Consider the following 57,162-nt stretch of genomic DNA (forward strand, 5'->3'; position numbering starts at 1 on the left):
ACCGAAGGGCCGAAGCATCAAGCGGCCGGACACCAGCCGCCTGCCGGTCATCGCCGACCGGCGCACGGCGCACATGCATGGAGGACGTGACGTGGCGAACGACGCCAGCACCGTTTTCGACCTAGTGATCCTCGGCGGTGGTAGCGGTGGTTACGCCGCGGCCCTGCGCGGGGCTCAGCTGGGCCTGGACGTCGCCCTGATCGAGAAGGACAAGGTCGGCGGCACCTGCCTGCACAAGGGTTGCATCCCCACCAAGGCCCTGCTCCACGCGGGCGAGATCGCCGACCAGGCCCGCGAGAGCGAGCAGTTCGGCGTCAAGGCCTCCTTCGAGGGCATCGACGTCCCGGCCGTCCACAAGTACAAGGACGAGGTCATCTCGGGCCTGTACAAGGGTCTGCAGGGTCTGATCGCCTCGCGCAAGGTGACGTACATCGAGGGTGAGGGCCGGCTGTCCTCCCCCACCTCCGTCGACGTGAACGGCCAGCGGATCCAGGGCCGCCACATCCTGCTGGCGACCGGCTCCGTGCCGAAGTCCCTGCCGGGCCTGGAGATCGACGGCAACCGCATCATCTCCTCCGACCACGCCCTGGTGCTGGACCGCGTGCCGAAGTCCGCCATCATCCTGGGCGGCGGTGTCATCGGCGTCGAGTTCGCCTCGGCGTGGAAGTCCTTCGGTGCCGACGTCACGGTCATCGAGGGCCTGAAGCACCTCGTCCCGGTCGAGGACGAGAACTCCTCCAAGCTTCTCGAGCGCGCCTTCCGCAAGCGCGGCATCAAGTTCAACCTGGGCACCTTCTTCCAGAAGGCCGAGTACACCCAGGACGGTGTGAAGGTCACCCTGGCCGACGGCAAGGAGTTCGAGGCCGAGCTGCTGCTCGTCGCCGTCGGCCGCGGTCCGGTCTCCCAGGGCCTCGGCTACGAGGAGCAGGGCGTCGCGATGGACCGCGGCTACGTGCTCGTCGACGAGTACATGCGCACCAACGTCCCGACCATCTCCGCCGTCGGTGACCTCGTCCCGACCCTCCAGCTCGCGCACGTCGGCTTCGCCGAGGGCATCCTGGTGGCGGAGCGCCTGGCCGGTCTGAAGGTCGTCCCGATCGACTACGACGGTGTTCCGCGGGTGACGTACTGCCACCCGGAGGTCGCCTCCGTCGGCATCACGGAGGCCAAGGCCAAGGAGGTCTACGGCGCGGACAAGGTCGTCTCCATCAAGTTCCCGCTCGGCGGCAACGGCAAGAGCCGGATCCTGAAGACCGCGGGCGAGATCAAGCTCGTCCAGGTCAAGGACGGTGCCGTGGTCGGCGTCCACATGGTGGGCGACCGCATGGGCGAGCAGGTCGGCGAGGCGCAGCTGATCTACAACTGGGAGGCGCTGCCGTCCGAGGTGGCCCAGCTCATCCACGCCCACCCGACGCAGAACGAGGCGCTCGGCGAGGCCCACCTGGCCCTGGCCGGCAAGCCCCTCCACATGCACGACTGACGCCTTCCGTCTTCGGGCGCGACGACACAGACTTCCGCAATTCGTTAGGAGTAACCGAAACCATGGCGGTTTCCGTAACCCTTCCGGCGCTCGGCGAGAGCGTCACCGAGGGCACTGTCACCCGCTGGCTGAAGGCCGAGGGCGAGCGCGTCGAGGCCGACGAGCCGCTGCTCGAGGTCTCGACGGACAAGGTCGACACCGAGATCCCCGCCCCCGCCTCGGGCATCCTGGCCTCCATCAAGGTGGCCGAGGACGAGACGGTCGAGGTCGGCGCCGAGCTGGCCCTCATCGACGACGGCACGGGTGCGCCCGCCGCCGCTCCGGCCCCGGCCGCCGAGGCCGCCGAGGCCCCCGCCGCCGAGCCCGCCCCGGCCGCCGAGCCCGCCCCCGCCCCGGCCGCCGAGGCTCCGGCCCCGGCTCCGGCGCCCGCCGCCGAGGCCGCTCCGGCCGCTGCGGCCGGTGGCGCGCAGGGCACCGACGTGGTCCTGCCCGCGCTGGGCGAGTCCGTCACCGAGGGCACCGTGACCCGCTGGCTGAAGTCGGTCGGCGACACCGTCGAGGCCGACGAGCCGCTGCTCGAGGTCTCCACGGACAAGGTCGACACCGAGATCCCCGCCCCCGCCTCGGGTGTGCTGCTGGAGATCGTGGTCGGCGAGGACGAGACGGCCGAGGTCGGCGCCAAGCTCGCCGTCATCGGTGCCCCGGGTGCCGCTCCGGCCCCCGCCGCCGAGCCCGCCCCGGCCGCCCCCGCGGCCGCCCCGGCCCCGGCACCGGCGCCCGCTCCGGCCGCTGCCCCGGCTCCCGCGCCCGCCCCGGCCCCGGCTCCCGCGCCTGCCCCGGCTCCGGCTCCGGCGACCTCCGCTGCCGCCCCGGCTCCGGCGCCCGCCCCGGCCCCGGCTCCGGTCACCCCGGCCACCGCGCCGACCTCGCCGACCGCCACCCAGGCGACCGACGAGGGCGCGTACGTGACCCCGCTGGTGCGCAAGCTCGCCGCCGAGAACGGCGTCGACCTGGCCACCGTCAAGGGCACCGGCGTCGGCGGCCGGATCCGCAAGCAGGACGTCCTCGCCGCCGCCGAGGCCGCGAAGGCCGCCGCCGCTGCCCCGGCCCCCGCCGCGGCCGCCCCGGCCGCCGCCGCGAAGAAGGCCCCGGCGCTGGAGGCCTCCCCGCTGCGCGGCCAGACCGTCAAGATGCCCCGCATCCGCAAGGTCATCGGCGACAACATGGTCAAGGCGCTGCACGAGCAGGCGCAGCTGTCGTCGGTCGTCGAGGTCGACGTCACCCGCCTGATGAAGCTGCGCGCCCGGGCGAAGGACTCCTTCGTGGCCCGCGAGGGCGTCAAGCTCTCCCCGATGCCGTTCTTCGTCAAGGCCGCCGCGCAGGCGCTGAAGGCCCACCCGGCCATCAACGCCAAGATCAACGAGGCCGAGGGGACCATCACCTACTTCGACACCGAGCACATCGGTATCGCGGTGGACTCCGAGAAGGGCCTGATGACCCCGGTCATCAAGAACGCCGGCGACCTGAACATCGCCGGTATCGCCAAGGCCACGGCGGAGCTGGCGGGCAAGGTCCGGGCCAGCAAGATCACTCCGGACGAGCTGTCCGGCGCGACCTTCACCATCTCCAACACCGGTTCGCGCGGCGCGCTGTTCGACACGATCATCGTGCCGCCGGGCCAGGTCGCGATCCTCGGCATCGGTGCCACGGTCAAGCGTCCGGCCGTCATCGAGACCGAGGAGGGCACGGTCATCGGCGTCCGCGACATGACCTACCTGACCCTCTCCTACGACCACCGTCTGGTGGACGGCGCCGACGCGGCCCGTTACCTGACGGCCGTCAAGGCGATCCTGGAGGCGGGCGAGTTCGAGGTCGAGCTCGGCCTCTGAGCGGCTCTCGGGCCGAGCACCGTAGCGACGTGGTGCTCGGCCTCCGCCCCCCATCGCGCCTGATCAGGCGTACGAACGCCCCGTCCGGAGCTTTTTCCGGGCGGGGTGTTCGTGTTTGTCCGGGTGCGCAGCGTGTAAGGCTCGTCTCACCTGCGCAGAAGCGCCCCCGCGCGCCCTTCCCGCGGAGCGAACCAGCCGTATTGTCTAAGCGTCAAAGCCCCCGGGGGCCGCAGGACGGCCCCTCCCTAAGGAGCCGTCATGACCGCGCCCGTCGTCCACTCGCTGCGCGAGCAGATCCGCGAGCACATCGTGGAGGGAATCGTCAGCGGGCGCTGGCAGCCGGGCGAGCGGATCGTGGAGCGGCGGATCGCGACCGAGCTGGAGGTCAGCCAGACCCCGGTGCGGGAGGCGCTGCGCGAGCTGGAGTCGCTGCGGCTGATCGAGTCGGCCCCGAACAAGGGCGTACGCGTCCGCAATCTGACGGCGGCCGACCTGGAGGAGAGCTACCCGGTCCGGGCGGGCCTGGAGGCGATCGCGGCCGAGCTGGCGGCGGAGCGGCTCGCGGAGGACTGCTCGGCGCTGGAGCCGCACGTCGCGGCCCTGTACGAGGCCGACCGGAAGGCGGACGGCACGGCCCAGGTGCGGCACACGGTCGGCTTCCACCGGGAGCTGGTGCGGGCCGCGCACAACTCGGTGCTGCTGCACACGTGGGAAGGCCTGGGCATCGAGGTGTTCACGGCGCTGTCGATCCGCTGGCTGGGCACGGTCCAGCAGTCGTACGCGGAGGAGCACGAGGAGCTGGTGCAGGCGTTCCAGCGCCGGGACCCGCGGATCGCGGAGCTGGTGAAGGCGCATGTGCTGGGGTGCGCGCCGCGCGCCTGACCCAGCCGAGCATACCCCCGCTCACCTGCGAAAACCCCCCTTGAAGGCGGCACCGGGTGCCCATTTCGAAGGCACCGGGTGCCTACTTTCTCGGAATCGAGACCTTTTCACCCTCAACCCTTTGATCGATCATCGATCAGAGGGTTACAGTCGCCGACGGACTTCCACCGAAGTCCACTGCCCTGTCCTGCCAAAGACCTAGGGCACCCCCGAACCCTTGACGATGAGGGAACCCCCTTCGACTGAGGAAGGCGGCGACATGACCGACCCCAACGCCATCCAGCCGAGCGCGCTCGACCAGCTCCCGGACCGCGACCCGGAGGAGACCGCCGAATGGCAGGCCTCCCTGGACGCCGTGGCCAGGGAAGCCGGACCGCACCGCGCCGCGTACCTGATGCGCCGCACGCTGGAGCGCGCCGAGGCGGGCGGCATCGCGCTGCCGAAGCTCCTCGAGACCGACTACGTCAACACCATCCCCACCTCCGCGGAGCCGGCCCTGCCCGGTGACCCGGAGATGGAGGCCCGGATCACCGCGTGGAACCGCTGGAACGCGGCGGCCATGGTGACCCGGGGCAGCAAGCACGGCGTCGGCGGCCACATCGCGACCTTCGCCTCCGCCGCCTGGCTGTACGAGACCGGCTTCAACCACTTCTTCAAGGGCAAGGAGGGGGACGGCTCCGGCGACCAGCTCTACATCCAGGGCCACGCCTCCCCCGGCATCTACGCCCGCGCCTTCCTCGACGGCCGCCTGAACGAGGCGCACCTCGACAACTTCCGCCAGGAGGCCGGCGGCAACGGCCTGCCCTCCTACCCGCACCCGCGCCGGCTGCCGTGGATGTGGGAGTTCCCGACGGTGTCCATGGGCCTCGGCCCGCTGTCGGCGATCTACCAGGCGCGGTTCAACCGCTACCTGACCAACCGCGGGATCAAGGACGTCTCCGCCTCCCACGTCTGGGCCTTCCTCGGCGACGGCGAGATGGACGAGCCGGAGTCCACGGCCGCCCTCGCGCTGGCCTCGCGTGAGCAGCTGGACAACCTCACCTTCGTCATCAACTGCAACCTCCAGCGCCTGGACGGCCCGGTCCGCGCCAACTTCAAGATCGTGCAGGAGCTGGAGGCCCAGTTCCGCGGCGCCGGCTGGAACGTGATCAAGACGCTGTGGGGCTCGGCCTGGGACGAGCTGTTCGCCCTGGACACCACGGGTGCGCTGGTCCGCCGGCTGCGCGAGGTACCGGACGCGCAGGTCCAGACGTACCAGACCCGCGACGCCGCCTACATCCGCGAGGACTTCTTCGGCAAGGACCCGGCGCTGGTCGAGATGGCCAAGCTGCTGAGCGACGACAAGATCCTCGAGTGTTTCCACGTCTCGCGCGGTGGTCACGAGGCGAGCAAGGTCTACGCCGCGTACAAGGCCGCCGTCGAGCACAAGGGCGCGCCGACCGTGATCCTGGCCCAGACGGTCAAGGGCCACACCCTGGGCGAGGGCTTCGCGTCGAAGAACGCCAACCACCAGATGAAGAAGCTGACGGTGGACGAGTTCAAGGCGATGCGCGACCGCCTCGGCCTGCCCATCAAGGACAGCGACTTCGTCGACGGCGTGGTGCCCTACGGCCACCCGGGCGCCGACTCCCCGGAGGTGCGCTACCTCCAGGAGCGCCGCGCGGCCCTCGGCGGCCCGGCCCCGGCCCGCCGTACCCACGCGCTGCCCGCGCTGCCGGCCCCGGCCGAGAAGGCGTTCGCCTCCTTCGACAAGGGCTCCGGCTCCCAGAACGTGGCCACCACCATGGCGTTCGTCCGCCTGATCAAGGACTTGGTCCGCGACAAGGAGACGGGCAAGCGCTGGGTGCCGATCGTCCCGGACGAGGCGCGCACCTTCGGCATGGAGAGCCTCTTCCCGTCCCTGGGCATCTACTCGCCCAAGGGCCAGACGTACGAGCCGGTCGACCGTGACCAGCTGATGTACTACAAGGAGGCCAAGAACGGCCAGATCCTCAACGAGGGGATCACCGAGGCCGGTTCGATGGCCGACTTCATCGCCGCTTCGACGTCGTACGCGACGCACGGCGAGGCGATGATCCCGTTCTACATCTTCTACTCGATGTTCGGCTGGCAGCGCACGGCCGACCAGATGTGGCAGCTCGGCGACCAGCTCGGCCGCGGCTTCCTGATCGGCGCGACGGCGGGCCGTACGACCCTGACGGGCGAGGGCCTCCAGCACGCCGACGGCCACTCCCCGGTGATCGCCGCGACCAACCCGGCCGCGCTGACGTACGACCCCGCGTTCGCCTACGAGATCGCGGTGATCGTCCGTGAGGGTCTGCGCCGGATGTACGGCGAGGCCAAGCCGGGCGAGGACCAGAACGTCTTCTACTACCTGACGGTCTACAACGAGCCGCTGCCGCAGCCGGCCAAGCCGCAGGGCCTCGGCATCGACGAGGGCATCGTCAAGGGCCTGTACCGCTTCAACACGGCCGAGTCCGCGGGCATCACCGTGGCGGCGGGCGCCCCGCGCATCCAGCTGCTGGGCTCCGGCACGGCGATCCACTGGGCCCTTCAGGCGCAGAAGCTGCTGGCCGAGGAGTGGGGCGTGGCCGCGGACGTGTGGTCCGCGACCTCCTGGACCGAGCTGCGCCGGGACGCGCTGGAGGCCGATGCGGCGCTGCTGCGCGGCGAGGACCGGGTGCCGTACGTCCGCCAGGCCCTCCAGGGTGCCGAGGGCCCGGTGCTCGCGGTGTCCGACTACATGCGCCAGGTCCCGGACCAGATCGCGCAGTGGGTCGAGCAGGACTGGTCCTCGCTGGGCGCCGACGGCTTCGGCCTGTCGGACACCCGTGAGGCCGCGCGCCGCCACTTCGGCGTCGACGCCGAGTCGATCGTCGTGGCCGCCCTGGCCCAGCTCGCCCGCCGCGGCGAGATCAAGGCGACGGCGGTCAAGGAGGCCCGGGAGAAGTACGGGCTGTAACGGACCGGTCGGATAAGCAGGCCCCCGCTTCGGCGGGGGCCTGTTGGCATCATGGGCGCATGCGTGCGGCCCGGCTCATCAAGATGGTTCTGCTGCTCCAGTCCCGGCCCGTCATGACCGCCGCCGAGCTGGCGCGGGAGCTTGAGGTGTCGGAGCGGACCGTGACCCGGGACGCCCAGGCGTTGTCCGAGGCGGGCGTGCCGGTGTACGCCGACCGGGGGCGGGCCGGGGGGTACCGGCTGGTCGGCGGGTACCGGACGCGGCTGACCGGGCTGGCCCGCGGCGAGGCCGAGGCGCTGTTCCTGAGCGGGGTGCCGGGGGCGCTGCGGGAGATGGGCCTGGCGGACGCCGCCTCGGCGGCCCGGCTGAAGGTGTCGGCGGCCCTGCTGCCCTCGCTGCGGGACGCCCCGGACACCGCCGCGCAGCGCTTCCACCTGGACGCGCCCGCCTGGTTCCGGGAGCCCGAGACGCCCGCGCTGCTGCCGGTGCTCGCCGAGGCGGTGTGGGGCGACGGCCGGGTCCTCGCCCGGTACCGGCGCGCCGAGGACACGGTGGAGCGGCGGCTGGAGCCGTACGGACTCGTGCTGAAGGCCGGTGTCTGGTACCTGTGCGCGCGGGTGGCCGGAAACGGCGCCTTCCGGACGTACCGGATCGACCGGTTCACCGCCGTGGACCCGCTCGGCGAGCGGTTCGACCGCGATCCGGAGTTCGATCTGCCGGGTTTCTGGAGGGAGCAGGCCGAGCGGTTCGCCCGGTCGATCCTGCGTGCCGAGGTCGTCGTACGGCTCTCCCCGGAAGGGGTGCGCCGGCTGCCGCACGCCGTCGATCCGCTCGCCGCGCGGGCGGCCCTCGCCGAGCCGGGCGCGCCGGACTCCGCGGGCCGGGTGACGGTGACGCTGCCCGTGGAGTCGGAGGAGGTCGCGTACGAGCAGCTGACGGCACTCGGGCCGGAGGCCGAGGTGCTGGCGCCGGCCGCGCTGCGCGAACGGTTCGCGGCGGACGCGGCCCGCGCCGCCGCCCTGTACCACGGCGGGGACGGCTGAGCACCTGGGCCGTACTCCGGGTGCGTGCCACCGGGTGAGGCCCGATGCTGGTGGCGTGATGGACGAGACGGAGTTCTGGGAGCTGATCGACTCCACCCGCGGGGCCGCCGAGGGGGACCCCGAGGAGCAGGCCGACCTGCTCGTGGAGCGGCTGCTGCGGCTGGACCCGGAGCAGGTGCTGGACTTCGCCCGCCACTTCGAGGCCCGTTACAACCGCGCCTACCGCTGGGACCTGTGGGGTGCCGCCTGGCTGCTGCTGGACGGGTGCAGCGACGACGCGTTCGACTTCTTCCGGTGCTGGCTGATCGGCCAGGGGCGGGAGGTGTTCGAGGGCGCCCTGCACGACCCGGACGCGCTGGCCGGGCTGCTGGGCGAGTTCGACGAGGAGGTCGACGGCGACGGCGAGGAGCTGGGGTACGCGGCGGACGAGGCGTACGAGCAGCTCACCGGCACCGTCGCCCCCGAGCTGGGCCTCGCCCCGGCCCCGGCCGAGCCGGAGGGCACGCCGCTGGACCTGGAGGACGACCGGGTGCTCGCCGAGCGGTTTCCCCGGCTGTGGGAGCGGTTCAGGACATGACGGCCTCACGGCTGATTCTCGTGCTTGCCGCCTTCGGCCGGCCCGGCTCCGGTCGGCTCGGCCCGGCCAGGGCTGCCTTTGCCGCCGGCGCTGGGCACCGCCGTGGGGCGGAGGGAGGGGCGCGGGCTGTGGGTCCCGAGGGGGTGCGTCGCGGCCGGCTTCCGGGACGGCGTCGTGGCCGGGCGGCCCTGGAGCTGGGCGGCCCGCTCCCGGATGGCCGGGAGGCGGGCGGTCAGGGCCGCGCCGGGGCAGCTGGTGTGGAATCCGGCGTCGTGCCCGGCGAGGGCGGGCAGGGTGGCGGTGGCACCCGCCCGGTAGCGGCTCTGCCCGCTGCTGGAGACCAGCTTGGCCCGGCCGCGCGGATCGATGTCGGCGAGCCCGAGCTTCCAGGCCGCGAGGGCGGCGATGGCGTCGGTCATGGCCCGGGGCACCGGGACGCCGGCGGTGAAGGTGCCGAGGGCGGCGATCCCGGCCGTGCGGTGGTTGAAGCCCTGGCTGTGGGCGCCGGTGACGGGCCGGTCGACGCCTCCGGCCCGGCCCTCGTAGATGGTGCCGCAGCGGTCGACGAGGAAGTTGTAGCCGATGTCGTCCCAGTGCCGGGCGCCGGTCTGGCCGGCGTACAGGCCGCGGATGATGCGCGGCGCGTCGGCGCAGGCGTAGTCGTTGGGCGAGTCGGTGTGGTGCAGGAAGACGGCCACCACCTTGTCGTCGTAGCGCGGGGGCGGCTGGGTGTGCCCGGTGACGCGGTCCAGCCAGGCGGAGCGCGGCACGATGCGCGGCCGGGCGGCCCGGTGCCCGACGGGCGGCCGGGCCCCGGCGGCGGGGCGATCGGGGCGGGAGACGGCGGCGCGTTCGGCGCCGCGGGCGCACAGGACCAGCGCGCCGACGGCGAGCAGCACGGGCAGGCAGCCGAGCAGCACCAGCAGCGCCCCGGGTATCCGCCGTGCGGTACGGGGGTTCCCCGCGGCGGGCCGTGCCGGGGCCTGCGGGGCTCTTCGGAGGACACGCATGATCCCACTGTCAAGCCGCCGGGCCGTACCCGCGACGCACGCTCTGCCACCTGGCGGAACCTCGGGTCCCGGTCCGGGGGATCCGGGAGAAAGGCGGCTGCCGTGAACCTGCTGGATCTGCTGCTCGCCGTGGTGGCCGTCTGCTCCGCGGTGTCGGGATACCGGCGCGGGCTGCTGGCCGGGTGTGTCTCGCCGGCCGGGTTCGCGGGCGGCGCGGCCGTCGGGATGTGGCTGCTGCCGTGGTCGACGGGCCAGGTGCGCGGTTCGGCGGCGGTCACGGCGCTCGCCGCGGTGACGCTGCTGGTGCCGGCGGTGCTGGGGCACGCGCTGGCGGGCCGGGCGGCGCGGCGGCTGCGCGGGCGGATGGACCGGGGCCCGCTGCGGGTGGCGGACGGCGTCGGGGGCGCCTCGGTGCACGCGGTGGCGGTGCTGGTGGTGGCGTCGCTGGCGGCGGGCGTGCTGGGCGCGGCCCCGGCCCCGGCACTGACGGCGGAGGTACGGGACTCGACGCTGCTGGGCGCGGTGCGGCAGCGGATGCCCGAGACCACGCCCGCCTGGTTCGCGCGGGCCACGTCCGCGCTGTCCGAGGCGGGTTTCCCCCGGGTGTCCGGCCCGTTCGCGGACGAGCCGGCGGCCCGGCCGGACGGCGACGGCGTCCCCCCGGCCGCGGCCCGGGCGGCCCGCAGCGGCACGGTCAAGGTCGAGGGGTTCGCGGGCGCCGAGGGCCGCGAGGGCAGCGGCTTCGTCTACGCCTCCCGGCGGGTGCTGACCAACGCGCACGTGGTGGCCGGCATCGACCGGCCGGGCGTGCGGGTCGGCGGGTCCGGGCGGTCGTACCCGGCGCGGGTGGTGCTGTTCGACCCGGGCCGGGACGTGGCGGTGCTGTATGTGCCCGGGCTGCGCGCCCCGGCGCTGCGGTTCGCCCCGGACGCCGGGCGCGGGGACCCGGCGGTGGTGGCGGGCTACCCGGAGGACGGGGGCCTGGACCTGCGGGCGGCGAAGGTCACCGACCGGGTGCGGGCGACCGGCCCGGACATCCACGACGAGCGCACGGTCACCCGGGAGCTGTACGCGATCCGCTCCGAGGTGCTGCCGGGCAACTCCGGGGGCCCGCTGCTGGCCCCGGACGGCCGGGTGCTCGGGATGGTCTTCGCCCGGTCCGCCTCGGACGCGGGGACGGGGTACGTGCTGACGGCGGCCGAGCTGACGGGCGACGCCCGGCGGGCGGCCACGGCGACGGCCCGGGTGGACACCGGGGAGCTGGTCGCCGCGTAACGTCACCGGGGCTTCATGACACCGGTGTTCACAGGGACCGGCCCATGAACACGTCGTCGACGTAGCGGCCGTCGAGGAAGAACTCCCCCGGCAGCACGCCCTCGACGGCGAATCCCTCGGACGCGTACAGCGACCGGGCCGGGGTGTTGTGCCCGAGCACCCGCAGGGTCAGCCGGCGGGCGCCGCGCTCGCGCGCGCGGTCGACGGCGGCCCGGATCAGCGCGCGCCCGACGCCCCGGCCGCGCGCCTCGCCGGCCACGGCGAACCCCTGGATCTGCAGGACGTGCGCGTTGGAGGCGAGCGGGGTGGGGTGGGCGAGGCGGACATAGCCGAGGAGGCGTCCGCCGTCCTCGGCGACGAGGAAGTCCTCCGGGCGGTGCCGGTCGTCGAAGAACGGCGGGTACGGCGGCACCGGCCGGGGCATGACGGCGTGCAGGGTGGACCAGACGGCCCGGTCGAGGAGGGCCAGCTCCTCCTCGTCGTGGGCCTCGGCGGTGCGTATGCGGGGCTGGAACATGGCGATCACCCTAGGCCGCGCCGTCCGGGCGTCCAACGGGTTTCCTGGGTGCGGGTGGGGTCATGCTTGGGGCCATGGAACGTTCACGTATCGCGGTGGCCGGCGCGTCCGGTCTCATCGGCGGCGCCCTGGTGCGGTCCCTGGCCGCCGACGGGCACGAGGTGGTGCGGCTGGTGCGCCGGGCGCCCCGGGGCCCGGACGAGGTCCGCTGGGACCCGGAGCGGGGCCGGGTCGACGCGGCCGGGCTGACCGGGTGCGAGGTGGTGGTGAATCTCGCGGCGGCCGGGGTGGGCGACCGGCGCTGGACCCCGGAGTACAAGCGGGTGCTGCGGGACAGCCGGGTGCTGGGCACGGCCGCGCTCGCCGAGGCGGTGGCCTCGCTGCCCGAGCCGCCCCGGGTGTTCCTGAACGGCAGCGCGATCGGCTTCTACGGCGACACCGGCGAGCGGGTCGTGGACGAGGACGCGCCCCCGGGCGACGGCTTCCTGGCCGGGCTGTGCGTGGAGTGGGAGGAGGCGGCGGCGCCCGCCGAGGAGGCCGGGGTGCGGACGGTGTTCCTGCGCACGGGTCTGGTGGTGGCCCGGGGCGGCGGGGCCTGGGGGCGGCTGTTCCCGCTGTTCCGGGCGGGGCTCGGGGGGCGGCTGGGCGACGGGCGGCAGTACTGGTCGTACATCGCGCTGCACGACGAGGTGGCCGCGATCCGGCATCTCATCGACCGGGAGGACCTGTCCGGCCCGTTCAACCTGACCGCCCCGCGGCCGCTGACGAACCGTGAGATCACGGCGGCGATGGGCCGGGTGCTGCACCGGCCTGCGGTGTGCGCGGTACCCGCCGGGGTGCTGCGGGTGGTTCTCGGGGAGATGGCGGGGGATGTGCTGGGCAGTCAGCGGGTGGTGCCCAGGCGGCTGCTGGAGTCGGGCTTCCGGTTCGCTTTTCCCGGCATCGAGGAGGCGATCCGCGCGGCGTGATGAGCGACGTAATGAGCCGATTGACAACACGGGCGAACAAAAGTGACCGTATGCGACCTCCATGCGACCGTGCCCTGTTGATGCGCGACTCCTCCTGACCGATCACCGCCCTAACCTCGATCCGAACTCGGGTATCCGTGGCGCCAGTCGGAGGCATGGCTCCTCCACCGGCCGCGTAACCACAGGAGGGGCCTCGTGCTTGAGCCCGCGTACCAGGTGGACGTCGTCATCGTGGGGGCCGGCATCGCCGGCCTCTCGGCCGCTCACCGGCTGACCAGCGCCGGAATCACCACCGCGGTCCTGGAGGCCGCCCCGTACGTCGGCGGTCGCATGTCGACGGAGAAGGTCGACGGCTTCCGGCTCGACCGCGTCGGACAGCTGCTGTCCACGTCCTACCCCGAACTCCGGCTGACCCCGGGCCTGGCCGAGCTGGCGGTGCGCCGCTTCGCGCCGGGCGTGCTGCTGCACCGCGACGGGCGCCTCCAGCGCGCGGGCGCCCCGGCGCCCGGCGGAAGCGCGAGGGGCGCACGGGGCGCACTCCACGCGGTGCGCGCCCTCGCCGGCACGCCCAGGAGTACGGCCGCCCGGAGTACGGCTCTCAGAGGTACGGCCGCCAGGGCCACGGCGGCCCGGGCCACGACCGGCCGGGGGACGACGGTCACGCCCGGCCGCACCGGCGCCGCGCCGGTGGGCGGCGCCGTGGACCAGGCCCGGCTGGGCGCGGCCCTCGGCCGGCTCGCGGCGACCCCCGTCGATCTCGTCCTGGCCCGCCCCGAACTGCCCGCCGGCCAGGCGCTGGCCCGGCGCGGGGTGCCGGCGCGCACCATCGACGGCTTCCTGCGCCCGCTGCTGGCCGCGCTGCTGTGCGACCCGGAGCTGACCACGTCCAGCCGGTGCGCCGACCTGGCGCTGCGCGCCTTCGCGAGCGGCCGGCTGTGCGTGCCGGAGGGCGGCGCGGAGGCGCTGCCCGAGCTGCTGGCCCGCGCGCTGCCGCCGGGCACGGTGCACACCGGGGTACGGGTCACCTCGGTGTCCACGACCTCGGTGGCCACCGCCGAGCACGGCGAGATCCGCTGCCGGGCGGTGCTGCTGGCCACCGACGCGCGGGCCGCGGCGGAGCTGCTGCCCGGGCTGCGGGTGCCGGACTTCCATCCGGTGACGGTGCTCCACCACACCACGGACGAACCCGCGGAGGCCCTCCCGACCGGCGCCTCGCTGCTGCTGGACGCGGACCGGGGCGGGCCGGTGGCGCACACGGCGGTGCTCAGCACCGTGGACCCGAGCCGGGCGCCGGCCGGCCGGGTGCTGATCTCCTCGACCGTGCTGGGCCCGCCGCCGGAGGGCGTCGACACCGCCGTCCGCATCCACCTCGCCCGGCTCTACGGCACCTCCACGCGCCGCTGGGAGACGCTGGCCGTGCACCACACCCCCGAGGCGGTCCCGGCCATGCGCCCCCCGCACGACCCGCGCCGCCCGGTGCGCCTCCTGGCGGGCCTGTACGTCTGCGGCGACCACCGCGACACCAGCACGGTCCAGGGCGCGCTGCACTCCGCCCGCCGGGCGGCGTCGGCCATCCTGGCGGACCTGGGCGCGACGGGCTCGATGCACCGCGCGGACCCGACCCCGGTGCTGCCCAGGGCCGCGTAGCCGCGTGGCTCCGATCGGCCCTACCCCAGCGTCGCGACCTTCTCCCGGTAACCGCGCACCGGCGCCGCGTCCCGGTACGGCTCCAGCCGGCGTTCGAAGTCCTTGACGTACTCCACCGCGCGGGCGGAGCGCATCTCGGCGGCCTGCCCGGCGGCCTCCGCGGCGAGCGCGCAGGCCTGGTCGAGTTCGCCGAGGCCGAGCCGCGCGGTGGCGAGGACGACCCGGCAGAACAGCCGGCTGCGGGCGAAGGCGGGCGCCCGCAGCTGGAGGGCGCGCTCGGCGTGCTGCGCGGCCGCCCGGAACTGCTGGAGGTCCCGGTGGCAGTGCGCGAACTCGTCGGCGAGCTGCCCCTCGTCGAAGAACCGGGCCCAGTGCGGCACCTCGTCCCCGGGCCGGGCCGCCTCCAGCGCGCGCTCGGCCCGCACCAGCGCCGCGGTGCACGCCCGCACCTCGCCGAGGACGGCGTGCGCCCGCGCCTCGGAGGCGTGCAGCAGCGACTGGACGACGGGCGGGGCGCCGGTGCCGACGCCCTGCTGGGCGACCCGGGTCAGCTGCACGGCCTCCCTGCCGTGCCCTAGGTAGACGGCCTGGCGGCTCATGGTGACCAGGACGTAGGAGCCGTAGGCCCGGTCGCCGGCGGCCTGGGCGAGCCGCAGGGCCTGCACGAAATAGCGCTGGGCGAGCCCGTGCGCGGCGATGTCGTACGACGTCCAGCCCGCCAGCCGGGTCAGGTCGGCGGCGGCGCCGAACAGCCGGCGGCCGGTCTGCTCGCCGTAGCTGCCGCGGAGCATCGGCTCGCACTCGTGCTCCAGGTAGCGCACCAGCGCCTGCCGGGCGTGGCCGCCGCCGAACCGGTCGTCGAGGGTGCGGAACAGCTCGCCGACCGAACGCAGCGCGGCGATGTCGCCGGTGGTGACCCGGTGGCCGGGGGCGCGTTCGGCGCTCGCGCGGGCGCGGGCCGCGGCCGCCAGCCCCGGGCGGGAGCGGGGACCGGACCGCGCCGGGCCGGCCCTGCTGCGGCACCCGGGGCCCCGGCTCGCGGGCCACCCGGTCGTCGGGCTTGCCGATCAGCCAGTCCCGGCTGGGCACAACCAGGCCCGCCGGGGTGAAGGCGATCTTGCGCAGCTCGGCGTGGCTGCCGGAGTCCTTGCGCCACAGGCCGCTGACGATGTCGACGGCCTCCTCCGGGGTGGCCGCGAACTCCAGCCCGGCGTACACCGGCGCACAGGAGTCCAGGCCGAGATCCTGGGCGGTGAGCCGGCGCCCGAGCCGGCGGGTGAAGACCTCGGCGATGAGGGCGGGGGTGGTGCCGCGCGGCTGCTGCCCGCGCAGCCAGCGGGTGACCGATGTCTTGTCGTATCTGAGGTCCAGCCCGTGTTCCAGACCGAGCTGATCGACGCGACGCGCCAGACCCGCGTTGGAGAACCCCGCTTCTGCGATGAGCGCGGCGAGCTGGCGGTTGGGGGTGCGCTGCGCGGGTCGGTCCGTCATCTGCGGTGCGGTCTCCTGCCTTCCGGGCGGTGGACGTGCCCGGATTGCCTTTCAGCAGCCCTTATGGCCTCACGAACGGCGCGAATGTAGCGGAGAGTGAGCAGACGATCACACCCTTTGCGCCACCTTCATCCAATCGTGTGAGGAACGCCCGCCGGGCTGACGTGGACGGCTCGGACGTACAGTGGCGGGGGCGCGATACATGCCTGACACACCCATCGCCGAGGGAGGCGCTTGCCGTGAGTGAGTTGCGGTTCGTCCGCAGGGGATTCGGTGCCGATGCCGTCGACTACCAGGAGGCCTGGGACGAGCAGCGCCGGATCCACGCGGCCCGGTTCGCCGACGAGGTCCCCGACACCGTGATCCTCCTGGAGCACCCCCCGGTGTACACGGCCGGGCGGCGCACGGAGGACAGCGAGCGCCCGCTGGACGGGACCCCGGTCATCGACGTGGACCGCGGCGGCAAGATCACCTGGCACGGCCCGGGCCAGCTGGTGGGCTACCCGATCCAGAAGCTGCCCCGCCCGGTGGACGTGGTCGCGCACGTACGGCGGCTGGAGGAGGCGCTCATCCGCACCTGCGCCGAGTTCGGCCTGGAGACCACCCGGGTCGAGGGACGCAGCGGCGTATGGGTGCTCGGCGACCCGGTCGAGCAGCGGCCGGCGCTCGGGGGGCTGTCCCTGGACTTCGACCCGCGCCTGACCGACGAGGAGTTCGACCCCCGGCTCAACGGCCCCGAGTACGCCCCGTCCAACGCGGGCCAGCGGCGCGAGGACCGCAAGATCGCGCAGATCGGCATCCGGGTGGCCAAGGGCGTCACGATGCACGGCTTCTCGTTCAACGTGAACCCGGACATGAAGTGGTTCGACCGGATCATCCCGTGCGGCATCCGCGACGCGGGCGTGGCCTCCCTCGCCGGCGAGCTGGGCCGGGACATCACGGTCGAGGAGGTCGTGCCGGTGGTGGAGAAGCACCTCAGGGACGTCCTGGAGAACGCGGACCTGAAGCCCCGGGAGATCGAGAAGGCGTCCGCCTGACCGTCGGCACCGGGAATGCGCCCTGCGGTCGGGAGGTTGGTCTCACCGGCAGGGCGCAATGAGCACGGGCGTACCCTGGTGTACGCCGAAGAATCGAAGTCACAGGGAGCCGACGTGTCCGCAGTCTCACCCGACGGACGCAAGATGCTGCGCCTGGAGGTCCGCAACAGCCAGACCCCCATCGAGCGCAAGCCCGAGTGGATCAAGACCCGGGCGAAAATGGGCCCCGAATACACGAAGATGCAGAACCTCGTGAAGAGCGAGGGCCTGCACACGGTGTGCCAGGAAGCCGGCTGCCCGAACATCTACGAGTGCTGGGAGGACCGCGAGGCGACCTTCCTCATCGGCGGCGACCAGTGCACCCGGCGCTGCGACTTCTGCCAGATCGACACCGGCAAGCCCGAGGCCCTCGACCGCGACGAGCCGCGCCGGGTGGGCGAGTCCGTGGTGACGATGGACCTGAACTACGCCACCATCACCGGCGTGGCCCGCGACGACCTGCCGGACGGCGGCGCCTGGCTGTACGCCGAGACCGTGCGCCAGATCCACGAGCAGACGGCCGGGCGTGAGGGCGGCCGGACCAAGGTGGAGCTGCTGGCCCCCGACTTCAACGCGGTGCCCGAGCAGCTGGCGGAGGTGTTCGAGTCCCGTCCCGAGGTCTTCGCGCACAACGTCGAGACGGTCCCCCGGATCTTCAAGCGGATCCGCCCCGGCTTCCGCTACGAGCGCTCCCTGAAGGTCATCACCGAGGCCCGCGACTTCGGCCTGGTCACCAAGTCGAACCTGATCCTCGGCATGGGCGAGACCCGCGAGGAGGTCAGCGAGGCGCTGAAGCAGCTGCACGAGGCGGGCTGCGAGCTGGTCACCATCACCCAGTACCTGCGCCCCTCCGTCCGGCACCACCCGGTGGAGCGCTGGGTGAAGCCGCACGAGTTCGTGGAGCTGAAGGAGGAGGCCGAGCAGATCGGCTTCTCCGGTGTGATGTCCGGCCCGCTGGTGCGCTCCTCCTACCGCGCCGGGCGGCTGTACCAGATGGCCGTCGAGAAGCGGGGCGCGTTCGTCGCCGCCCAGGCGGTGTGAGTCCCGCTCCGGTCGCGCGGCGTGAGCCGCGCGTGTGAATCGTCGCACAAATAGCTACTGGCCGGTAATGGCCGAGACGACGCGGTCCCGGACGTCCTCGCTGATGAGGGCGACCGCCGGGGCCGCGCCGTTCGTTCCGGCTCCGGCACCGGGGGGTTCACCACTGTTTGACCGGCCGGTCACGCCCTGGTAACACCAGACAGTGACCCTGGTGTCACGCCCCTGACTCCACCGTTTCGAGGGGGGATCCCGATCATGCAGGCACCACCCGTGCGCGCCACCGCCATCCCGTCCTTCACCGACGCGCTGCGCCGCGTCGAGTCCCTGCTGCTGAGCGGCGGGCAGCGCACCGCCCGCCGCAACGCCTGGACCTCCGTCCTGGAGGACCGCCGCCGGGCCAAGGACCGGGTCGAGGCCCAGCGGTTCCTGGAGCGGGCCGCCGCCGGCCGCTCCTGACCCCGCCCGCCCCGCCCCCGGACCTGCCCCGCCGGACACTGCCGTCGTAGGCGCTCCCGGGGGCACGTAGACTTCGTGGCATGGCGAGGAAGGAAACCGCGGCGGACGCCGCGAATGCCGGGCGACTGAAGCAGATCGCCCTCACGTACCAGATGACCCGCAAGGCCGACAAGACGATCGGCCTTGTACTCGCGGCCGTCGGGATCGGCACGCTCGGTGTCTTCCTCGCGATCGGCTTCCTGATCGGACACCCGGTCTACCTGGGCATCTTCGGTCTGCTGGTCGCCCTGCTGGCGACGGCCGTGGTGTTCGGCCGCCGGGCCGAGCGGGCCGCCTTCGGTCAGATGGAGGGCCAGCCGGGCGCCGCCGCGGCCGTGCTGGACAACATCGGCCGGGGCTGGACGACGACTCCGGCGGTGGCGATGAACCGCAGCCAGGACGTGGTGCACCGGGCCGTCGGCAAGGCCGGCATCGTGCTGGTGGCCGAGGGCAACCCGAACCGGGTGAAGACCCTGCTGGCGGCCGAGAAGAAGAAGATGAACCGGATCGTCGCGGACGTGCCGGTGCACGATGTGATCGTGGGCAACGGCGAGGGCCAGGTGGAGCTGAAGAAGCTGCGCACGACCCTGCTGAAGTTCCCGCGGGTGCTGACCGGCCCCCAGGTGACCGCCACCAACGACCGGCTGCGCGCGCTCGGCGACCTGATGAGCAACATGCCGTTGCCAAAAGGCCCCATGCCGAAGGGGATGCGCCTCCCGAAGGGCGGCCCCCGAGGGCGCTGACCCGCCCCCGTACGCCATCGACGAAGCCCCGTACCCCCTTCAGGGTGCGGGGCTTCGTTGACACGCCACCGAACGGAGCATCCTGCGGGTTATCGGCTCATCCGCTTTTAGCCTTCGGAATGTGACAAAACGCCATATTACGTACCTCGCATGCGCCACGGCCCTCGTCGGTGCGTTCGCCGGCGCCGCCCCGGCGTCGGCGGCCCACCGGACCCTCGTGGTGCACCCCGGTGAATCCATCCAGAAGGCGGTGAACGCCGCCCGGCCCGGCGACACCGTGCGGGTGCTGGCCGGCACCTACCACGAGAGCGTCACGCTCAGGACGGCCGCGGTGACCCTGCGGGGCGCGGGCCCGGGCACCGTCATCCGGCCGCCCGCCGGCGCCAAGGCCGTACCGCCCGCCAAGGGGGCCACCCCCACCTGTCTCGGCTCCGGCAACGGCATCTGCGTGGTCGGCGGGAAGCACAAGCCCCTGCGGGACGTCACCGTCGCCGATCTGAAGGTGACCGGCTTCGCCAAGGTCGGCCTGTGGTCCATGGGCACCGACCATCTGACCGTGACCGGGGTGACCGCCGACGACAACGGCCAGTGGGGCATCGCCCAGGAGCACTCCACCCGGGGCGTCTTCCGCCGGGACACCGCCCGGCGCAACGGCGACGCCGGCCTGTTCCTCGCCAACAGCGTCAAGGCCGAGCAGGGCGCCCAGGACAGCAAGGGCACCGTGGTCGACCGCACCCTGCTGGAGGGCAACCGGATCGGCCTGACCGTCCGCCGGCTGCGCAACCTCACCGTCCGGCGCAACCACGTCACCGGCAACTGCGCCGGCGTGTTCCTCGTGGGCGACGAGAACAAGCCCCGGGCGGGCGCGCTGACCGTACGCGCCAACCTGGTCGAGCGGAACAACAAGTACTGCCCGAAGACCGCCCGGCTGCCCTACCTCCAGGGCTCCGGCATCGTCCTGACCGGCACCGAGCAGGCCCTGATCAGCCGGAACACCGTCACCGGCCACTCGGGCAAGTCCCCGCTGTCGGGCGGCATCGTCCTGTTCAAGAGCTTCGTCGGCGCCACCAGCGAGCGGAACCGGATCACCGGCAACCACCTGTCGGCCAACTCCCCGGCGGACCTGGTCAACCAGGAGGCGGCGAAGAGCGGCAACGCCTTCACCCGCAACTCCTGCCGCGCCTCCAGGCCCGCGGGCCTGTGCTGACCGGCCGGCCGTACCCGACCCACGCAAGGAAGGAAGGCGGCACATGACCGCACCATCCCCCGCGCTCTCCACCGCGCCGGAGCCCGGGGCACCCCCCACCCCGCCGCCGTCGATGCGGCTGCGCGAACTCGTGTTCGGGGCGGCCTGCGCCGCCGCCGTCCGCGCCGCCGCCCGGCTCGGTGTCGCCGACGCCCTCGGTGACGCCCCCATGACCGTCCAGAGCCTGGCGGCGGCCGTGCACACCGAGCCCGGGCCGCTGCGCCGGCTGCTGCGCGCCCTGTCCTGCTACGGCGTCTTCGCAGAGCGGCCCGACGGCACGTTCGCCCACACCGAGATGTCCCGGCTGCTGCGCGAGGACGACCCGAGCAGCCTGCGCGCCATCGCCCTGTGGTGCACCGAGCCGTGGACCTGGGACGCCTGGCCCCGGCTGGACCGGGCGGTGCGTACCGGCCACAACGTCGTACAGGACCTGTACGGCAAGGAGTTCTTCGAGTACCTCAACGAGGACGCCCCGGAGTCCGCCGACGTCTTCAACCGGGCGATGACCCGCTCCAGCGAGCAGTCGGCCCGGGAGGTCGCCGCGCTGCTCGACCTGTCCGGCAGCGACTCGGTCGCCGACCTCGGCGGCGGGCAGGGGCACGTGGTGGCCAGCCTGCTCGACAAGTACCCGGCGATGCTGGGCTATCTGCTGGACCTGCCGCGGGTGGTGGACAACGCGCTGCCCCGGTTGCGCGAGGGCGGCGACCTGGCCGGCCGGACGCGGATCGTGCCGGGTGACATCCGCGAGGCCGTCCCGGTCAAGGCCGACGTCTACATCATCAAGAACATCCTGGAGTGGGACGACGAGTCCACCGCCCGGCTGCTGCGCAACGTGGTCGAGGCGGGCGGCCCCGGCACCCGGGTCGTCGTCATCGAGAACCTGGTGGACGACACTCCGTCCATGCGGTTCAGCACCGCCATGGACCTGCTGCTGCTGCTCAACGTGGGCGGCGCCAAGCACACCACCGCCAGCATGACCGGCCGGCTGCGGGCGGCGGGCCTGGAGGTCGGCGACATCCGCCCGGTCAACCCGTTCCTGCACGCGTTCGACTGCACGGTCCGCGGCTGAGACCGCTCCCCCACGGAACACCGGTGCCGGGTCCGCGTCGTACGCGGGCCCGGCACCGGTGCTCCGGACGGGGATCTCAGACTCCGGCGTCGCGCTCCCAGACGTAGAAGCGCTGGGCCATGGCGTCCTTCGGGGACCGCCAGGTCTCGGGGTCGTACGCGCTGACGTACGCCGACAGCCGTTCGCTGACCTCCTTGAACTCGGGGTGCGAGGTGACCTTGGCGATGGCCGGTCCGGGCTCGCGTTCGGACTCGATGAGGTGCATGTACACATCGCCGAACTGGAAGAGGCTGCGCCGGACCACCCCGACGAGGTGCGGCAGCTCTCCGCGGTCGGACTCCGCGAACACCTTGGCGATGTCCGGGGCGGAGCCCGGGGCCATGCGGGCGACGATCAGGGCCTGGTGCACGGTCGTCTCCTGCTCTCCGGCTCAGTCGGCCAGGGCCGGGGCGGGCCGCCGGCCGGCCGCCGCCTTCTCGATCTTGTCCCGGATCAGGGCGAGCTGGACCTTGGAGTTCTTGTTGATGTTGTCGGTCATCCAGTCGTCGTCGACCGGCGCGTCCGGCTTCATCGCGAAGTCCTGGGTCCACACCATCCGGGTGCCGGCCGGGACCTCCTCGTAGCTCCAGTGGATGTCCATGTGGGCGAAGGGGCCGGTCTCCACCCGGCGGGCCGTGACGGTGAGGGAGTCGCGGTCCGGCTCGCGCTCGGAGACCCAGCTCCAGACGGTGCCGTTCTCGTCCGGGTGCATGGTGAGCCGGAACGTGGTCTTGGCGCCCTCCCGCTTGAGGACCTCCACCGACGCGTACTCGCTGAACAGCTGCGGCCAGCGCTCCAGGTCGTTGGTCATGTCCCAGACCAGGTCCAGCGGGGCGGCGATGGTGATCTCGTTCTGGGTGTGTCCTGCCATGTCAGGCTCCTGCCATCAGGGTCGTGTTGACGAGGTTGAGGAACTGCTGCGGTGTCTTGCAGCGTTCGGCGTCCACCGGCATCGGGGTGCCGTGGGTGTTCTCCAGCTCGCCGACGATGCCGAGCAGGCCGAGCGAGTCGACGCCGAGGACGTCGAAGCCGGTGTCCGGCTTCTCCATCAGCTGCTCCGGGCTGACGGTGACCCCGGCGGCCTTCTTCATCAGCGCGGCCAGTTCTTCCACGGTGATCTGCGGCATGTGCTTTCCTCCTTTGCTGTGCTCACTGCCTGGTGCCGGCTCGCAGCACCAGCGCCGAGTTCGACCCCATGAGTCCGCGGCTGAGCACCAGGGCCGTGCGCGGTTCGGCGACGCGGGCGTGGCCGGTCACGAGGTCGAGGTCGTGGCAGACGTCGAAGACGTTCGGCGTCGGCGGGATGAGGCCGTGCTCCATCGCCAGCACGGCCGCCGCGGTGTCCAGCACGGGGGCCGCGCAGTAACCGCGGCCGATCCCGGTCTTCGGCGCGGTGACCGGGACCCGGGCGGCGTGCGGACCGAGGGCGTCGGCGAGCGCCAGCGCCTCGGCCCGGTCGGCCTCCGGCACCCCGAGGGCGTCGGCGAAGACGACGTCGATCTCCTCGGGGGCGCACCCGGCCTCCGCCAGGGCCTGCCGGACGGCGTGCGCGAGGCCGTCGCGGGACTCCGCCCAGCGGGAGGCGCCGGTGAAGGTGGCCCCGTGGCCCGCGACGACGGCCCGGATGGCGGCGCCGCGCTCCTCGGCGGTGCCCGCCGCCTCGATGACGAGCATGGCGCCGCCCTCGGCCGGCACGAATCCGCACGCCCCCTCGGTGAAGGGGCGGTAGGCCCGGGTGGGGTCGGTCTCCCGGCTCAGTTCCGCGTAGCCCAGCTGGCAGACCATCGAGTACGGCGCGAGCGGCGCCTCGGTGGAGCCGGCCACGATCACGTCGGTGCCGCGGCGCACCGCCCGGGCCGCGTGGGCGAGGGCGTCCAGTCCGCCGGCCTCGTCGGAGGCGACGACCGAGCAGGGCCCCTTGAAGCCGCGGCGGATGGAGACCTGGCCGGTGCTGGCGGCGTAGAACCAGGCGATGGACTGGTACGGCCCGACGAACCGGCTGCCCTTGCCCCACAGTCGCTGCAGTTCGCGCTGGCCGAACTCGCCGCCGCCGGATCCGGCGGCGGTGACCACGCCGATGGAGTACGGCGCGTCCGGGATGCCGGACGGCGTGAGCCGGGCGTCGTCCAGCGCGAAGTCGGCTGCGGCCATGGCGTAGTGCGTGAACCGGTCGGTCTGGACGAGGAAGCGCTCCTCGATGGTGGCCGCCGGGTCGAAGGCGCGGACCTCACCGGCCACCTTCAGGGGAAGGTGCTCGCAGCCCTCGCGGGTGACCCGGTCGAGGACGCTGAGGCCCTCCTGGGTCGCCTTCCAGAAGGTGTCGGTGCTGGTGCCGTTGGGTGCGACCACCCCGATGCCGGTGATGGCCGCCTGCCGGTCCTTCGGTTCGCTCATCGTGTGTCCTCACTCCCTCGGCCGGGTCAGGATCACCGCGGACTGGAAACCCCCGAACCCGCTGCCCACGGACAGCACGCTGGTCAGCTTGCGTTCGCGGGCGACGCGCGGGACGTAGTCCAGGTCGCACTCCGGGTCGGGGATCTCGTAGTTCGCGGTCGGCGGTACGACCTGCTTGGCGAGGGCCAGCACACAGGCGACCAGTTCGATGGCGCCGATCGCCCCGAGGGAGTGCCCCACCATGGACTTGATGGAGCTCATCGGGGTGTCGTAGGCGTGGTGGCCGAGCGCCCGCTTCACGGCCGCCGTCTCGTGGCGGTCGTTCTGCCGGGTGCCGGAGCCGTGCGCGTTGACGTAGTCGATCGCCGTGGGGTCGAGCCGTGCCTGGCCGAGGGCGGTTTCGATGGCCCGCGCCATCTCCAGGCCCTCCTTGGTCAGGCCGGTCATGTGGTAGGCGTTGCCGAAGGTGGCGTAGCCGCCGAACTCGCAGTACACATGGGCACCGCGGGCCCGGGCGTGCTCCAGCTCCTCCAGGACGAGCACCGCGCCGCCCTCGCCCATGACGAAGCCGTCACGGTTGTTGTCGAAGGGCCGGGACGCGTGCGCGGGGTCGTCGTTGTTCGGGGACGTGGCCTTGATCGCGTCGAAGCAGGCCATGGTGATCGGGGATATCGGGGAGTCCGAGGCCCCGGCGACGCATATGTCGGCCCGCCCCTCCTGGACGGTGTGGAAGGCGTATCCGACGGCGTCGAGTCCGGAGGTGCAGCCGGTGGAGACGGTCTGCACCGGACCCTGTGCGCCGAAACGTTCCGCCACCGCGGAGGCCACGGTGCTCGGCGAGAACGCCCGGTGCAGCTGCGGCTCCGCCTCGGTGTGGTCGACGTCCCAGCGCTGCCCGCGGTGGCTGACCAGGACGTAGTCGTGCTCCAGACGGGTGGTGCCGCCGACGGCGGTGCCCAGGGAGACACCGACCCGCCAGGGGTCCTCCCGGGCCAGGTCGAGACCGGAGTCCCGGACCGCCTCCTCCCCGGCGACCAGGGCGAACTGTATGTACCGGTCCGCCCGCTGGATCTGTTCCGCGTCCAGGCCGTGCGCGGCGGGGTCGAAGTCGCACTCGGCGGCGATCCGGGACCTGAGCCCGGCCGGGTCGAAGAACGTGATGCCCCGCGTCGCGGTACGGCCTTCGGCCAGCAGGTCCCAGAACGCCGGTACGCCGATCCCGCCCGGAGCGACGACGCCTATGCCGGTGACCGCCACGCGCCGGGTCATGAGCGGACCTGTTCCCGGCCGGCGGGCTCGGCGACTGCGGCCAGGGGCTGCGCCGTCTCCTCGGTGTCGACGTGGCCGAGGGACGGCTTCGGGGCGAGCGGGCCCAGGTGGAAGACGAGCCGCGCCTCCACCTTGCCGACGTTGCGGAACCGGTGGCGCATGTTGATGGGGATCATCAGCCCCTGCTCGGGCCGCAGCGGGTGCGGCTCGCCGTCCAGGTCCACCTCCAGCTGCCCGCACAGGACGTAGACGAACTCCTCGGAGTAGGGGTGGTAGTGCTCACCGATGCGGTCGCCGGGCTGGACGATGGCCACGCCCATGAAACCGCTGGTGGCACCCACCGTCGTGGGGGTGAGCATGGCGCGCAGATCACCGCCGCGCCGGGTGTTGGGCTCGATCTCGCTCAGGTCCACGATCTTCGGAAGGGGTTTGATCACGGTGTTCCTCCGTTGGTTGGGCCGGCCCGCGGGGTCAGGCGTCGGGCGAACGGCGGTCGGTGACGAGGTCCATGCCGACGGGCTCGCCGTCCAGCAGTGCCTCCAGCCCGGCCGGGTGCCCGGGCTCCGGCGGGGCGCCGAGGCCGGGGCGTACGTCGAGCAGCCGGACGACGACGTCGTCGCGCTGGAAGATCGTGCTGCGCAGCACGGGGCTGTCCGGGTCGTCCGCCGCCGCCTCGTCCCGCTGGGCGAGCAGCTCCGCCAGCCGCATCCCGGCGCCCGGCCGGGCCGGGTAGTACCGGGCCAGCCGCTCGCCCTCGGTCAGCTCGTCCGCGGTGACGTGGTGCACGGCGGGCAGCGCCGCCCGGGTGAAGAACACCCGCGCGGACTCCTGGTCGTTCAGGTCCCGCTCCTGCTCCAGATAGGGGTTGATGGCCTCCTCCACGGCCCGCACCTCGGGCTGCCGGGCGACGTGGCGCAGCGCCGCGAGCAGGTCGCCGCGCACCTCGATGGCCCGCACCACCCGGTTGCCGTGCATGAACAGGGAGGTCCGGCACAGCCGGGTGGTCTCGTCGACCCGGGCCCGGGGCGAGGCGTAGTCCGCCAGGATCCGCTTCACCTCCGCCTCGCTGCCGGGCCGCACCGTGAAGGTGAGCGCGTGCCGGATCACCCCGTCACCGATCCGGGGGGACGCCTGGAGCCGGCGGCGCTCGGCGGAGACGGCGGCCTCTCCCCCGGTCTCGCGGACGACGTGGAAGCGCAGCGACCGGGTGTCCCGCACGCAGCTGTGCAGGGGCTCCACCATCCGCACGTGCTCCTCGCTGTTCACCCAGGTGAGGAACGGCGGGGCGCTCTCCCACTCGCTGGTGATGAGCCATTGGGAGGGGTTCTCGATGGACTGGCACAGCTGGTCGCTGACGTGGCCGGGGACCTGTGCCACCTGGTTGCACAGCTGTTCGTAGGCCTCCAGGAACTGCTGCTGGGCGCCGTCGTGGACGTCCACGAGGAGGACGACCCGCAGGCGGGAGCCGTCGAACACCGACTGGGAGACCCGCTTCGACACCTGGCGCGTCGAGGGGGCCGAGGGCTTTTCCGACAAGGTGGTCATGCTGCGCACATCTCCTTCACGGGGGCAGAGGCAACGCCGGCCGCCGAATGACGCGACGTCAGCGCTTCTTGATCCTGTGCCGCTTGTGCCGGGTCGCGCGACTCGCGTGAACCACGCGGGTGATTGAGCACGCGAAAGCCGTCCCACAGGGCACACAAACACCGATGCGCCCCGCATCCCGAACCTTCGCCTCTGGAGCCCTGATGCAGCAGAAAGCCGATCACCGGGTGCCCGTCCTCGTCGTGGGCGGCTCCCTGGTGGGCCTGTCCCTCTCCCTGTTCCTGGGCCGTCTCGGCGTACCGCACATGCTCGTCGAGCGGCACTCCGGGACCTCGATCCACCCGCGTGGCCGCGGCAACAACCTGCGCACGATGGAGCTGTTCCGGGTGGCCGGCATCGAGCCGGACATCAAGGCGGCGGCCTCGCTGCTCGCGGACAACCACGGCATCCTGCAGACGCCCACCCTGGTGGGTGACGCCGGGGAGTGGCTGTTCCGGCACATCGACCCGGGCGGCGGACTCGCGAAGTTCAGCCCCACCACGTGGTGCCTGTGCAGCCAGAACGATCTGGAGCCGGTGCTGCTGAAGGGGGCCCGGGCGCTCGGCGGCGACCTGCGCTACTACCACGAGCTGGAGTCCTTCTCCCAGGACCCCGAAGGAGTGACGGCGTACGTCCGGGACCGTGACAGCGACGAGCTGTACACGGTCCGCGCCGACTACCTGGCGGCCTGTGACGGCCCGCGCAGCCCCGTGCGGCGCCGGCTCGGCATCGGGCAGAGCGGCCCCGGCGACCTGTTCGCCAACGTCAGCGTCACCTTCCGGTCCAAGCTGCTCGCCGAGACCGTCCGCGACCGGCACTTCATCTGCTGCTACCTCACCAACCCGGAGGCCGACGGCGCGCTGCTGCCCGTCGACAACAAGGAGCACTGGGTCTTCCACGCGCCCTGGCACCCCGAGCACGGCGAGCGGCTGGAGGAGTTCACCGAGGAACGCCTCCAGCGGCACATCCGGCTGGCCACCGGGGTGCCGGACCTCGACATCGAGATCACCGGGAAGGCGTCCTGGCGCGCGGCGGAACGGGTCGCCGAGCGGTACACGGCCGGCCGGGTGCTGCTCGCCGGGGACTCGGCCCACGAGATGTCACCGACCGGCGCGTTCGGCTCCAACACCGGCATCCAGGACGCGCACAACCTGGCCTGGAAGCTGGCCGCCGTGCTCGACGGCTGGGCCGGGCCCGAGCTGCTGGAGACCTACGACACCGAGCGCCGGCCGGTCGCCCTGGCCACCAGCGCCCGCGCCTCGGCGCGCTCCGTGGAGCACAGCCACCCCGGCTTCGCCCCGACCCCGGGCGTCGGCGGCGGCCCGCGCAGCGGCATCCTCCCGGTGGTCCTCGCCTACCGCTATCTGGAGGGCGCCGTCCTGGACGCCGACCCGGCCCAGCCGGTCGTACCCGACGGGGTACGGCTGACCGCGGACCCCGGCAGCCGGGCCCCGCACCTGTGGCTGCGCCGGGCGGGCGAACGGCTCTCCACGATCGACCTCTACGAGCGCTCGCTGGTCCTCCTCAGCGACGCCGGCTCGGCGGCGGGCGCGGCCTGGGGGACCGCCGCGCGGCGCGTCGCGGACACGGAGGGGGTGCGGCTGGAGACGTATCGCATCGGCGCCGGCCCGGACGCCGATCTGTCCTACGACGGCGAGGGCCCCGGCGGCGGCACCGACTGGGCGGCCCTGCACGGCACGACGGCCGACGGCGCGGTGCTGGTCCGCCCCGACGGCTTCGTGGCCTGGCGCGCGCCCGGCGCGGTGGCGGATCCGGAGGCCGAGCTGCGGCGGGTGGTGGGGGCGGTGCTGCGCCGGGGGTAGGCCGACGGGACGGCACGCCGGAGGTCACCCGTACCGGTGGTGCGGGTGACCCATACGGCGCAGCGGCCGGAGCGCTGCCGGATCCGGACCTCGACGATCTTGGCGAAGCGGTCGTACGGGTGACCCTTACGGCGCGGCCGCCGGGGGCGCCGTCAGATGCGGACCTCGACGGTCTTGGCGAAGCGGTCGTACGGGTGACCCTTACGGCGCGGCGCCTCGACGGTCCTGGCGAGGCAGTCGTACGGGTGATCCTCCCGGCGCGGCCGCCGGGGCGCCGTCAGATGCGGACCTCGACGGTCTTGGCGAGGCGGTCGTGCAGGCCGCGGCCGTCGCGGTCCCAGATCAGCGCGGGGATCGCGAGGCACAGCAGGACGGTGCGCAGCAGGGCGCGGCCCGGGCTGACCGTGCCGGTGCTCAGGGCCACCACCCGGATGCCGAAGAGCCGCTTGCCGGGGGTGCAGCCGACCGTGCCGACGGTGAGCGCGCTCAGCACGAAGAACACGCCCAGCGCCCAGTTGCTGGTGAGCGCCCCGTTGCCGTGCGTGATCAGGCCGTATGCGATCAGGACGCACAGCGCCCAGTCCACGGCGAGCGCGCCGAGCCGCCGTCCGGGCCGTGCGATCGAGTTCGGCCCGTCCTCCGGGAGCCCGAGCTGCTCGCCCCGGTAACCGAAGTCGGCACCCGCCTCTTCCATGGCCGCGCGCGGGCCGGAGAGCCACGATCCGATTGCCTGCCTGTTGTCCACGCGTCCACGGTACTGTGCCCGGTTTCGGACACTACGCGCAGGGGTGCACGGGGGCTACGGTGGACACGTGGCCGGTTAACGTCTGCGAAACAAACGGGTCACGCCCGAGAAATCACCCGTCCCTAGGGTCGAGACCACCGTGTGCCACCGCACTGGCCGCACGAACGATCTACCACCCCGGCGAGGACGGTCGGGAGTAGGAGGAGCTGGATGTTCCAGAACGCCGACGAGGCCAAGAAGTTCATCGCGGACGAGGACGTCAAGTTCGTCGACGTCCGCTTCTGCGACCTGCCGGGCGTCATGCAGCACTTCACGGTGCCCGTTGAGGCGTTCGACCCGGACGAGGAGCTGGCCTTCGACGGATCGTCGATCCGCGGTTTCCAGGCCATCCACGAGTCCGACATGGCTCTGCGTGCCGACCTGTCCACGGCCCGTGTCGACCCGTTCCGCCGGGACAAGACCCTCAACATCAACTTCTTCATCCACGACCCGATCACGGGCGAGCAGTACTCCCGTGACCCGCGCAACGTGGCGAAGAAGGCGGAGGCGTACCTGGCGTCGACGGGCATCGCCGACACCGCGTACTTCGGTCCCGAGGCCGAGTTCTACGTCTTCGACAGCGTGCGTTTCGCCACCTCGGCGAACGAGTCCTTCTACCACATCGACTCCGAGGCGGGTGCCTGGAACACCGGCGCCCTGGAGAACAACCGCGGCTACAAGGTCCGCTACAAGGGCGGCTACTTCCCGGTCCCGCCGGTCGACCACTTCGCCGACCTGCGCGCCGAGATCTCCCTGGAGCTGGAGAAGCAGGGCCTGAAGGTCGAGCGCCAGCACCACGAGGTGGGCACCGCCGGCCAGGCGGAGATCAACTACAAGTTCAACACGCTGCTGGCCGCCGCCGACGACCTCCAGCTCTTCAAGTACATCGTGAAGAACGTGGCCTGGCGCAACGGCAAGACCGCGACCTTCATGCCGAAGCCGATCTTCGGTGACAACGGCTCGGGCATGCACGTGCACCAGTCGCTGTGGAGCAACGGCGACCCGCTGTTCTACGACGAGGCCGGGTACGCGGGCCTGTCGGACATGGCCCGCTACTACATCGGCGGCATCCTCAAGCACGCCCCGTCGCTGCTGGCCTTCACCAACCCGACGGTGAACTCCTACCACCGTCTGGTGCCGGGCTTCGAGGCGCCGATCAACCTGGTGTACTCGCAGCGCAACCGCTCGGCCGCGATGCGTATCCCGATCACGGGCTCCAACCCGAAGGCCAAGCGCGTCGAGTTCCGCGCGCCCGACTCCTCCGGCAACCCGTACCTGGCCTTCTCGGCCCTCCTCCTCGCGGGCCTGGACGGCATCAAGAACAAGATCGAGCCGGCCGAGCCGATCGACAAGGACCTGTACGAGCTGGCTCCCGAGGAGCACGCGAACGTCGCCCAGGTCCCGACCTCGCTGAACGCCGTCCTCGACGCGCTGGAGGCCGACCACGAGTTCCTCCTCCAGGGCGACGTGTTCACGTCCGACCTGATCGAGACGTGGATCGACTTCAAGCGCACGAACGAGATCGCGCCGCTGCAGCTGCGTCCGCACCCGCACGAGTTCGAGCTGTACTTCGACGTGTGACGGACCCCGCACCACACCCGAGGCCCCGCCGCTCCCCGTGAGCGGCGGGGCCTCGGTCTTTCCAGGGCGCTGTGCAACCTTTCCCGGGTCTCAGACTTCCTATTGTCGGAGGATCATGACTCCGCGGTGCCGGACGAGGAAGGTTGCACGGGGATGGCGGAACAGGACGACTGGGAGCGGGAGTTCGATCACGCGTGGGTGAACTCGGCCGAGCACAAGGAGCCCTCCGCGCGGGCCCGGATGCTCGCCGCGCGGTGGAAGGAGAACCCGCCGGAGCCGGCGCCCTTCCGTGCCGACCCGGACCCGGTGGGCCCGCGCCGGTCCTCCTGGGTGTCGACGGCCGTGGTGCTCGGCTGCGTGGCCGCGGTGATCGTGCTGCTGGGGTACGCGCAGCTGCGGTCCCCCTACTGATCTCCCCCGGTCCACCGGCACCGGCGGGTGCACACTGGACAGCGGGGCGAGTGCCTGGCTGCGGGGTGATGCGAGATGCGGAGCCGGTTCCACAGCGATCGGCGGCTGACCGTGCGGATGGGCCTGACGCTGTTCCTGCTCGGGCTGCTGTACGTCGGCTTCGTCGCGGCGCTGATCGTGCTGCTGAGGTCCTGGGTGCTGGTCGCCGTCCTGGTCGGGGCGCTGTTCGTGGCCCAGTTCTGGTTCTCCGACCGGATCGCCGTGTTCGCGATGCGCGGCCGGCCCGTGGCGCGGGAGGAGTATCCCGAGCTGCACGCCGTGGTCGACCGGCTGTGCGCGCTCGCGGACCTGCCCAGGCCCGTGGTCGCCGTGTCCGCGATGGACATGCCGAACGCGTTCGCGACCGGGCGAAGTCCCGACCACGCCGTGGTGTGTGTGACCACGGGGCTGCTGCGCCGGCTGGAGCCCGCCGAGCTGGAGGGCGTGCTCGCGCACGAGCTGTCACACGTCGCGCACAAGGACGTCGCCGTGATCACGGTGGCGTCCTTCCTCGGGGTGGTCGCGGGTCTGGTCGTACGGTTCGCCTTCTACTCGCAGATCTTCGGCGGGGGCCGCCGGGACCAGAACACGGCCATCGTCTTCGCCGCCGTCCTGGGCGTCTCGGCGGCCGTGTACGCGCTCAGCTTCCTGCTGATCCGGGCGCTGTCCCGGTACCGGGAGCTGGCGGCCGACCGCGCGGCGGCGCTGCTGACGGGGCGGCCCTCGGCGCTGGCGGCGGCGCTCACCAAGGTCTCGGGGGAGATCGCGCGCATCCCGACGAAGGATCTGCGCACGGCCCAGGCGTTCAACGCGTTCTACTTCACCCCGGCGACCGGCCGGGAGCCCGGCATCGAGCGCTTCTTCTCCACCCACCCGCCCCTGGGACAGCGGCTGGAGCAGCTGGGCCGGATCTCGCTGGAGCTGGGCGAGGCCGCCGGCCCGGGGAAGGCGGGCTGACCGGTGAGGGTGAGCCGGTCTCGCGAGCGGGTCGGCCGGGCCGGCGGAGCCGGCCGCGGGGCCGGTGGGGTCCGATCGGGCGAGGCCGGGCGCAGGTACGGGTGGGCCGGGCGCCGACGCGGGTGGGCGCCGGTGCGGGCGGACCGGACGGGCGCGCACGGGAACGGCCGGCGGACGTGTGCCGCCGAGCGGGCGAGGGCCGCGGACCGGACAGGCGAGGCCGGCCGGGGCACGCGCGGGCGGAGGTGAGGCGAGCATGCGGTTGCTGGACGTTCTGCTGGGGCGTACCCGGCCGGTCGCGCCCGATCTCGACCGGCTGTTCGCGCTGCCGTCGGCCGCGGTGACGCTGGAGGCGGCGACCGGCTTCACACCGGCCGGGAGCGGGGCGGTGTGCTTCGCCACGGTGGAGGGGGCGGCCTTCGAGCGGATCCACCGGGAGGTGCGGGCGCTGCTGGACGCCGACCGCGACCGCACCGGCCCGCCGGTGGAACCGTACCGGGACGGCTACGGCTACTCCTGGCTGGTCTCCCGGCGCTCCCCCGGACAGCTGCCGCAGCTCGTGGCCGATCTGCACGCGGTGAACAGCTCGCTGGAGTCGGCCGGCTTCGGCCCGCTGCTGCTGTGCTCGCTCGTGTCCTTCACGGACGGCGCCGAGCGGCGGGCGGCGCTCGTGTACCTCTACAAGCGCGGCACCTTCTATCCGTTCGCCCCGCTGCCCGGTGCCGACGAGCGGCGGGACAACGCGCTGGAGCTGCGGCTGAAAGCCGTCCTCGACGGTGATCTGCCGGTCGAGCCGGATCCGGGCCGCTGGTTCCCGGTGTGGGGCGCCCCCGGCCTGTGACGGCCAGGGGCGGCCCCGCTCGTTCACCGCGTCTGCTCCCGCTCCTGCCTGCGGGCCTCGAAGGGGCGTTCGCGGCGGTAGCGGCGCTCCCATCGGGCCTGGCGGTCCCGGCGCTCGCGGTACGCCCGGTAGTTGTCCGGAGGCGTGCCGGGGGCGGCGCCGGGCGGGGTCGTGCCGGGGGAGCCGCGGCCGTGTGTCGCGTACAGATACAGCAGCGCCACCGCGGCGAGCCACCAGAGATGGTTTCCGATTCCGAGGATCACCAGGACCACGGTCCCGGTCGCGAGAATGCCACGCATGACGGACCTCCGTGGGGTGAGCGGGAGGGAAGCGGAGCGTGTCTGTTTCGTCTCCGTACGTGCAGCGTAGGGAGGGCGCGATCAGCGGCGCATCCCGTTTTCCGCGCGGCCCGAGGCGGTTCGCGAGGGGTTCGCGCGGGCGCGGCGGGGCGCCGTGAGTGAATGGCCCGCATGGACCGACTCTCCACCTTCACGCACGCGTACGACGGTGAACGGCTCAGCGGGGCGGGCGCCGGACCGTCCGGCCGGGCCACGGCACTGCTGCTGCACGGCGCGGGCAACGGCAGCAAGGAGCGACTGCTGCCGTTCCTCGCCGACTTCGCCGCCCGGGGCTGCCGCGCCCTCGCCTTCGACTTCTCCGGGCACGGTGAAAGCACGGGTGAACTCGCGGAGTTGAGCCTGCGCCGTCGGTACGAGCAGGCGGTGGCGGTGCTCGACGCGCACGCCCCGGCGGACGATCCGCTGATCGTCGTCGGGTTCAGCATGAGCGGGCAGACGGTCGCGGATCTCGTGCGGCACTACGGGCGCCGGGTCGCGGCCGTGGGGCTGTGCGCGCCCGCCGTCTACGGCCAGGATGCCTGGGACGTGCCGTTCGGCAACGGCGACAGCCGCTTCTCGGAGCTGATCCGCAGGCCGGACAGCTGGCGGGACTCCCCCGCCCTTGAGGTGTTCCGCTCGTACGCGGGCCGGGCGGTGCTGGCGGTGCCGGGCCACGACACGATCATCCCGGCGGCGGTCACCGAGGCCATACAGGAGGCGCTGTCGGAGCGCTCCCGGTTCTCCCGCTTCGACCTCCCGGACGCCGAGCACATCCTCGGTCTGTGGTTCCGCGATCACGACGCGGACCGGCGGGAGTTCGTGACGCGGCTGCTGGCGGGCCTGGACGGGCACGCGGAGGCGCCCCTTCGCTGATGGTGCCGGGTGCCCTCACGGCGGCGTGAGGGCACCCGGCACACGGTTCACCGCGAGTAACGCATCAGCGCCCGCACCATGTGACACGTGGTGTCGGAGGGCGGCCGCATGCCGATCCGCTCGGCCGTGCCGCGGATCGTCTCGTTCCGGGCCTGGTCCGGCAGATAGACACCGGAGTCGAGCAGGGCTATGGCGAGGCGCATGGCCTTCAGGCGCCGGTTGTGCGTGACGTACCACTGGCGCGGCCGTCCGGCCGGCAGCGGTCGCTTCACCTCGGGCTCGTAGGGCGAGTCGAACAGCACGGGGTGCTTGGCGGTGGACTGGGTCGGCAACGGCTTCGGCTTGAGGGCGGCAGCGGGCACAGGCATCCTCCTGTCGCGGTCAGACCGGCCGCCGGCGACCCGGCGCCCGGTCTCGAACACTGCTTCCAGTCTACCGGCGGCCACTGACAATCGGTCGGTCGCGGAAGCGAGTGAATCCCCAGGTCACGCAGGAAATTGGCGTTCCGTCACCGGTGGTGGGGATGAGGCTGCCGGGGCGTCATGAATTCGAACAGAGCCGGTACCGCGTACCGTGTCGCCCATGGAGATCTGGATCAATCCCGCCTGCTCGAAGTGCCGTAGCGCGCTCACCCTGCTCGACGCCGAGGGGGCCGAGTACACCGTGCGGCGGTACCTGGAGGACGTGCCGGGCGAGGGCGAGATCAGGGCCGTACTGAACCGGCTGGGCCTGGAACCGTGGGACATCACCCGTACCCAGGAAGCGGAGGCCAAGGAACTCGGGCTCAAGGAGTGGCCGCGCGACGCGGACTCCCGGGACCGCTGGATCGCCGCGCTCGCCGGGCACCCCAAGCTGATCCAGCGGCCGATCATCACCGCGGACGACGGGACGGCGCTGGTGGCCCGCAGCGAGGAGGCCGTACGGGAGGCCCTGGCCCACAGCGGGCGCTGACGACTTCCGTCGCGCCGGGGTCCCGTGCGGGAGCCCCGGTCGTACGCAATCCGCGCGACCGGGACCGCTCCCTCTCACTACGTGACCCTCGGCACACAAACATCAGGTAACACGGGGTTCACATTCGGGCAATGGCCGGGAAACCGCCTGTTGACAGGCTGCCCGCAGTTCGAGCGGCGCCCCGGTGCCGCAGCGCCGCGGCATCCGCCCAGGCGGACGCGCCCGACCCACCCCCGAAGGATGTGGCCCCCGTGACCTTCAAGGCTGAGTACATCTGGATCGACGGCACCTCGCCGACGGCCAAGCTCCGTTCCAAGACGAAGGTCATCCCGGGTGCCCCGGCCGGTCTCGACGCGCTGCCGCTGTGGGGCTTCGACGGCTCCTCCACCAACCAGGCCGCGGGCCACTCCTCGGACTGCGTGCTCAAGCCGGTCTTCACCTGCCCGGACCCGATCCGCGGCGGCGACGACGTCCTGGTGCTGTGCGAGGTGCTGGACACCGACCTGACCCCGCACCCGACCAACACCCGTGCCGCGCTGGCCGAGGTGGCCGAGCGGTTCGCCGCGCAGGAGCCCATCTTCGGCATCGAGCAGGAGTACACCTTCTTCGAGGGCTCCCGTCCGCTCGGCTTCCCCGAGAACGGCTTCCCGGCCCCGCAGGGCGGCTACTACTGCGGTGTCGGCGCCGACGAGATCTTCGGCCGGGACGTCGTCGAGGCCCACCTCGACAACTGCCTGAAGGCGGGCCTCGGCATCTCCGGCATCAACGCCGAGGTCATGCCCGGCCAGTGGGAGTTCCAGGTCGGCCCGCTGTCCCCGCTGGAGGTCTCCGACCAGCTGTGGGTGGCCCGCTGGCTGCTGTACCGCACCGCCGAGGACTTCGGTGTCTCCGCGACCCTGGACCCCAAGCCGGTCAAGGGCGACTGGAACGGCGCGGGCGCGCACACCAACTTCTCCACCAAGGCCATGCGCGAGGGCTACGACGCCATCATCACCGCCTGCGAATCGCTCGGCGAGGGCTCGAAGCCGCTGGACCACGTGAAGAACTACGGCGCCGGCATCGACGAGCGCCTGACCGGTCTGCACGAGACGGCCCCGTGGGACAAGTTCTCCTACGGCGTCTCCGACCGGGGTGCCTCGGTGCGCATCCCGTGGCAGGTCGAGAAGGACGGCAAGGGCTACATCGAGGACCGCCGCCCGAACGCGAACGTCGACCCGTACGTGGTGACCCGCCTGCTGGTGGACACCTGCTGCAGCGCGCTGGAGAAGGCCGGCCAGGTCTGATCCGTCCCGCACCCTCCGGGGGCGCCCGCCGTGACGGCGGGCGCCCCCGTCGCGTATCCGGCCTTGGAGAGGGGCCGTTGAGCCCCGCAACGACGGCCGGGCCCGTCGGCACCGTCCGGAATGTGAGACGTCCCACCGGCCGGACCCGGCCCGCTCCAGGCCGCTGAACAGGGCCGAAAGCCGGGGCCCGGAGGGGTTGTCACGCCGGTGTCACATCAAAGAAGCGTCCAAGCAGTGAGAGGAGACTCCTGCCCGCCGCACGGCTCTGCTTCAATGGGACCATGGCCAGCATCCAGCAGATCACCGCGACGGGTCGCTACGACCTCCAGCCGTTCTGGCCTTCCCGTCAGCACCACGACTTCGACCGTGTGTGTCGCCCCGCGATGAACGCGCGGGCCCTCTAAAGCCGTACCCCCGGCCTTCGGCCAGCGCGAAACGACGTACGTCCTCCGGCGGCGCCCGACCACGAATCGGGGCCGCCGCACCGTCCGACGAACTCCTCGCGCGAAAGAGCTGACCTCTCATGGCGACCACCCGATCCCTCTCCACCGCCACCCTGCCCACCCCCGCCCCGAACGGCACCCGGCACCGGCTGCGCGCCGTGGACCGGGACGAGGCGGTCCACGTTGCGGACTTCCTGCCGCCGGGCGCCACCTGGCTGCCCGCGCCGCAGCACACCCTGCCCACCCTGCCGGGCCAGCCGCCGATGGTCGGCTACCTGGTGCTGGTCCCCGCCGACCAGCGGCCCCCGTTCCTGCCGGTCGCCGTCCCCGACCAGCCGGAGGCCCGGGCCGGGCGCACCGAGCCGGACACCGGCACCGAGCCGCTGGTGCGGATCGACCCGGTGCGGCGCACCGCCAGCGTCGAGGGCCGCGAACTCGACCTGACCTACCTGGAGTTCGAGCTGCTGGCCCACCTGGTGGCACACCCGCACCGGGTGCACACCCGCGACCAGCTGGTCACCACGGTGTGGGGCTACGGCCACGTCGGCGACGGCCGCACCGTGGACGTGCACATCGCCCGGCTGCGCCGCAAGCTGGGCGACCGGCACCGCCAGTCGATCCAGACCGTGCGCCGGGTCGGCTACAAGTACACCCCGCCGACCGCCCGCTGACCGTTCTGCCCTCGGCAGAGCCCCGCGCGCCCACCGCCCCGGGCCGGGCAGGATCACCGGCATGAGACTTCTCGTGCTGGGCGGTACGGAGTTCGTGGGGCGGGCCGTCGTCGAGGCCGCGCTCGGGCGGGGCTGGGAGGTGACCGTCTTCCACCGGGGACGGCACCGCCCCCCGCCCGGAGCGCGGTCGTTGCACGGCGACCGCACCGCGCCCGACGGCCTCGCCGCGCTCACCGCGGACCGGGCCGGCTGGGACGCCGTGGTGGACACCTGGTCGGCCGCCCCGCGCGCCGTGCACGAGGCGGCCCGGCTGCTGCGCGGCCGGGCCGGACGGTACGCGTACGTCTCCAGCCGGTCGGTGTACGTCTGGCCCTGGCCGCCCGGCGCCGCGGAGGACGCCCCGCTGGTCGAGGGCGCCGCCGACGCCGGGGCCATGGACTACGCGGCCGACAAGCGCGGCGGGGAACTGGCCGCCGTCGGCGCCTTCGGCACGGCGGACTCGCTGCTGGTGCGGGCCGGGCTCATCCTCGGCCCGTACGAGAACGTGGGCCGGCTGCCCTGGTGGCTGACCCGCATCGCGCGCGGCGGCCCGGTGCTGGCGCCCGGCCCGCGCGAGCTGCCCCTGCAGTACATCGACGCCCGGGACCTCGCCGACTGGCTGCTCGGCGCCCTGGAACGCGGCCTGTCCGGGCCGTACAACCTGGTGAGCCCGCCCGGCCACACCACCATGGGCGAGCTGCTCGACGCCTGTGTGCGGGCGACCGGCGCGGACGCGGAGCTGCGCTGGACCGATCCGGAGGCGATCCTGGCCGCCGGGATCGAGCCGTGGACCGAGCTGCCGGTGTGGGTGCCGCCGGGCGGCGAGACGCACGGCGCCGTGCACGGCGCGGACGTGTCACGGGCGGTGGCGACCGGGCTGGTGTGCCGCCCGGTGACGGAGACGGTCGCGGACACCTGGCGCTGGCTGAGCGGGCTCGGCGGCACCGGGCCGCTGCGCCCCGACCGCGCCCGTCCGGGCCTGGACCCCGAGGTGGAGGCGAAGGTGCTGGGCCTGGCCGAAGGTGTACCTGGCACCACCCCCTGACGTGGGGCTCCGCCCCGTGACCGGGCCCGGCGGACCGGCCAGACTGGCGGCATGAACACCGATGTCCAGCGGGACGACTTCCGCGCCCGCACCCGGCAGGCGGTGCTGGCCGCCGTGCGGGGGCTGGTCCTGGCCCTGGCGATGCCGCCGGTGACGGTGCTGTGCTTCGCCTTCACCGTCATGTCCCTCGAACTCCTCCCGCTCGGCCTCGGCCTGTTCCTGGTGCCCCCGGTGTTCGGCGCGGTGCGCAGGTACGCGCAGGCCCGGCGGGAGCTGGCCGCCGAGTGGGGCGGGGTGGTCATCCCGGTGGTGTACCGGCCGGTGCCGCCGGGGGCGGGCCCGTGGAGGCGCACGGTCACCCTGCTGCGGGACCCGCAGTCCTGGCGGGACCTGCTGTGGCTGCTGACCGACATGACCGCGGGCACGGTCACCGCGCTGCTCCCGGCCGTGCTGCTGTTCTTCCCCGTCCAGGGGTTCCTGGTGGCGGCCGGGCTGTGGCGGGCCTACGTACACGGGCCGGGCGACACCTACTGGTACGCGTTCGTGCCGGTCACCGGGCAGGCGACCGCGCTGCTCGCCGCCGTCCTCGCCGCCGTGCTGCTGGTGGTCGCCCACCGCTTCACCCCGTCGCTGCTCACCGCGCACTTCCGGCTCACCCGGGCCGTCCTCGGCGGCGGCCGGGGCGACCTCACCGAACGGGTGCGGGTGCTGACCGAGACCCGGCGGGACGCGGTGGACACCTCGGCCGCCGAACTGCGCCGGATCGAACGGGACCTGCACGACGGCGCACAGGCCCGGCTGGTCGCCATGGGCATGGACCTCGGCACCATCGAGATGCTGGTCGAACGGGACCCGGCCGCGGCGAAGAAGCTGATCGCGCAGGCCCGCCGGAACTCCGCCGAGGCCCTGGAGGAGCTGCGCGACCTGGTGCGCGGCATCCACCCTCCGGTGCTCGCCGAGCGCGGACTCGGCGACGCGGTACGGGCGTTGGCGCTGCGGCTGCCGCTGCCGGCCGAGGTGACCGTGGAGCTGTCCGGCCGGGCGGAGGCGCCGGTGGAGTCGGCCGCCTACTTCGCGGTCAACGAGGTGCTGACCAACGCCGTCAAGCACTCCGGTGCCGACCGGGTCTGGATCGACGTGCACCACACCGACGGCCGGCTGCGGCTCACCGTCACCGACAACGGGCAGGGTGGTGCGGCGGTGGGGGCCGGCTCGGGGCTCGCGGGGGTGGAGCGCCGGCTGGGTACATTCGACGGCGTCCTGGCCGTCAGCAGCCCCGCCGGCGGTCCCACCATGGTGACCATGGAGATCCCGTGCGTGTTGTCCTAGCCGAAGACCTCTTCCTGCTGCGCGACGGGCTGGTGCGGATGCTCACGGCCTACGGCTTCGAGATCGCCGCTGCCGTCGAGACCGGCCCGGAACTCGCCGAGGCGCTGGAGGAGTTGACGCCGGACGTGGCCGTGGTGGACGTACGGCTGCCGCCCACGCACACCGACGAGGGCCTGCAGTGCGCGCTCGCCGCCCGCCGGGCGCGGCCCGGGCTGCCGGTGCTGGTGCTCTCCCAGCACGTGGAGCAGCTGTACGCGCGCGAGCTGCTCGCCGACGGCAACGGGGCGATCGGCTATCTGCTCAAGGACCGGGTGTTCGACGCGGAGCAGTTCGTGGACGCCGTACGACGGGTGGCGGCGGGCGGTACGGCCATGGACCCGCAGGTGATCCAGCAGTTGCTGTCCCGGCGGTCGGCCGAGGACCGGCCGCTCGCCCGGCTGACCCCACGGGAGCGGGAGGTGCTGGAGCTGATGGCCCAGGGCCGCTCCAACGCGGGCATCGCGGCCCAGCTCGTGGTGACGGAACGGGCGATCGCCAAGCACACCTCCAACATCTTCGCCAAGCTGGGCCTGGAGGTCTCCGACGACGACAACCGGCGCGTCCTGGCGGTGCTCGCCTATCTGGACCAGGACCGGTGAGCCGTCAACTCCACTGATTCGGCGGGGAATTCGCGGGACCGGTGAACACCTCTGGGGCGGCGTCCGTATGGAAGGGCGCCGCTTCACTCCTGTCGGGCGCCTCGGTGCCGCCCCACAAGGACGTCAGAGGAGTTCCATGGGACGCAACACACGACAACGCCGTAAGCCGCCGGCCGCCAAGGCGCTCGCCGCAGCGGCGGCCCTAGCGCTCGGCGGGGGCGGGCTGCTCTGGGCGAACTTCCACGCCTCGGCGCACGAGCCGGACCAGGAGGCATGGGGAGGCAGCCGGACCAAGGCCGCCACGGCCCAGGTCGCGACCGTCTCCTGCCCGGACGTCGGCCAGCGGCTGACGAACGTGCCGGAGCCGGCCCGGCAGGGCGTGGCGCGGGAACTGGCCGGTCTGGACCGGCAGATCACCGAGGCGTACGCCCGGCTCGCCGCCACCCGGGACGCGCAGGCGAAGGACCCCGGCTTCGTGCGGAACGCGATCACCGGCCCCCTCGGCGAGAAGCGGGCGGCGACGATCGACCGGATCCGGATCACCATCCAGCGGGCCGGCGGGTCCTTCGACGACGCGCTGGAACAGCTCGCCCCCTGCACGACGCGGAGCACCAACCGGACCGACGCGGGCGGCGGGCAGCAGAACGGGGGGCAACCACCGAACGGCGGACAGCAGCAGAACAACGGCGGGCAGCAGGGCGGCATCGGCGGGCAGGCCGGCAACGGCCCCGTCGCGGCGGACTTCGTGGACATCACCAAGGTCGCCCCGAACGTCCAGGGCACACCCCGCCGGACCGGCAACGCCTCGACCGGCACGTTCACCACCCGCTGCGGGGTGAACGCCAACAAGAACCACAACACCGACAACGTGATCGTGGCGCCCGGTGTCACCAACGGCGCGCACCACCTGCACGACTACGTCGGCAACCAGAGGATCGACGCCTTCGCGAGCAACCGGACGTTCCTCCGGGGCGGCACCAGCTGCCAGAACCGCGACGACCTGTCGTCGTACTACTGGCCGGTGGTCCGCGTCCAGGACGGCACCCGGGACTTCGACCAGAACGCCGACGGCGGCGGCAAGGAGGGCAACGTCGGACGGATCCTGACCCCGGTCCAGGCCGAGATCAAGTACGTCGGCAGCCCGGCGGGCAAGGTCGTCGCGATGCCGCAGTTCCTGCGCGTCATCACCGGTGACGCCAAGACCACCACCAACGGCCTCGCCAACGCCAACGCGCACTGGAGCTGCACCGGCTTCGAGAACAAGGTGCAGCTCACCGAGCGGTACCCGATCTGTCCGCGGGGCAGCAAGGTGGTGCGCTCCTTCGCCTTCCAGAGCTGCTGGGACGGGCGGAACACCGACAGCGCCAACCACCGTACGCACGTGGCCTTCGCCGACCCGGCCAGCGGGGTCTGCCCGAACGGGTTCAAGGCGATCCCGCAGCTGACCATGCGGCTCGTCTACGCCGTTCCCCCGCCGGTGGTCCGGAACGGGCAGGTGCGGAACGCCTACGCGGTGGACGGCTTCCCCGAGCAGCTGCACAAGCCGGCCACGGACCACGACGACTTCATCAGCGTCACCCGGAACGGACTGGCCGAGAAGATCGCCGACTGCCTCAACCGCGGTCAGAACTGCGCGTGACCCCCACCACGGGCAGCTGACCGAAGGCCGGTGACGTCCCCCTCGTCACCGGCCTTCACCCTGCCCGCGACCGGCTCAGCCGCCGTGCGCGTGGTGGTCGGCGCCCGCCTCCAGCTCGCCGCCCAGCGTGGAGCGCAGCGCCCGGACCACCTCCTCGTCGCCGACGGCGACCCACTTGTGGCCGACCAGGTAGTGGCCGCCGTAGTCCTCGGCCTCGTCGGTCCACTCGCGCCGGCCCCGGTCGGTGGCGAAGGTGGCGAGGACGAACCGCCCGCGTGGCGTACGGCAGATGGCCTGGCGGATCTCGTCGGCGTCGGTCTGCACGTCCGGCTCGCACCGGACCTCGGCGGCCAGTTCCTCCAGGCTGCCGGTCGCGGTGGGCGGCACCCGGCCGGTGTCCCCGCCCGAGCCGCAGCCCGCCAGCGCCAGCGCCAGCAGTACGGCCGCGGCGGGCGCGAGTCGCGTCACCCTCATCTGTCCCTCCGGTCCTGGTGTGCCGGGCAGGCCCCGGCCCCCACGGATACGGCTCCCGGGCCCGGCGCGCTCAAATCCGGTGACCGGGTACGCACGCGTGTGCGAGGGTGGCCCGGTGAACCAAGACTGGGAAGACCGTGTGGCCGCCGCCTGGGCCTCGTTCGACGACTACCCGCAGGAGCGGGCGCACGAGTTCCGCGCGCTGATCGACGCCCTCGTCGCCGAACTGCCCGACGACAGCCCGCTCGGCCCGTTCGAGCGGGCCTGCGCCTGGGACTCGACCGGGCACTCCGACAAGGCGGTACCGCTGTACCGGGAGGCGCTGGCCCGCGGCCTGACGGGCTACAAGGGCCGCCGGGCGAGGATCCAGCTGTCCAGCAGCCTGCGGAACATCGGGCAGCCGGAGGAGGGCGTCAAGCTGCTCACCCCCGAACTGGACGGCCCGTCCGACGAGTTGGACGACGCGGTCCGGGCGACCCTCGCCCTGTGTCTGTCCAGCCTCGGCCGCGACCGCGAGGGCCTGTCCCTGGTGCTCGGCGCGCTCGCCCCGCATCTGCCGCGCTACCAGCGGTCGATGGCCAACTACGCGCGCGCCCTGGTCGATCCGGAGGCCTGAACCGGCCGTCGGGCGGTGACCGACCTCCGGCTCGCTCGTTCTTCCGGACGTGCAGTCACAGGATCTCTCCCAGCGCAAGGCTCCCTCCGCCGGTCCCGGCCCGGTCGACGCCGAGCAGGCCGAGGCCGTGCTCGCCGAGCACTACCCCCGGCTGGTCCGGCTCGCCTACCTCGTGCTGCCACCGGGCCTCGGCCGCGGCCGCCGCGTGCTGACCGCACACGCCCTCGCCCAGCGCGCGCTGCCCCGGGGCCGCAAGCAGCCGGCCCCGATCCCGGCCCAGGGCGGCGGCCGGGCGGACGACCCGGGGTACGCCTATCTGCGCGACCGGGTGCTGCGCATGGCCCTGGCGGCGGCCCGCCCCCGCCGGGGTCTGCCCCGCCTGGCCCAGCTGCCGCCGCCGCTGCCGCAGGTGTGGGGGCTCAGGCTGTTCCCGCGCTCCGGCGGCGCCGACGAACTCGCCCTGGACCAGCGGCTGTCCACGCTCTCCGGACCGGCGCGCGCCGCCTATGTGCTGCGCGGCCTGGAGCAGTTGCCCGACACGGACATCCGCAAGCTGCTGAAGGCGGCCGGGGTGTCCGACCCGGGGGGCGCGCTGGCCTCGGCGAACAGTGTGCCCGCGCATCCGGGGCTGCTCTCCTCCCCCGAGTTCGACCCGTGCACCCTCCAGGCCCGGCCCACCGATCTGATGCGCCGCCGCCAGCACACCAAGGCCGCCCTCGCCGCAGCCGCCGCGCTCGCGATCTGCGGCGCGCTGGTGGGTCTGCCGGGCGGCGGCTGGGGCCCGGACGGCGCCGCGGCGCCCGTGTACGCGGGGAACCCCGCCGCCGAGGCCGCCCTCGATCCGGGCAGGCTGACCCGGGCCGCCCCGGACGCCTGGCGGACGGCGGATCGTACCGACTTCTCCGTGTGGCCCGCGCGCGGACCGCTCACCGGTGACCAGGCCCTGCTGCGCCGCGCCCTGGCCGTGTGGGCCCGCCCGGGCCGCAGCGTCCGTGTCTCGGCGACCCCCGGCACCCCGACCGGCGGCCCGGCCGGCCCGCCGCAGCTGCTGTACGCGGGCGAGGTCGACGCCGCCCGCGTGGTGCTCCTCTACGACGGCCTGCGCATCGCCCGTTACGCCGAGCCGAAGGACGGCACCCAGGGCGCGGCCGTGGACTTCGCCCGGGTCGACGGCGCGACGGGGGCGGGGGCGAGCGCGCTGGTGCTGGGCCGCTCCGACGCCAACGTCCGCTATCTGACCGCCCCTTGGGTGACGAAGGCGGCCCAGCGGGATCTGACGAAGCCGGACTCGGCCGCCGTCCCGCTCCCCCTCGCCGACGGCGTGACCGGGCCGCTGGCCAGCCCCGCCCTCCAGTCCGGCGGCTGCGCCTCGTGGACCGTGCTCCAGCTGACCGACGCCTCCGGCACGCACCTGGGCACCGACCTCGGCGAACTGGTCCCGGCCCGGCTGACGGCCGGGCGGCCCGGCGCGGCGAAGGACGCCTCCGGTGCGCGGGGGCTGCGCACCTGGGCGCCGTTCGCCTGCTCGCTGGCGGCCGAACGCTCGGCGGGCGTCCGCAGCGTGAACGCCTGGGCGTTCGCCGAGCAGCCGCTGCCCGACGGCAGCGGGTCCGGCACCTGGGTGTGCACCCGGGCGGAGACCTGGCGCGGGGACGGCACGGCCGCGCTGGCCCAGTTCCGGGCGCCGGGCGGGTCGGCCGGGGCGGTCGTCGCCAAGGGCGCGGACGTGCCGGCCTGCGGGCCCCGTGACCCCCGGGTGCTGGCCGGGGTGCTGTGGAAGTCGGCGGGCGGGAACTGGTACCTGCTGGCGGCGGGCAGCAAGGACACGGCGTCGATCGAGGCCACGGGCGGGGTCACCGCGTCCGGGCCGGGACCGCTGCTGGTGGCGCGGGCCGAGCAGGGGGCACGGGCCGAGCTGAGGGGCGTGTCGGCGGACGGTCGGGAGCTCAGCGGCCTGCGGTAGCGGCGCCGGCGAGGTGTGCGGTAGCGGCGCCGGCGGCGACAAGGTGGGGCGCTGGGGGTTCTCAGCCGCGCTACCCGTCAGTACATTGACGCCATGTCTAATACGCAGGCCCGGGTGCCGCTCAAGGCACGCCATGTGTCCTTCTCCTGGGACGGCACACCGCTGCACTGGGTGCCGGGGGATCCCTTCACCACGCACACCATCAACGTGCTGCACCTGCTGCTGCCCGCCGGGGAGCGCTGGTTCGTGCGGGTGTACAAACAGGCGCTGCCGCTGATCCGGGACGACCGGCTCCGCGAGGACGTCATCGGCTTCATCGGGCAGGAGGCCGTGCACTCCCAGGCGCACGACGAGGTGCTGCCCCACCTGAGGGAACTGGGGCTCGACCCGACGCCGTACACCGCGCAGGTGGACTGGTTCTTCGAGAAGCTGCTCGGCGACCGGACCCTGCCGCCGGGCAGGCCGCGCCGGTGGTGGCTGCTGGAGCGGGTCGCGCTGATCGCGGCCATCGAGCACTACACGGCGTTCCTCGGGAACTGGGTGCTGAACGCCGGGGAGCTGGACCGGCGCGGCGCCGACCCGGTCATGCTGGACCTGCTGCGCTGGCACGGCGCGGAGGAGGTCGAGCACCGCTCGGTCGCCTTCGAGCTGTTCGAGCACCTCGACGGAAGCTACCGCCGGCGGGTGCGGACCTGGGCCACCGCCTTCACGGCGCTGGTGTTCCTGTGGCAGCGCGGGGCGCGGTTCTTCATGGCGAACGACCCGACCCTCACCGACGGCAGGGCCACATTCAGGGACTTTTACGACCGGGGCCGGCAGGGCGTGCTGCCCGGGACCGGGGACATGCTGCGGTCCATACCCCGCTATCTGAGCCGCGCCTACCACCCCTCCCAGGAGGGCGACACCGAGCAGGCCCTCGCCTATCTGGCGGCCTCCCCCGCGGCCACGGCGGCGGAACGGAGGGCCGCGTGATGCCGGCGCCGCGCACCGCCGCGCTCGTCGCGGGCGCCACCGCCGCCGCCCTGCTCACCCGGCGGGCCCTGCGCCGCCGGGTGAGCGCCTCGCCGCTGTGGCCGCTGCCCGCCCTGGACCCGCCGGTCTCCGGCCGGCCTCGCCCCCGGCCCCTGCGGCTGCTGCTCACCGCGCACGAGACCATCGCCGACGGGGTCGTACGGCTGCGCCTGGAGGGCCGCGAGCTGCCGCGCTGGGAGCCGGGGGCGCATGTCGACCTGGTGCTGCCCTCGGGACTCGTCCGGCAGTACTCCCTGTGCGGGGACCCCGGGGACACCTCCGCGTACACCCTCGCCACCCGGCTGGTGGCGGACGGCCGGGGCGGCTCCCGCGAGGTGCACGAGCAGCTCACCGAGGGCATGGAGCTGGAGGTGCGCGGACCGAGGAACCGTTTCCCCCTGGTCGCGGCGCCCGCCTACGTCTTCGTCGCCGGCGGCATCGGCATCACCCCGGTCCTGCCGATGCTGCGGGCCCTGCCGGACGGCACCGAGTGGCGGCTGCTGTACGGCGGGCGGACGCGGGCCTCGATGCCGTTCCTGGACGAGGTGGCGAGACTCGCGGGCGACCGGCTGACGGTGGTCGCGGAGGACGAGGACGGGCGGCCGGACCTGGCCGCGCTGTTCACCGGGACGGCCGAGGGCACGGCGGTGTACTGCTGCGGCCCCGAGGGCCTGATGGCGGCCGTGGAGCAGGCGCTGCCCGAGGGGGCCACGCTGCACCTGGAGCGGTTCGCGCCGCGTACGGCGGGCGGCCCGGACGCCGGCTTCGAGGTGGAACTGCGCCGCAGCGGGCGCACGGTGACGGTCCCGGCCGGCTCCAGCGTGCTGGCCGCCGTACGCCGGGAGCTGCCCGGCACCGCCTACTCCTGCGAGCAGGGCTTCTGCGGCACCTGTCAGCAGCGGGTGCTGGAGGGCGAGGTCGAGCACCGAGACGAGCTGCTGACGGACGCCGAACGGCACGACTCGATGCTGATCTGCGTGTCCCGGGCCCGCGGCGACCGGCTGGTGCTCGACATGTGATCACCGGCGGCCGAATCCGCTCGGTAAGGTGTTCGTATGAGGACCGGGGTTCGCCGCAGAATGGGCGTCGAGGAGCGTCGGCAGCAGCTGATCGGCGTCGCCCTGGAGCTGTTCAGCCAACGCTCGCCCGACGAGGTCTCGATCGACGAGATAGCCACGGCGGCGGGCATCTCGCGCCCGCTGGTGTACCACTACTTCCCGGGCAAACTCAGCCTGTACGAGGCCGCGTTGAAGCGGGCGTCGGAGGATCTGGCGAGCCGCTTCGACGAGCCGCGCGAGGGACCGCTCGGCGCCCGGCTGCTGCGGGTGATGGGCCGCTACTTCGACTTCGTGGACGAGCACGGCCCCGGTTTCTCGGCGCTGCTGCGCGGCGGCCCGGCGGTCGGCTCGTCGGCGACCAACGCCCTCATCGACTCCGTGCGGCAGGCCGCCTACGACCAGATCCTGTCGCACCTGGGCGTGACCGAGGCGTCGCCGCGGCTGGAGCTGGTGGTCCGCTCCTGGATCTCGCTCGCCGAGTCCACGGCCCTGATCTGGCTGGAGGGCCGGCGGGTGCCGCGCGCCGAGCTGGAGGTCCAGCTCGTGCACGACTTCGCCGCGCTGGCCGCCGTCAGCGCCGTCCACGACGAGGACATGGCCGAGCTGCTGCGCACGATGGTGAAGGACGAGCCGGCCGACGGCCCCTTCGCGGTGCTGGCCGGCCGGCTCATCGCCCTCGGTTCCTGAGCGGGCGCCCCTGACCGTCGGACTAACCGTCGGACTTCCGGTACGACGGGTCGAGGTCGCGGATCTCCGCGGAGGCGTGCAGGGTGAACGCCCCGTCCGTCACGTGCTTGCGCAGCAGTTCCACGGCCGTCTCCGTCAGCCGTGCCTTCGTCTCGTCGGTGCGCCCGGCGAGCAGCCCGATGGTCACGTGCGCGACGGCGTGCCCGCGCGCCCCCGGCTCCTCGTACCCGAACGCCGTGAACGCGCTCGGCCGGAACTGCGTCTTGCACGCCTCCGGCCGCGCCGCCGCGATCTCCACGGTGGCCTCGTGCAGCGCCCGCGCGAACCCCTCGCGGTCGAAGGCGTCCTCCATGAGGTCCGAGTAGTCGATGGTGATCTGCGGCATGCGCACTCCTGTTCTACGGCAACGGCCTCACCCTAGTTCCCCGCCCGGGTGAACACCGCGACGGTGCGGGCCGGGACGGTGAACGTACCCGTGCCGGTGGTGTACGAGGCCGACTTGACGGTGTGGTCCGAGCCGGTGGCCTGGACGGGGTGGAGGGTGTAGGGGGTGCCGGCGAGGGCGCCGACGCGCTGTTCCTGCCGTTCGGGGGTGGCGTTGAAGACCACGACGAGGCTGCCGAGCCGCATGGTGATCACGCCCGGGGTCTCGTCCTTGCCGGACAGCGGGAAGGAGAGATGCCGCTGGACGTCGGCGGTGGTGGCCAGGGAGAAGACCTGCTCGGTGGTCCGAATCCTCAGCAGGTCCCGGTAGGCGGCCGAGGCACCGGTGATCTCCGGGCAGCCGACCTCGACGGTGGTGAGCAGGGGCCTGGCGTAATCCCACTTGGACCGGTTGTCGGCCGCCGGGGGCAGCCCGCGCCCGAAGCCGTTGCCGCCGGCACAGTCCCAGTGGATCGCGTTGAACCAGTCCCCGCTGTCGAAGGAGTTGCGGTCCAGGGACTTCGAGCGCAGCAGGTCGCTGCCCGCCTGCGACAGCGCCGGCCCCTGGGAGAGGGCGGCCGTGGCCATGGCCACAACCTGCATCCGGGCCCGGTCACCAGGGGACGTGCCCGTCGGCAGCTTGTAGGCCAGCGCGTCGAACAGCGACTCGTTGTCGTGCGCGTCCGCATAGGCCAGGGCGTCACCGGGGGCCTCGGCGTACCCGGCGGGCGCGCCGTTGTAGTCCACCTGCGCACCGGTGACCTGCCGCCCCGCGCTGTCGGTGAAACGGTACTTCGCCAGGTTCCCGCTCAGCCCGACCTTGATCAGGTCCTGGTAGTGCAGCAGCCGGGCCTTCTGCTCCTCGCGCGTGCCGTTGGCGGTGGTGGTGTTGGGGTCGGTGTACAGGCCGGAGGCGAAGCCCTGCACGCCGGGGTCGGCATCGAAGGGGGTGCCGCCGCGCACCGCGTCGCGGGCCCGGTCGGAGAAGGTGGCGATGCCGGTACCGGCCATGTTCTTCTGCGTGGCCTGCGTGAAGCGGGCGTCGTCGGCGACCTCGCCGAAGTTCCACCCCTCCCCGTACAGGATGATCTTCCTGCCGTCGACGCCGTCCTTCTGGGGGGTCAGCGCGTCCAGGGCCTCGCGGACGGCCAGGATGTTGGCCTTGGGGTGGTGGCCCATGAGGTCGAAGCGGAACCCGTCGACCTTGTACTGCCTGGCCCAGGTGACGACCGAGTCCACCACCAGCTTGCCCATCATCGCGTTCTCGGGCGCGGTGTTGGCGCAGCAGGTGCTGTTCGCCACCGACCCGTCCGCCAGCAGACGCTGGTAGTAGCCGGGCACGATCCGGTCCAGCACGGAGGTGTCCGCCTGCCCGCTCGCCGCCGTGTGGTTGTACACCACGTCCATCACCACCCGCAGCCCGTCCCCGTTCAGCGCCTGCACCATCCGCCGGAACTCAACCGTCCGCGCCACACCGTCCGGATCAGTGGCGTACGAACCCTCCGGGACCGTGTAGTGGAACGGGTCGTACCCCCAGTTGTACGCGTCCTTCCCGGCCACCTTGCCCACACACTCCTGCTGCCGCTCCGAATCCGCCGGGAAGGCGGCCAGGTCGCAGTCCGGGACCGCCTGGTCCACCGTGCGCTCGGGAATTCCGGTGATGTCGAAGGCGGGCAGCAGGTGCACGTACGACGTCCCCGACTCCGCCAGCCTCCTCAGGTGCTTCGAGCCGTCGCTGTCCTTGTCGGTGAACGCCAGGTAGGTGCCCGGGTGCCGGGAGGTGCGGTCCTCGACGGAGAAGTCCCGGATGTGCAGTTCCTGGATCTGCGCGTCCCGCAGCGGCACGGCCTTCGGCTTGCGCAGCGCCTGCCAGCCCTTCGGGGCCAGCGACTTGTCGTCCAGGTCCACGACCAGGCTGCGCCCGGAATCCGCGGTGAGCGCGACCGAGTACGGGTCGGTGACCTTGTTGGTGACCACCTTCCGCACGCTCGGCGCCCACACCTTCACCACGTACCGGTACGGCTTGCCCTTCCAGGACGCCGGCCCGGTGACGGACCAGACGCCCGTGGCATCGTCCCGCCGCATCCTCTTGACCGAACCGTCCAGCTCCAGCGACACGCTCTGTGCCGTCGGGGCCCACACGGACAGGGTGGGCCTTCCGTCGTGGAACACCGGGCCGAGACGCGCCTTGGTGGCACCGGGATACAGGTCGTCCAGCACACCGGCGATCTGCACACCCGTCGCCGCCAGCACGGCACCGTTCTGCGCCCGCTGCGAGGCGACGAGTTGGCCCTTGACCGCTTCCCGCACCCGGTCCCGGTCACGTGGGTCGACGGACCAGGCGGTGTAGTCCTTCAGGTGCGGGAACCTCGCCTTCTGCGCGTCGCTCAGGGACGTCTTCTCCAGCCTGATCCAGCGCTCGTCGTCGCTGCTCAGGGTCCCGTCCCGGACGGTCAGGGAGCCGTCGAGGGAGTACAGCAGCTGGGTGGAGGCGGCGCCCGGCACGCCGTTCCAGGCGACGGTGTCCCGGTCGATCCACACCGCCTTGGACGTGGTGAGGTCGAGGGCGGCGGCGGTGCCCGCCGGCTGCGGCAGCAGGTGCTTCTCCTGGCCGTTCACCAGCCACACCTCGTGGCCGGCGGCCCTGAGGTCCAGGCTCTGGTCGGCCGGGAGGTCCTTCTCGTCGCCCTTGTGGATGATGTAGCCGAGGCTGGTGGCACCCTCGATGAGGGGCACCTCGAAGACCGCGCCATAGGCATCAGTCTTCACCGGCTTCAGGGGTTGCGACCAGTCGGTGGGATGCGCGGCGCCCGTCCAGACATGCAGGCCCCAGCCGTCGTAGTCCCCGTCGGCGCGGTGGTAGTGCAGGACGGCCTTGGCCGGGTCCTGGGCGGGGTAGTCCGGCCGCTCGGTGCGTACGTCGGCCTCGCCCTGCTCGATCCACACCTCGCCGGTGCGGGTGACGTCGATGGACCGGTCGGCGGACACGTCCTTGTTGCCGTCCTTGTCGACGACCAGGAAGCCGACGTTCGAGGCGCCCGGCCTCAGCTTGACGTAGGCGAAGGCGCCGTAGGCGTCCCGGCCGACGAAGGGGTGGCCGGCCGGCCAGGTGGTGGCCTCGCCGTCGGCCAGGTCGCCCCAGGCGTACAGGCCCCAGTCGGCGTAGTCGCCGTCGGCGCGCTTGTAGTGGACGATCGCGTAGTCCCGGGAGGAGGCCCTGGGGACCTCGGGCGCGGGCGGGGTGCCGGTGGTGCTGCTCGCCGTGGCGCTCGCGGTGCGCCCGGCCGAGTCGATGACGACGGCCTTGTAGCGCAGGGCGGTCCCGGCGGGCACGTCGGTGCCGAGGGTCTGGGTGACCTGGTAGGGGGCGTGGTCGGCGGAGCCGAGCGTCTGCCACTTGCCGTTGCCGACCTGGGCGGCGAAGACGACCCGGTTGAGCTGTCCGCCGTCGACGTCGGCCTTGAGGTCCACCGTTCCGGTGGCCCCGGCGGCAGGGGCGGTCAGGGTGATCGCCGGCTCGGCGGTGGGTTCGGCGAGGGGACCGGCCGCCTTGTAGACGACGGCGGACCCGGCCGGGACGGTGACGGTGAGCTTGCGGTCGCCGTCGGAGCGCACCGAGCCGGTGGCTCCGTGGATCCCCCGGTACGTCATGTCCGGCGACCCGGTCGCGAAGGTCGCCGTCCGCTGTGAGCCGGCATTGTTGAAGGCGACGATGTACTCCTGGCCGGAGGCGGCGTCGGTGCGGGTGAAGGCGTAGATCCCGGGGCCGTCGGCCGCGTACCGCTCGGTCTGCACGCCGTCCGTCAGGGCCGGGTTGGCCTTGCGGAGCCTGGCCAGGTCCGCGATCTGCCGGTACAGCGGGGCGCCGGTGTCGTAGGCGGCGCTCGCGTGGGTGCGGTCGGTGCCGATCTCGTCGTCGTCCAGGTAGTCGGCGACCTTGGAGGCGAACATGGTCTGGCGGGCGTCCTTGTCGCCGCCGGAGCCGGTGAAGCCCTGCTCGTCGCCGTAGTAGACGACGGGGTTGCCCCGGCTGAGGAACATCAGCTCGTTGGCGAGCCGGTCCTTGGCCAGGATCTCGGCGTCGGTCGCGTTCGGGTTGTCCTGCCTCAGGAAGGTCCCGATGCGGCCCATGTCGTGGTTGCCGAGGAAGGTGACCTGTTCGTAGGCGTTGGCCTTGTCGGTCGTGTACTGGTGGTCGGCGCCGAAGACGGCCGCCAGCTTCCGGGCGCTGCCGCCCTGGGAGGCGTAGGCGCGGGCCGCGTCCTGGAAGGGGAAGTCGAGGGTGGCGTCGAGCCGGCCCCGGGTGACGTACGGGGCGGTGACGGCGGGGTCGGCGGAGTAGACCTCGCCGAACATGAAGAAGTCCTTCCGGCCGCGCTCGGCCGCGTAGCGGTCCAGCGCGGTGGCCCACTGCGTCCAGAACTCCATGTTGACGTGCTTGACGGTGTCGATCCGGAAGCCGTCGACGGCGAAGTCCCGCACCCAGCGCTGGTAGATCCGCTCCATGCCGTGGACGACCTCGGGCCGCTCGGTCCACAGGTCGTCCAGGCCGGAGAAGTCGCCGTAGGTGGTGGACTCGCCGGTGTACGTGGAGTCGCCCCGGTTGTGGTACATCGCCGGGTCGTTGAGCCAGGCCGGGACCTTGGCCCGGCTGGTCGCCCTCGGGGTGTACGGGAAGGAGCCGGTGCCGACGGGCGGGAACTTCCCCGTGCCGTCGGCGTGGTCGGCGTCGTCGAAGGGCCGTCCGTCCTCGGTCAGGTAGGGGAAGGCGCCCTTGGAGAGGTAGTCGTAGGACTTCTCGTCGTAGTCGACGACGTCGGCGGTGTGGTTGGTGATGACGTCGAAGAAGACCTTCATGCCCTTGGCGTGCGCCTTGGAGATGAGGTTCTTCAGGTCCTGGTTGGTGCCGAAGTGGGGGTCGACCTGGGTGAAGTCGGTGATCCAGTACCCGTGGTAGCCCGCCGAGGCGTTGCTGCCGGTGCCCTGCACGGGGCGGTTCTTGAAGATCGGCGCCAGCCAGATGGCCGTGGTGCCGAGCCCCTTGATGTAGTCCAGCTTCCCGGTCAGGCCCTTGAGGTCGCCGCCCTGGTAGAAGCCCTTGTCGGCGGGGTCGTAGCCGGTGTCGAGGCGGGAGCCGGTCAGGCCGCCGCGGTCGTTGGACGGGTCGCCGTTGGCGAAGCGGTCCGGCAGGACGAAGTAGAACTGCTCGCGGGTGGCGTCGTGCCGGGCGGGTACGGCGGCGAGCCGGGCGTCCGACGGGGGTGCGGGCGGGCCGGCCGCGTGGGCGGCCAGGGGCGGCAGCAGGGTGGCGGCGAGGGCCGCGGCGGTGACGGCCGCCGCCCTCGCTCGGCGCCTGGGCGGCGCCTGCCGTCTTGGTATCACTGGGTGACTCCTCAGCAGTTCGGCTTGCCGGCGTGGAGCGCGAGGGCGGTATTGGCGGCCAGGGTGGCGGTGAACCGGCCGCCGGAGTCGACGGTCACCGGCTTGTTGCTCTGCACGTCGCAGTACGTCCCGGCGGGCAGGGAGGTCTGGTAGGTGCGGGTCATGCTGCCCGGCTCGTGGTTGACGGCCACGTAGCCCTTGGTGCCCCGGCCGAAGGCGATCCAGTTGCCCCCGTTGTCCCACCAGTTCGTGACCGCCTGGCCGCGGGTCGCGTTGCGGAAGGCGACCATGGACTTGATCTCCGGCCAGGCGTGCTGGCACTTCCAGCCGTTCTGCCAGCAGGCGTCGACCCGGCCGCCGTTCGGCGGGCCGGCGTCGGCGTCCGACCACTCGTAGCCGGAGTTGACGTCCGGGGCGCCGTACGGCCAGGCCAGCATGAACACGTTGGCCAGGGTGTAGTTCGCGCCGCTCTTGTAGTTGAGCGTGCTGCCGTTGCGCTCGGTGTCGTGGTTGTCCACGAAGACGCCCGCGGCCGAGCCGTTCAGGTAGCCCCAGCCCTCGCCGTAGTTCTTCAGGTACGCGAGCTTCTCGGCGGTGAAGACCCGCTTGAGGTCGTAGGCGTAGCGGAACTCCTGGACGTCTCCGTTGCCGGTGTACTCGGAGGGCTGGACGGCCTCGCCCGCGCCGTAGATGACCTCCTGCTTCCAGTAGACCGACGGGTTGGTCAGACGGCTCTTGATGTTCGCCAGGTCCGCGGCCGGTATGTGCTTGGCCCCGTCGATCCGGAAGCCGTCCACGCCCAGGCTCAGCAGGTCGTTCAGATAGCCGGCGACCGTCTTGCGGACGTACTCCTCGCCGGTGTCCAGGTCGGCGAGGCCGACGAGTTCGCAGTGCTGGACGTTCCAGCGGTCGGAGTAGTTCGACACCTGGGCGGTGCAGTCGTCGAAGTCGGGGGCCGAGTACAGGCCCGGGTAGGTGTACTTGGTGTACGACGAGCCGCCGGTGCCGGTGCCCGAGCCGGCCGACATGTGGTTGACGACGGCGTCGGCGACGACCTTCACCCCGGCCGCGTGGCAGGTGTCCACCATGTTCCGGAACGCCGTGCGGTCGCCGAGCCGGCCGGCGATCTTGAACGACACGGGCTGGTACGACGTCCACCACTGGGCGCCCTGGATGTGCTCGGCGGGCGGGGAGACCTGGACGTATCCGTAGCCGGCGGGGCCGAGGGCGGTGGTGCACTCCCTGGCCACGGAGGCGTAGTTCCACTCGAAGAGGACGGCGGTGACGTCCTTGGTGCCGGGCGGGGCGGCCTCGGCGGTAGTCGGGGTCATGCCAAACAAGGCGGCGGCGGTGAGGGCGACCGCCGTGGGGAGTGTGCTGCGTGCCATGTGGGGTCCTTCGACGCTGAAGGCAGTGGGGTGGGGACCGCTGAAGCCGTTTGCTGAAAGCTTCGGCGGGCTTGCGGTGACGCAGAGGGTAAAGGCCCGGCCCGCCGCCCGGAAGGCGGCGGGCCGTCGTGAAGGTGATGCGGGCGAGCTTTCCGGCGGGGCGCCAGGGGTGCGCGCCGGTGGGGATGTCAGCGCTCCGCGGTCCACCAGACGGTGGTGTCGGCGGGCACCTTCGTCTCGCCGTCCGCCTCGGTGACCTCGCCGCTGGCGAGCAGCACCCGGCCATGGGACGGGATCGTCACGGACTCACCGGTGGTGTTGGCCACGCACACGAAGTCGCCCCGCCTGAAGGCCAGGACGCCCTCCGGCGCGCGCAGCCACTCCACCGACTCGCCCGCGCCCAGGTCCGGCCGCTCCCGGCGGACCCGCAGCGCCGACCGGTACAGCTCCAGCGTGGAGCCGGGAACCCCGGTCTGCGCCTCGACGCTCAGCTCGGCCCAGACCGGCGGCTGGGGCAGCCAGCTGCCGCCGTCGCCGAAGCCGTAGGAGGAGCCCGTACGGGTCCACGGGATCGGCACCCGGCAGCCGTCCCGGAAGCCGTCCTGGCCCGCGCCGCGGAAGTACGCCGGGTCCTGGCGCACCTCGTCGGGCAGGTCCACGACGTCCGGGAGGCCCAGTTCCTCCCCCTGGTAGAGGTAGGCCGAGCCGGGCAGGGCGAGCATCAGCAGGGTGGCGGCGCGGGCGCGGCGCAGGCCCAGCTCGCGGTCGCCGGCCGTGCGGATCTGGGTGCCGAGGCCGGGCGGGTTGGCGAAGCGGGTGGCGTGCCGGGTGACGTCGTGGTTGGACAGCACCCAGGTGGCGGGGGCGCCGACCGGGCGCATCGCGTCCAGGGTGCGGTCGATGACCGCCCGCAGCTCCTTGGCGTCCCAGGCCGTCCCCAGGTACTGGAAGTTGAACGCCTGGTGGAGTTCGTCGGGACGGACGTAGTTCGCGGTGCGCTCGACGGTCGGGGTCCACGCCTCGGCCACGAAGATGCGGTCACCCGAATATTCGTCGAGGATGCGGCGCCACTGGCGGTAGATGGCGTGCACGCCGTCCTGGTCGAAGAACGGCATGACGTCGTTGCCCAGCAGCTTGACCTGGTCGTGGGTGCCGAGGTCGGGCAGGCCCTCCGCCTTGACCAGGCCGTGGGCGACGTCGATGCGGAAGCCGTCCACGCCCATGTCCAGCCAGAAGCGCAGGATCGAGCGGAACTCGTCGCCGACGGCCGGGTGGTCCCAGTTGAAGTCGGGCTGCTCGGGGGCGAACAGGTGCAGGTACCACTCGCCGGGGGTGCCGTCCGGCTCGGTCACCCGGGTCCAGGCCGGGCCGCCGAAGATGGACTCCCAGTCGTTGGGCGGCAGTTCGCCGTTCTTCCCCTTGCCGGGGCGGAAGTGGTAGCGGTCGCGCAGCGGGGAGCCGGGGCCCTCGGCGAGGGCGCGCTTGAACCACTCGTGCCGGTCGGAGGAGTGGTTGGGGACCAGGTCCACGATGACGCGCAGTCCGTGCCCGTGGGCGTCGCGGATCAGCGCGTCGGCGTCCAGCAGGGAGCCGAACATCGGGTCGACGGCACGGTAGTCGGCGACGTCGTAGCCGGCGTCGGCCTGCGGGGAGGCGTAGAAGGGGCTGAGCCACACCGCGTCCACGCCGAGGTCGCGCAGATACGGCAGGCGGGAGCGTACGCCCTCCAGGTCGCCCATGCCGTCGCCGTTGCTGTCGGCGAAGCTGCGCGGATAGAC

Annotated in this window: 50 protein-coding genes and 2 pseudogenes (1 of these 52 only partly in view); 34 read left to right on the plus strand and 18 right to left on the minus strand. The window is 72.9% G+C overall.

The features are described 5' to 3' along the window. Positions 1-91: 91 nt before the first annotated feature. The 6 genes from lpdA (at position 92) to HB370_RS12320 (ending at position 8,833) form a co-directional block, all read left to right on the plus strand. Positions 92-1,480: a dihydrolipoyl dehydrogenase gene (lpdA, locus tag HB370_RS12295; RefSeq protein WP_030783177.1), complete on the plus strand. Its 1,389-nt coding sequence runs from the start codon at positions 92-94 to the stop codon at positions 1,478-1,480. A 62-nt stretch (positions 1,481-1,542) separates the two neighbouring features. Beyond that, the gene (gene sucB, locus HB370_RS12300) at positions 1,543-3,369 is read left to right on the plus strand and encodes a 2-oxoglutarate dehydrogenase, E2 component, dihydrolipoamide succinyltransferase (protein ID WP_167512971.1); all 1,827 of its coding nucleotides are present in this window, start codon (positions 1,543-1,545) and stop codon (positions 3,367-3,369) included. Between the two features lie 258 nt (positions 3,370-3,627). Further along, positions 3,628-4,251, plus strand: coding sequence for a GntR family transcriptional regulator (locus tag HB370_RS12305; RefSeq protein ID WP_030783170.1), 624 nt, complete (start codon positions 3,628-3,630; stop codon positions 4,249-4,251). A 259-nt stretch (positions 4,252-4,510) separates the two neighbouring features. Further along, entirely contained in the window at positions 4,511-7,213 is a 2,703-nt protein-coding gene (gene aceE, locus HB370_RS12310) for a pyruvate dehydrogenase (acetyl-transferring), homodimeric type (protein ID WP_030783167.1), read from the plus strand. A gap of 59 nt (positions 7,214-7,272) precedes the next feature. Next, the gene (locus HB370_RS12315; protein WP_030783164.1) at positions 7,273-8,256 is read left to right on the plus strand and encodes a WYL domain-containing protein; all 984 of its coding nucleotides are present in this window, start codon (positions 7,273-7,275) and stop codon (positions 8,254-8,256) included. Positions 8,257-8,314: 58 nt separating this feature from the next. Then, entirely contained in the window at positions 8,315-8,833 is a 519-nt protein-coding gene (locus tag HB370_RS12320; protein ID WP_030783163.1) for a DUF4240 domain-containing protein, read from the plus strand. Between the two features lie 182 nt (positions 8,834-9,015). On the opposite strand, the pseudogene HB370_RS12325 reads toward HB370_RS12320, so the two are convergent. Next, positions 9,016-9,753 (minus strand): annotated as a pseudogene (locus HB370_RS12325) (peptidoglycan recognition protein); the annotation flags it as partial. Positions 9,754-9,945: 192 nt separating this feature from the next. On the opposite strand from HB370_RS12325, the gene HB370_RS12330 reads away from it, so the two are divergent. Beyond that, positions 9,946-11,118 (plus strand): MarP family serine protease, encoded by a 1,173-nt coding sequence (locus tag HB370_RS12330; RefSeq protein ID WP_030783156.1) that lies wholly within the window; start codon positions 9,946-9,948, stop codon positions 11,116-11,118. A gap of 28 nt (positions 11,119-11,146) precedes the next feature. Here the strand turns inward: HB370_RS12330 and HB370_RS12335 are convergent, their stop codons facing one another. After that, positions 11,147-11,635 (minus strand): GNAT family N-acetyltransferase, encoded by a 489-nt coding sequence (locus HB370_RS12335; protein WP_030783153.1) that lies wholly within the window; start codon positions 11,633-11,635, stop codon positions 11,147-11,149. A gap of 74 nt (positions 11,636-11,709) precedes the next feature. On the opposite strand from HB370_RS12335, the gene HB370_RS12340 reads away from it, so the two are divergent. Both HB370_RS12340 and HB370_RS12345 read left to right on the plus strand, forming a co-directional pair. Continuing rightward, positions 11,710-12,603 (plus strand): TIGR01777 family oxidoreductase, encoded by an 894-nt coding sequence (locus tag HB370_RS12340; RefSeq protein ID WP_030783150.1) that lies wholly within the window; start codon positions 11,710-11,712, stop codon positions 12,601-12,603. A 195-nt stretch (positions 12,604-12,798) separates the two neighbouring features. Continuing rightward, positions 12,799-14,250: an NAD(P)/FAD-dependent oxidoreductase gene (locus tag HB370_RS12345; RefSeq protein WP_167512972.1), complete on the plus strand. Its 1,452-nt coding sequence runs from the start codon at positions 12,799-12,801 to the stop codon at positions 14,248-14,250. Between the two features lie 20 nt (positions 14,251-14,270). On the opposite strand, the pseudogene HB370_RS12350 reads toward HB370_RS12345, so the two are convergent. Continuing rightward, positions 14,271-15,741: pseudogene (locus tag HB370_RS12350) on the minus strand (regulator). Between the two features lie 239 nt (positions 15,742-15,980). Here HB370_RS12350 and lipB point away from each other — a divergent pair. The 6 genes from lipB to HB370_RS12380 all read left to right on the plus strand — a co-directional run bounded on the left by lipB (position 15,981) and on the right by HB370_RS12380 (position 21,411). Continuing rightward, positions 15,981-16,778, plus strand: coding sequence for a lipoyl(octanoyl) transferase LipB (gene lipB, locus HB370_RS12355; protein ID WP_030783141.1), 798 nt, complete (start codon positions 15,981-15,983; stop codon positions 16,776-16,778). A 114-nt stretch (positions 16,779-16,892) separates the two neighbouring features. Next, positions 16,893-17,858, plus strand: coding sequence for a lipoyl synthase (lipA, locus tag HB370_RS12360; protein WP_030783140.1), 966 nt, complete (start codon positions 16,893-16,895; stop codon positions 17,856-17,858). Positions 17,859-18,113: 255 nt separating this feature from the next. Then, entirely contained in the window at positions 18,114-18,314 is a 201-nt protein-coding gene (locus HB370_RS12365) for a hypothetical protein (protein WP_030616762.1), read from the plus strand. An 80-nt stretch (positions 18,315-18,394) separates the two neighbouring features. After that, the gene (locus HB370_RS12370) at positions 18,395-19,096 is read left to right on the plus strand and encodes a DUF4191 domain-containing protein (protein WP_030783133.1); all 702 of its coding nucleotides are present in this window, start codon (positions 18,395-18,397) and stop codon (positions 19,094-19,096) included. A gap of 121 nt (positions 19,097-19,217) precedes the next feature. Beyond that, positions 19,218-20,303 (plus strand): right-handed parallel beta-helix repeat-containing protein, encoded by a 1,086-nt coding sequence (locus HB370_RS12375; protein ID WP_030783132.1) that lies wholly within the window; start codon positions 19,218-19,220, stop codon positions 20,301-20,303. A 112-nt stretch (positions 20,304-20,415) separates the two neighbouring features. Then, positions 20,416-21,411 (plus strand): methyltransferase, encoded by a 996-nt coding sequence (locus HB370_RS12380; RefSeq protein ID WP_030783131.1) that lies wholly within the window; start codon positions 20,416-20,418, stop codon positions 21,409-21,411. Positions 21,412-21,487: 76 nt separating this feature from the next. On the opposite strand, the gene HB370_RS12385 is transcribed toward HB370_RS12380, so the two are convergent. The 7 genes from HB370_RS12385 to HB370_RS12415 are packed head-to-tail and all read right to left on the minus strand — an operon-like array spanning position 21,488 to position 26,658. After that, entirely contained in the window at positions 21,488-21,820 is a 333-nt protein-coding gene (locus HB370_RS12385) for a TcmI family type II polyketide cyclase (RefSeq protein WP_030783126.1), read from the minus strand. Between the two features lie 21 nt (positions 21,821-21,841). Then, positions 21,842-22,321, minus strand: a complete 480-nt coding sequence (locus HB370_RS12390; RefSeq protein WP_030783123.1) for an SRPBCC family protein — start codon at positions 22,319-22,321, stop codon at positions 21,842-21,844. A gap of 1 nt (position 22,322) precedes the next feature. Next, entirely contained in the window at positions 22,323-22,577 is a 255-nt protein-coding gene (locus tag HB370_RS12395; protein ID WP_030783119.1) for an acyl carrier protein, read from the minus strand. Between the two features lie 22 nt (positions 22,578-22,599). Then, positions 22,600-23,844, minus strand: a complete 1,245-nt coding sequence (locus tag HB370_RS12400) for a ketosynthase chain-length factor (RefSeq protein ID WP_030783116.1) — start codon at positions 23,842-23,844, stop codon at positions 22,600-22,602. A 9-nt stretch (positions 23,845-23,853) separates the two neighbouring features. Continuing rightward, entirely contained in the window at positions 23,854-25,113 is a 1,260-nt protein-coding gene (locus HB370_RS12405) for a beta-ketoacyl-[acyl-carrier-protein] synthase family protein (protein ID WP_030783113.1), read from the minus strand. Next, the gene (locus HB370_RS12410) at positions 25,110-25,550 is read right to left on the minus strand and encodes a cupin domain-containing protein (protein WP_030783111.1); all 441 of its coding nucleotides are present in this window, start codon (positions 25,548-25,550) and stop codon (positions 25,110-25,112) included. Before HB370_RS12410 ends, HB370_RS12405 begins: the two co-directional genes overlap by 4 nt. A 34-nt stretch (positions 25,551-25,584) precedes the next feature. Beyond that, positions 25,585-26,658 (minus strand): SchA/CurD-like domain-containing protein, encoded by a 1,074-nt coding sequence (locus tag HB370_RS12415; protein ID WP_030783108.1) that lies wholly within the window; start codon positions 26,656-26,658, stop codon positions 25,585-25,587. A 203-nt stretch (positions 26,659-26,861) separates the two neighbouring features. Between HB370_RS12415 and HB370_RS12420 the strand changes: the two genes are divergently transcribed. Then, positions 26,862-28,520, plus strand: a complete 1,659-nt coding sequence (locus HB370_RS12420; protein ID WP_030783106.1) for an FAD-dependent monooxygenase — start codon at positions 26,862-26,864, stop codon at positions 28,518-28,520. A 277-nt stretch (positions 28,521-28,797) separates the two neighbouring features. Here the strand turns inward: HB370_RS12420 and HB370_RS12425 are convergent, their stop codons facing one another. Then, entirely contained in the window at positions 28,798-29,265 is a 468-nt protein-coding gene (locus HB370_RS12425) for an RDD family protein (protein WP_030783103.1), read from the minus strand. Positions 29,266-29,475: 210 nt separating this feature from the next. Between HB370_RS12425 and glnA the strand changes: the two genes are divergently transcribed. The 4 genes from glnA (at position 29,476) to HB370_RS12445 (ending at position 33,133) form a co-directional block, all read left to right on the plus strand. Then, entirely contained in the window at positions 29,476-30,885 is a 1,410-nt protein-coding gene (gene glnA / locus HB370_RS12430; protein WP_030616802.1) for a type I glutamate--ammonia ligase, read from the plus strand. A 153-nt stretch (positions 30,886-31,038) separates the two neighbouring features. Then, on the plus strand, positions 31,039-31,296 hold the full coding sequence (locus tag HB370_RS12435) for a hypothetical protein (protein WP_030783100.1): 258 nt from the start codon (positions 31,039-31,041) through the stop codon (positions 31,294-31,296). A 75-nt stretch (positions 31,297-31,371) separates the two neighbouring features. Further along, the gene (gene htpX, locus HB370_RS12440) at positions 31,372-32,292 is read left to right on the plus strand and encodes a zinc metalloprotease HtpX (RefSeq protein ID WP_030783097.1); all 921 of its coding nucleotides are present in this window, start codon (positions 31,372-31,374) and stop codon (positions 32,290-32,292) included. A gap of 256 nt (positions 32,293-32,548) precedes the next feature. Then, positions 32,549-33,133: a hypothetical protein gene (locus HB370_RS12445; RefSeq protein ID WP_030783094.1), complete on the plus strand. Its 585-nt coding sequence runs from the start codon at positions 32,549-32,551 to the stop codon at positions 33,131-33,133. Between the two features lie 23 nt (positions 33,134-33,156). Here the strand turns inward: HB370_RS12445 and HB370_RS12450 are convergent, their stop codons facing one another. Next, a complete protein-coding gene (locus tag HB370_RS12450; protein ID WP_030783091.1) occupies positions 33,157-33,432 on the minus strand; it encodes a hypothetical protein in 276 nt (91 codons plus the stop codon). 171 nt (positions 33,433-33,603) lie between these two features. Here HB370_RS12450 and HB370_RS12455 point away from each other — a divergent pair, with 171 nt between their 5' ends. Then, positions 33,604-34,344, plus strand: coding sequence for an alpha/beta fold hydrolase (locus tag HB370_RS12455; protein ID WP_030783088.1), 741 nt, complete (start codon positions 33,604-33,606; stop codon positions 34,342-34,344). A gap of 47 nt (positions 34,345-34,391) precedes the next feature. Here HB370_RS12455 and HB370_RS12460 read toward each other — a convergent pair whose 3' ends face one another. Next, positions 34,392-34,706, minus strand: a complete 315-nt coding sequence (locus HB370_RS12460) for a hypothetical protein (protein WP_030783086.1) — start codon at positions 34,704-34,706, stop codon at positions 34,392-34,394. A gap of 220 nt (positions 34,707-34,926) precedes the next feature. Here HB370_RS12460 and HB370_RS12465 point away from each other — a divergent pair, with 220 nt between their 5' ends. From HB370_RS12465 to HB370_RS12495, 8 genes are all read left to right on the plus strand, one after another. Next, the gene (locus HB370_RS12465) at positions 34,927-35,295 is read left to right on the plus strand and encodes an arsenate reductase family protein (RefSeq protein WP_030783083.1); all 369 of its coding nucleotides are present in this window, start codon (positions 34,927-34,929) and stop codon (positions 35,293-35,295) included. Between the two features lie 251 nt (positions 35,296-35,546). Further along, positions 35,547-36,578 carry a glutamine synthetase gene (gene glnII, locus HB370_RS12470; RefSeq protein WP_167512973.1) on the plus strand — a complete coding sequence of 344 codons (1,032 nt, stop codon included), beginning with the start codon at positions 35,547-35,549 and terminating at the stop codon, positions 36,576-36,578. Between the two features lie 281 nt (positions 36,579-36,859). Next, the gene (locus HB370_RS42470) at positions 36,860-36,982 is read left to right on the plus strand and encodes a hypothetical protein (protein WP_267925127.1); all 123 of its coding nucleotides are present in this window, start codon (positions 36,860-36,862) and stop codon (positions 36,980-36,982) included. 119 nt (positions 36,983-37,101) lie between these two features. Further along, entirely contained in the window at positions 37,102-37,692 is a 591-nt protein-coding gene (locus tag HB370_RS12475) for a winged helix-turn-helix domain-containing protein (RefSeq protein ID WP_030783078.1), read from the plus strand. A gap of 61 nt (positions 37,693-37,753) precedes the next feature. After that, positions 37,754-38,776, plus strand: a complete 1,023-nt coding sequence (locus HB370_RS12480) for an NAD-dependent epimerase/dehydratase family protein (RefSeq protein ID WP_030783073.1) — start codon at positions 37,754-37,756, stop codon at positions 38,774-38,776. 51 nt (positions 38,777-38,827) lie between these two features. Continuing rightward, positions 38,828-40,105, plus strand: coding sequence for a sensor domain-containing protein (locus HB370_RS12485; protein ID WP_030783071.1), 1,278 nt, complete (start codon positions 38,828-38,830; stop codon positions 40,103-40,105). After that, the gene (locus HB370_RS12490; RefSeq protein ID WP_030783068.1) at positions 40,090-40,743 is read left to right on the plus strand and encodes a response regulator transcription factor; all 654 of its coding nucleotides are present in this window, start codon (positions 40,090-40,092) and stop codon (positions 40,741-40,743) included. The genes HB370_RS12485 and HB370_RS12490 overlap by 16 nt, the downstream gene beginning before the upstream one ends. A gap of 136 nt (positions 40,744-40,879) precedes the next feature. Continuing rightward, entirely contained in the window at positions 40,880-42,382 is a 1,503-nt protein-coding gene (locus HB370_RS12495; protein ID WP_030783065.1) for a DUF1996 domain-containing protein, read from the plus strand. A gap of 75 nt (positions 42,383-42,457) precedes the next feature. On the opposite strand, the gene HB370_RS12500 is transcribed toward HB370_RS12495, so the two are convergent. Next, positions 42,458-42,856, minus strand: a complete 399-nt coding sequence (locus HB370_RS12500) for a hypothetical protein (RefSeq protein WP_030783063.1) — start codon at positions 42,854-42,856, stop codon at positions 42,458-42,460. A 115-nt stretch (positions 42,857-42,971) separates the two neighbouring features. On the opposite strand from HB370_RS12500, the gene HB370_RS12505 reads away from it, so the two are divergent. From HB370_RS12505 to HB370_RS12525, 5 genes are all read left to right on the plus strand, one after another. Continuing rightward, positions 42,972-43,472: a tetratricopeptide repeat protein gene (locus tag HB370_RS12505; RefSeq protein ID WP_244405501.1), complete on the plus strand. Its 501-nt coding sequence runs from the start codon at positions 42,972-42,974 to the stop codon at positions 43,470-43,472. 49 nt (positions 43,473-43,521) lie between these two features. Further along, on the plus strand, positions 43,522-45,435 hold the full coding sequence (locus HB370_RS12510) for a hypothetical protein (RefSeq protein WP_030783059.1): 1,914 nt from the start codon (positions 43,522-43,524) through the stop codon (positions 45,433-45,435). A 93-nt stretch (positions 45,436-45,528) separates the two neighbouring features. Next, on the plus strand, positions 45,529-46,407 hold the full coding sequence (locus HB370_RS12515) for a metal-dependent hydrolase (RefSeq protein ID WP_030783055.1): 879 nt from the start codon (positions 45,529-45,531) through the stop codon (positions 46,405-46,407). Beyond that, the gene (locus HB370_RS12520) at positions 46,407-47,465 is read left to right on the plus strand and encodes a PDR/VanB family oxidoreductase (protein ID WP_030783053.1); all 1,059 of its coding nucleotides are present in this window, start codon (positions 46,407-46,409) and stop codon (positions 47,463-47,465) included. Before HB370_RS12515 ends, HB370_RS12520 begins: the two co-directional genes overlap by 1 nt. Before the next feature lie 36 nt (positions 47,466-47,501). After that, the gene (locus tag HB370_RS12525) at positions 47,502-48,191 is read left to right on the plus strand and encodes a TetR/AcrR family transcriptional regulator (RefSeq protein ID WP_106980666.1); all 690 of its coding nucleotides are present in this window, start codon (positions 47,502-47,504) and stop codon (positions 48,189-48,191) included. 22 nt (positions 48,192-48,213) lie between these two features. Here HB370_RS12525 and HB370_RS12530 read toward each other — a convergent pair whose 3' ends face one another. The 4 genes from HB370_RS12530 to HB370_RS12545 form a co-directional block, all read right to left on the minus strand. Then, on the minus strand, positions 48,214-48,576 hold the full coding sequence (locus HB370_RS12530; protein WP_030783049.1) for an isomerase: 363 nt from the start codon (positions 48,574-48,576) through the stop codon (positions 48,214-48,216). Between the two features lie 32 nt (positions 48,577-48,608). Further along, entirely contained in the window at positions 48,609-53,996 is a 5,388-nt protein-coding gene (gene pulA / locus HB370_RS12535) for a pullulanase-type alpha-1,6-glucosidase (protein WP_167512974.1), read from the minus strand. Positions 53,997-54,007: 11 nt separating this feature from the next. Then, complete coding sequence (locus tag HB370_RS12540) at positions 54,008-55,384, minus strand: alpha-amylase family protein (protein WP_030791454.1); 1,377 nt, start codon at positions 55,382-55,384, stop codon at positions 54,008-54,010. A gap of 188 nt (positions 55,385-55,572) precedes the next feature. Next, positions 55,573-57,162: the 3' portion of a glycoside hydrolase family 13 protein gene (locus HB370_RS12545; protein ID WP_030791452.1), read on the minus strand. It continues 96 nt past the right edge of the window; 1,590 of the gene's 1,686 nt are visible here — the last part of the coding sequence; the start codon falls outside the window, past its right edge — the gene reads right to left on this strand; the stop codon is at positions 55,573-55,575.

Origin of the sequence: Streptomyces sp. DSM 40868 (genome assembly GCF_011820545.1) — a bacterium.
GTDB classification, from domain to species: Bacteria; Actinomycetota; Actinomycetes; order Streptomycetales; family Streptomycetaceae; genus Streptomyces; species Streptomyces eurythermus.

Bases quoted from the DNA above. Each gene is read 5' to 3' on its own strand.
- HB370_RS12525 (WP_106980666.1), top strand. From the start codon at position 47,502: ATGAGGACCGGGGTTCGCCGCAGAATGGGCGTCGAGGAGCGTCGGCAG.
- HB370_RS12305 (WP_030783170.1), top strand. From the start codon at position 3,628: ATGACCGCGCCCGTCGTCCACTCGCTGCGCGAGCAGATCCGCGAGCAC.
- HB370_RS12435 (WP_030783100.1), top strand. From the start codon at position 31,039: ATGGCGGAACAGGACGACTGGGAGCGGGAGTTCGATCACGCGTGGGTG.
- htpX (WP_030783097.1), top strand. From the start codon at position 31,372: ATGCGGAGCCGGTTCCACAGCGATCGGCGGCTGACCGTGCGGATGGGC.
- HB370_RS12365 (WP_030616762.1), top strand. From the start codon at position 18,114: ATGCAGGCACCACCCGTGCGCGCCACCGCCATCCCGTCCTTCACCGAC.
- HB370_RS12405 (WP_030783113.1), bottom strand. From the start codon at position 25,113: ATGACCCGGCGCGTGGCGGTCACCGGCATAGGCGTCGTCGCTCCGGGC.
- HB370_RS12515 (WP_030783055.1), top strand. From the start codon at position 45,529: ATGTCTAATACGCAGGCCCGGGTGCCGCTCAAGGCACGCCATGTGTCC.
- HB370_RS12390 (WP_030783123.1), bottom strand. From the start codon at position 22,321: ATGGCAGGACACACCCAGAACGAGATCACCATCGCCGCCCCGCTGGAC.
- HB370_RS12445 (WP_030783094.1), top strand. From the start codon at position 32,549: ATGCGGTTGCTGGACGTTCTGCTGGGGCGTACCCGGCCGGTCGCGCCC.
- sucB (WP_167512971.1), top strand. From the start codon at position 1,543: ATGGCGGTTTCCGTAACCCTTCCGGCGCTCGGCGAGAGCGTCACCGAG.
- HB370_RS12520 (WP_030783053.1), top strand. From the start codon at position 46,407: ATGCCGGCGCCGCGCACCGCCGCGCTCGTCGCGGGCGCCACCGCCGCC.
- HB370_RS12475 (WP_030783078.1), top strand. From the start codon at position 37,102: ATGGCGACCACCCGATCCCTCTCCACCGCCACCCTGCCCACCCCCGCC.
- HB370_RS12465 (WP_030783083.1), top strand. From the start codon at position 34,927: ATGGAGATCTGGATCAATCCCGCCTGCTCGAAGTGCCGTAGCGCGCTC.
- HB370_RS12415 (WP_030783108.1), bottom strand. From the start codon at position 26,658: ATGACCACCTTGTCGGAAAAGCCCTCGGCCCCCTCGACGCGCCAGGTG.
- HB370_RS12320 (WP_030783163.1), top strand. From the start codon at position 8,315: ATGGACGAGACGGAGTTCTGGGAGCTGATCGACTCCACCCGCGGGGCC.
- HB370_RS12315 (WP_030783164.1), top strand. From the start codon at position 7,273: ATGCGTGCGGCCCGGCTCATCAAGATGGTTCTGCTGCTCCAGTCCCGG.
- HB370_RS12450 (WP_030783091.1), bottom strand. From the start codon at position 33,432: ATGCGTGGCATTCTCGCGACCGGGACCGTGGTCCTGGTGATCCTCGGA.
- HB370_RS12420 (WP_030783106.1), top strand. From the start codon at position 26,862: ATGCAGCAGAAAGCCGATCACCGGGTGCCCGTCCTCGTCGTGGGCGGC.
- HB370_RS12485 (WP_030783071.1), top strand. From the start codon at position 38,828: ATGAACACCGATGTCCAGCGGGACGACTTCCGCGCCCGCACCCGGCAG.
- HB370_RS12340 (WP_030783150.1), top strand. From the start codon at position 11,710: ATGGAACGTTCACGTATCGCGGTGGCCGGCGCGTCCGGTCTCATCGGC.
- HB370_RS12400 (WP_030783116.1), bottom strand. From the start codon at position 23,844: ATGAGCGAACCGAAGGACCGGCAGGCGGCCATCACCGGCATCGGGGTG.
- glnA (WP_030616802.1), top strand. From the start codon at position 29,476: ATGTTCCAGAACGCCGACGAGGCCAAGAAGTTCATCGCGGACGAGGAC.
- HB370_RS12530 (WP_030783049.1), bottom strand. From the start codon at position 48,576: ATGCCGCAGATCACCATCGACTACTCGGACCTCATGGAGGACGCCTTC.
- HB370_RS12335 (WP_030783153.1), bottom strand. From the start codon at position 11,635: ATGTTCCAGCCCCGCATACGCACCGCCGAGGCCCACGACGAGGAGGAG.
- HB370_RS12495 (WP_030783065.1), top strand. From the start codon at position 40,880: ATGGGACGCAACACACGACAACGCCGTAAGCCGCCGGCCGCCAAGGCG.
- HB370_RS42470 (WP_267925127.1), top strand. From the start codon at position 36,860: ATGGCCAGCATCCAGCAGATCACCGCGACGGGTCGCTACGACCTCCAG.
- HB370_RS12395 (WP_030783119.1), bottom strand. From the start codon at position 22,577: ATGCCGCAGATCACCGTGGAAGAACTGGCCGCGCTGATGAAGAAGGCC.
- HB370_RS12370 (WP_030783133.1), top strand. From the start codon at position 18,395: ATGGCGAGGAAGGAAACCGCGGCGGACGCCGCGAATGCCGGGCGACTG.
- HB370_RS12455 (WP_030783088.1), top strand. From the start codon at position 33,604: ATGGACCGACTCTCCACCTTCACGCACGCGTACGACGGTGAACGGCTC.
- aceE (WP_030783167.1), top strand. From the start codon at position 4,511: ATGACCGACCCCAACGCCATCCAGCCGAGCGCGCTCGACCAGCTCCCG.
- HB370_RS12380 (WP_030783131.1), top strand. From the start codon at position 20,416: ATGCGGCTGCGCGAACTCGTGTTCGGGGCGGCCTGCGCCGCCGCCGTC.
- HB370_RS12480 (WP_030783073.1), top strand. From the start codon at position 37,754: ATGAGACTTCTCGTGCTGGGCGGTACGGAGTTCGTGGGGCGGGCCGTC.
- HB370_RS12540 (WP_030791454.1), bottom strand. From the start codon at position 55,384: ATGGCACGCAGCACACTCCCCACGGCGGTCGCCCTCACCGCCGCCGCC.
- HB370_RS12500 (WP_030783063.1), bottom strand. From the start codon at position 42,856: ATGAGGGTGACGCGACTCGCGCCCGCCGCGGCCGTACTGCTGGCGCTG.